The 55,596-nt window shown below is 57.5% G+C and carries 57 protein-coding genes and 1 tRNA gene (2 of these 58 only partly in view); 32 read left to right on the forward strand and 26 right to left on the reverse strand.

All coding sequences use genetic code 11. The annotated features are described in order from the left end of the window. Positions 1 to 68, forward strand: partial view of a 50S ribosomal protein L33 gene (rpmG, locus tag CSK29544_RS05075; protein WP_003024094.1) — the 3' portion only. Its footprint begins 100 nt before the window's first position; 68 of the gene's 168 nt are visible here — the last part of the coding sequence; its start codon lies off the left edge, out of view; it ends in the stop codon at positions 66 to 68. 113 nt (positions 69 to 181) lie between these two features. Continuing rightward, positions 182 to 991, forward strand: a complete 810-nt coding sequence (mutM, locus tag CSK29544_RS05080) for a bifunctional DNA-formamidopyrimidine glycosylase/DNA-(apurinic or apyrimidinic site) lyase (protein WP_004388472.1) — start codon at positions 182 to 184, stop codon at positions 989 to 991. Here mutM and coaD read toward each other — a convergent pair whose 3' ends face one another. The 7 genes from coaD to CSK29544_RS05115 all read right to left on the reverse strand — a co-directional run bounded on the left by coaD (position 992) and on the right by CSK29544_RS05115 (position 8,764). Beyond that, a complete protein-coding gene (coaD, locus tag CSK29544_RS05085; RefSeq protein WP_007894823.1) occupies positions 992 to 1,471 on the reverse strand; it encodes a pantetheine-phosphate adenylyltransferase in 480 nt (159 codons plus the stop codon). Positions 1,472 to 1,475: 4 nt separating this feature from the next. Then, positions 1,476 to 2,243, reverse strand: a complete 768-nt coding sequence (locus CSK29544_RS05090; RefSeq protein WP_007894821.1) for a glycosyltransferase family 2 protein — start codon at positions 2,241 to 2,243, stop codon at positions 1,476 to 1,478. Beyond that, positions 2,243 to 3,517: a lipid IV(A) 3-deoxy-D-manno-octulosonic acid transferase gene (waaA, locus tag CSK29544_RS05095; protein WP_007894819.1), complete on the reverse strand. Its 1,275-nt coding sequence runs from the start codon at positions 3,515 to 3,517 to the stop codon at positions 2,243 to 2,245. Before waaA ends, CSK29544_RS05090 begins: the two co-directional genes overlap by 1 nt. A gap of 177 nt (positions 3,518 to 3,694) precedes the next feature. After that, positions 3,695 to 5,329: a sulfatase-like hydrolase/transferase gene (locus CSK29544_RS05100; RefSeq protein ID WP_007894817.1), complete on the reverse strand. Its 1,635-nt coding sequence runs from the start codon at positions 5,327 to 5,329 to the stop codon at positions 3,695 to 3,697. Between the two features lie 22 nt (positions 5,330 to 5,351). Next, a complete protein-coding gene (locus tag CSK29544_RS05105; RefSeq protein ID WP_004388477.1) occupies positions 5,352 to 6,323 on the reverse strand; it encodes a glycosyltransferase in 972 nt (323 codons plus the stop codon). Continuing rightward, entirely contained in the window at positions 6,323 to 7,315 is a 993-nt protein-coding gene (locus tag CSK29544_RS05110) for a glycosyltransferase (protein ID WP_007894811.1), read from the reverse strand. The genes CSK29544_RS05105 and CSK29544_RS05110 overlap by 1 nt, the downstream gene beginning before the upstream one ends. A 159-nt stretch (positions 7,316 to 7,474) precedes the next feature. Continuing rightward, complete coding sequence (locus CSK29544_RS05115; protein ID WP_007894810.1) at positions 7,475 to 8,764, reverse strand: O-antigen ligase family protein; 1,290 nt, start codon at positions 8,762 to 8,764, stop codon at positions 7,475 to 7,477. 289 nt (positions 8,765 to 9,053) lie between these two features. Here CSK29544_RS05115 and CSK29544_RS05120 point away from each other — a divergent pair, with 289 nt between their 5' ends. Next, the gene (locus CSK29544_RS05120; RefSeq protein WP_029039182.1) at positions 9,054 to 10,160 is read left to right on the forward strand and encodes a glycosyltransferase family 4 protein; all 1,107 of its coding nucleotides are present in this window, start codon (positions 9,054 to 9,056) and stop codon (positions 10,158 to 10,160) included. Here CSK29544_RS05120 and CSK29544_RS05125 read toward each other — a convergent pair. The 5 genes from CSK29544_RS05125 to rfaD are packed head-to-tail and all read right to left on the reverse strand — an operon-like array spanning position 10,139 to position 15,337. Continuing rightward, positions 10,139 to 11,248, reverse strand: a complete 1,110-nt coding sequence (locus CSK29544_RS05125; RefSeq protein ID WP_007894808.1) for a glycosyltransferase family 4 protein — start codon at positions 11,246 to 11,248, stop codon at positions 10,139 to 10,141. The two genes, CSK29544_RS05120 and CSK29544_RS05125, sit on opposite strands and share 22 nt — an antisense overlap. Continuing rightward, positions 11,245 to 12,348: a putative lipopolysaccharide heptosyltransferase III gene (rfaQ, locus tag CSK29544_RS05130; protein ID WP_004388481.1), complete on the reverse strand. Its 1,104-nt coding sequence runs from the start codon at positions 12,346 to 12,348 to the stop codon at positions 11,245 to 11,247. The genes CSK29544_RS05125 and rfaQ overlap by 4 nt, the downstream gene beginning before the upstream one ends. Beyond that, positions 12,341 to 13,342, reverse strand: a complete 1,002-nt coding sequence (rfaC, locus tag CSK29544_RS05135; protein ID WP_007895436.1) for a lipopolysaccharide heptosyltransferase RfaC — start codon at positions 13,340 to 13,342, stop codon at positions 12,341 to 12,343. The genes rfaQ and rfaC overlap by 8 nt, the downstream gene beginning before the upstream one ends. Positions 13,343 to 13,345: 3 nt before the next feature. Further along, complete coding sequence (rfaF, locus tag CSK29544_RS05140) at positions 13,346 to 14,392, reverse strand: ADP-heptose--LPS heptosyltransferase RfaF (protein ID WP_007895439.1); 1,047 nt, start codon at positions 14,390 to 14,392, stop codon at positions 13,346 to 13,348. 12 nt (positions 14,393 to 14,404) lie between these two features. Then, complete coding sequence (rfaD, locus tag CSK29544_RS05145; protein ID WP_004388484.1) at positions 14,405 to 15,337, reverse strand: ADP-glyceromanno-heptose 6-epimerase; 933 nt, start codon at positions 15,335 to 15,337, stop codon at positions 14,405 to 14,407. 228 nt (positions 15,338 to 15,565) lie between these two features. Here rfaD and kbl point away from each other — a divergent pair, with 228 nt between their 5' ends. From kbl to CSK29544_RS05160, 3 genes are all read left to right on the forward strand, one after another. Continuing rightward, positions 15,566 to 16,762 (forward strand): glycine C-acetyltransferase, encoded by a 1,197-nt coding sequence (gene kbl / locus CSK29544_RS05150; protein WP_007895441.1) that lies wholly within the window; start codon positions 15,566 to 15,568, stop codon positions 16,760 to 16,762. A 9-nt stretch (positions 16,763 to 16,771) separates the two neighbouring features. After that, entirely contained in the window at positions 16,772 to 17,797 is a 1,026-nt protein-coding gene (gene tdh / locus CSK29544_RS05155) for an L-threonine 3-dehydrogenase (protein WP_007895443.1), read from the forward strand. Between the two features lie 514 nt (positions 17,798 to 18,311). After that, complete coding sequence (locus CSK29544_RS05160; RefSeq protein WP_029039183.1) at positions 18,312 to 19,079, forward strand: glycosyltransferase family 2 protein; 768 nt, start codon at positions 18,312 to 18,314, stop codon at positions 19,077 to 19,079. 63 nt (positions 19,080 to 19,142) lie between these two features. Here the strand turns inward: CSK29544_RS05160 and CSK29544_RS05165 are convergent, their stop codons facing one another. The 3 genes from CSK29544_RS05165 to gpmM are packed head-to-tail and all read right to left on the reverse strand — an operon-like array spanning position 19,143 to position 22,928. Beyond that, complete coding sequence (locus CSK29544_RS05165; protein WP_007895447.1) at positions 19,143 to 20,084, reverse strand: divergent polysaccharide deacetylase family protein; 942 nt, start codon at positions 20,082 to 20,084, stop codon at positions 19,143 to 19,145. Positions 20,085 to 20,087: 3 nt separating this feature from the next. Beyond that, positions 20,088 to 21,347 (reverse strand): murein hydrolase activator EnvC, encoded by a 1,260-nt coding sequence (envC, locus tag CSK29544_RS05170; protein ID WP_007895448.1) that lies wholly within the window; start codon positions 21,345 to 21,347, stop codon positions 20,088 to 20,090. 33 nt (positions 21,348 to 21,380) lie between these two features. Then, complete coding sequence (gpmM, locus tag CSK29544_RS05175; protein WP_007895449.1) at positions 21,381 to 22,928, reverse strand: 2,3-bisphosphoglycerate-independent phosphoglycerate mutase; 1,548 nt, start codon at positions 22,926 to 22,928, stop codon at positions 21,381 to 21,383. Between the two features lie 243 nt (positions 22,929 to 23,171). Here gpmM and CSK29544_RS05180 point away from each other — a divergent pair, with 243 nt between their 5' ends. The 5 genes from CSK29544_RS05180 to cysE all read left to right on the forward strand — a co-directional run bounded on the left by CSK29544_RS05180 (position 23,172) and on the right by cysE (position 26,316). Beyond that, on the forward strand, positions 23,172 to 23,603 hold the full coding sequence (locus tag CSK29544_RS05180; RefSeq protein WP_004388491.1) for a rhodanese-like domain-containing protein: 432 nt from the start codon (positions 23,172 to 23,174) through the stop codon (positions 23,601 to 23,603). 20 nt (positions 23,604 to 23,623) lie between these two features. Beyond that, positions 23,624 to 23,875: a glutaredoxin 3 gene (grxC, locus tag CSK29544_RS05185; RefSeq protein ID WP_004388492.1), complete on the forward strand. Its 252-nt coding sequence runs from the start codon at positions 23,624 to 23,626 to the stop codon at positions 23,873 to 23,875. A gap of 56 nt (positions 23,876 to 23,931) precedes the next feature. Next, positions 23,932 to 24,399, forward strand: a complete 468-nt coding sequence (secB, locus tag CSK29544_RS05190) for a protein-export chaperone SecB (RefSeq protein WP_007895450.1) — start codon at positions 23,932 to 23,934, stop codon at positions 24,397 to 24,399. Beyond that, on the forward strand, positions 24,399 to 25,418 hold the full coding sequence (gene gpsA, locus CSK29544_RS05195; RefSeq protein WP_004388494.1) for an NAD(P)H-dependent glycerol-3-phosphate dehydrogenase: 1,020 nt from the start codon (positions 24,399 to 24,401) through the stop codon (positions 25,416 to 25,418). Before secB ends, gpsA begins: the two co-directional genes overlap by 1 nt. 76 nt (positions 25,419 to 25,494) lie before the next feature. Beyond that, entirely contained in the window at positions 25,495 to 26,316 is an 822-nt protein-coding gene (gene cysE / locus CSK29544_RS05200; protein WP_004388495.1) for a serine O-acetyltransferase, read from the forward strand. A 64-nt stretch (positions 26,317 to 26,380) separates the two neighbouring features. On the opposite strand, the gene trmL is transcribed toward cysE, so the two are convergent. The 3 genes from trmL to cpxR form a co-directional block, all read right to left on the reverse strand. Then, entirely contained in the window at positions 26,381 to 26,854 is a 474-nt protein-coding gene (gene trmL / locus CSK29544_RS05205) for a tRNA (uridine(34)/cytosine(34)/5-carboxymethylaminomethyluridine(34)-2'-O)-methyltransferase TrmL (RefSeq protein ID WP_007895451.1), read from the reverse strand. Positions 26,855 to 26,956: 102 nt separating this feature from the next. After that, positions 26,957 to 28,330 (reverse strand): envelope stress sensor histidine kinase CpxA, encoded by a 1,374-nt coding sequence (gene cpxA, locus CSK29544_RS05210; protein ID WP_007779448.1) that lies wholly within the window; start codon positions 28,328 to 28,330, stop codon positions 26,957 to 26,959. Beyond that, a complete protein-coding gene (gene cpxR / locus CSK29544_RS05215) occupies positions 28,327 to 29,025 on the reverse strand; it encodes an envelope stress response regulator transcription factor CpxR (RefSeq protein ID WP_007895453.1) in 699 nt (232 codons plus the stop codon). Before cpxR ends, cpxA begins: the two co-directional genes overlap by 4 nt. Positions 29,026 to 29,173: 148 nt before the next feature. Between cpxR and cpxP the strand changes: the two genes are divergently transcribed. From cpxP to CSK29544_RS05250, 7 genes are all read left to right on the forward strand, one after another. Then, positions 29,174 to 29,683 carry a cell-envelope stress modulator CpxP gene (gene cpxP / locus CSK29544_RS05220; protein ID WP_007895473.1) on the forward strand — a complete coding sequence of 170 codons (510 nt, stop codon included), beginning with the start codon at positions 29,174 to 29,176 and terminating at the stop codon, positions 29,681 to 29,683. A 177-nt stretch (positions 29,684 to 29,860) separates the two neighbouring features. After that, positions 29,861 to 30,763, forward strand: a complete 903-nt coding sequence (gene fieF, locus CSK29544_RS05225) for a CDF family cation-efflux transporter FieF (RefSeq protein ID WP_007867076.1) — start codon at positions 29,861 to 29,863, stop codon at positions 30,761 to 30,763. 189 nt (positions 30,764 to 30,952) lie between these two features. Beyond that, complete coding sequence (gene pfkA / locus CSK29544_RS05230; protein WP_004388500.1) at positions 30,953 to 31,915, forward strand: 6-phosphofructokinase; 963 nt, start codon at positions 30,953 to 30,955, stop codon at positions 31,913 to 31,915. 165 nt (positions 31,916 to 32,080) lie between these two features. Continuing rightward, positions 32,081 to 33,070 (forward strand): sulfate ABC transporter substrate-binding protein, encoded by a 990-nt coding sequence (locus CSK29544_RS05235; RefSeq protein WP_012126261.1) that lies wholly within the window; start codon positions 32,081 to 32,083, stop codon positions 33,068 to 33,070. 104 nt (positions 33,071 to 33,174) lie between these two features. Then, complete coding sequence (locus tag CSK29544_RS05240; RefSeq protein WP_007895482.1) at positions 33,175 to 33,942, forward strand: CDP-diacylglycerol diphosphatase; 768 nt, start codon at positions 33,175 to 33,177, stop codon at positions 33,940 to 33,942. 58 nt (positions 33,943 to 34,000) lie between these two features. Further along, complete coding sequence (locus CSK29544_RS05245) at positions 34,001 to 35,305, forward strand: SLC13 family permease (RefSeq protein WP_007895485.1); 1,305 nt, start codon at positions 34,001 to 34,003, stop codon at positions 35,303 to 35,305. A 23-nt stretch (positions 35,306 to 35,328) separates the two neighbouring features. Beyond that, entirely contained in the window at positions 35,329 to 35,721 is a 393-nt protein-coding gene (locus CSK29544_RS05250; protein ID WP_007895488.1) for a hypothetical protein, read from the forward strand. Here CSK29544_RS05250 and uraH read toward each other — a convergent pair. Further along, positions 35,706 to 36,113, reverse strand: coding sequence for a hydroxyisourate hydrolase (gene uraH, locus CSK29544_RS05255; protein WP_007895493.1), 408 nt, complete (start codon positions 36,111 to 36,113; stop codon positions 35,706 to 35,708). The genes CSK29544_RS05250 and uraH overlap by 16 nt on opposite strands. Positions 36,114 to 36,248: 135 nt before the next feature. Here uraH and hprR point away from each other — a divergent pair, with 135 nt between their 5' ends. Together hprR and CSK29544_RS05265 are read left to right on the forward strand one after the other, a co-directional pair. Continuing rightward, entirely contained in the window at positions 36,249 to 36,929 is a 681-nt protein-coding gene (gene hprR, locus CSK29544_RS05260; protein ID WP_029039184.1) for a response regulator transcription factor HprR, read from the forward strand. Continuing rightward, the gene (locus tag CSK29544_RS05265; RefSeq protein ID WP_029039185.1) at positions 36,922 to 38,283 is read left to right on the forward strand and encodes a heavy metal sensor histidine kinase; all 1,362 of its coding nucleotides are present in this window, start codon (positions 36,922 to 36,924) and stop codon (positions 38,281 to 38,283) included. The genes hprR and CSK29544_RS05265 overlap by 8 nt, the downstream gene beginning before the upstream one ends. On the opposite strand, the gene CSK29544_RS05270 is transcribed toward CSK29544_RS05265, so the two are convergent. From CSK29544_RS05270 to CSK29544_RS05285, 4 genes are all read right to left on the reverse strand, one after another. After that, entirely contained in the window at positions 38,284 to 38,934 is a 651-nt protein-coding gene (locus CSK29544_RS05270; RefSeq protein WP_007895505.1) for a CPBP family intramembrane glutamic endopeptidase, read from the reverse strand. It abuts the gene before it with no gap. 127 nt (positions 38,935 to 39,061) lie between these two features. Next, on the reverse strand, positions 39,062 to 39,466 hold the full coding sequence (locus CSK29544_RS05275) for a (R)-mandelonitrile lyase (protein ID WP_007895508.1): 405 nt from the start codon (positions 39,464 to 39,466) through the stop codon (positions 39,062 to 39,064). A gap of 34 nt (positions 39,467 to 39,500) precedes the next feature. Further along, on the reverse strand, positions 39,501 to 40,547 hold the full coding sequence (locus CSK29544_RS05280; protein WP_007895510.1) for an NAD(P)-dependent alcohol dehydrogenase: 1,047 nt from the start codon (positions 40,545 to 40,547) through the stop codon (positions 39,501 to 39,503). A 34-nt stretch (positions 40,548 to 40,581) separates the two neighbouring features. Further along, a complete protein-coding gene (locus CSK29544_RS05285) occupies positions 40,582 to 41,850 on the reverse strand; it encodes an MFS transporter (protein WP_007895512.1) in 1,269 nt (422 codons plus the stop codon). A gap of 218 nt (positions 41,851 to 42,068) precedes the next feature. Between CSK29544_RS05285 and CSK29544_RS05290 the strand changes: the two genes are divergently transcribed. Then, positions 42,069 to 42,971 (forward strand): LysR family transcriptional regulator, encoded by a 903-nt coding sequence (locus CSK29544_RS05290; RefSeq protein WP_007895514.1) that lies wholly within the window; start codon positions 42,069 to 42,071, stop codon positions 42,969 to 42,971. A gap of 9 nt (positions 42,972 to 42,980) precedes the next feature. On the opposite strand, the gene CSK29544_RS05295 is transcribed toward CSK29544_RS05290, so the two are convergent. Then, entirely contained in the window at positions 42,981 to 44,030 is a 1,050-nt protein-coding gene (locus CSK29544_RS05295; protein WP_007895517.1) for a glycosyltransferase family 2 protein, read from the reverse strand. A gap of 194 nt (positions 44,031 to 44,224) precedes the next feature. Here CSK29544_RS05295 and paoA point away from each other — a divergent pair, with 194 nt between their 5' ends. The 5 genes from paoA to CSK29544_RS05320 all read left to right on the forward strand — a co-directional run bounded on the left by paoA (position 44,225) and on the right by CSK29544_RS05320 (position 49,535). Further along, on the forward strand, positions 44,225 to 44,803 hold the full coding sequence (gene paoA, locus CSK29544_RS05300; RefSeq protein ID WP_007895521.1) for an aldehyde dehydrogenase iron-sulfur subunit PaoA: 579 nt from the start codon (positions 44,225 to 44,227) through the stop codon (positions 44,801 to 44,803). Next, a complete protein-coding gene (locus CSK29544_RS05305; RefSeq protein WP_007895524.1) occupies positions 44,800 to 45,753 on the forward strand; it encodes an FAD binding domain-containing protein in 954 nt (317 codons plus the stop codon). The genes paoA and CSK29544_RS05305 overlap by 4 nt, the downstream gene beginning before the upstream one ends. Continuing rightward, positions 45,753 to 47,951: an aldehyde oxidoreductase molybdenum-binding subunit PaoC gene (paoC, locus tag CSK29544_RS05310; RefSeq protein WP_007895528.1), complete on the forward strand. Its 2,199-nt coding sequence runs from the start codon at positions 45,753 to 45,755 to the stop codon at positions 47,949 to 47,951. The genes CSK29544_RS05305 and paoC overlap by 1 nt, the downstream gene beginning before the upstream one ends. Positions 47,952 to 48,021: 70 nt before the next feature. After that, a complete protein-coding gene (locus CSK29544_RS05315) occupies positions 48,022 to 48,957 on the forward strand; it encodes an XdhC family protein (protein WP_007895531.1) in 936 nt (311 codons plus the stop codon). After that, a complete protein-coding gene (locus CSK29544_RS05320; protein ID WP_007895533.1) occupies positions 48,957 to 49,535 on the forward strand; it encodes a nucleotidyltransferase family protein in 579 nt (192 codons plus the stop codon). The genes CSK29544_RS05315 and CSK29544_RS05320 overlap by 1 nt, the downstream gene beginning before the upstream one ends. A 29-nt stretch (positions 49,536 to 49,564) precedes the next feature. On the opposite strand, the gene CSK29544_RS05325 is transcribed toward CSK29544_RS05320, so the two are convergent. Continuing rightward, the gene (locus CSK29544_RS05325) at positions 49,565 to 50,431 is read right to left on the reverse strand and encodes an aldo/keto reductase family oxidoreductase (RefSeq protein ID WP_029039186.1); all 867 of its coding nucleotides are present in this window, start codon (positions 50,429 to 50,431) and stop codon (positions 49,565 to 49,567) included. 76 nt (positions 50,432 to 50,507) lie between these two features. Here CSK29544_RS05325 and CSK29544_RS05330 point away from each other — a divergent pair, with 76 nt between their 5' ends. The 4 genes from CSK29544_RS05330 to CSK29544_RS05340 all read left to right on the forward strand — a co-directional run bounded on the left by CSK29544_RS05330 (position 50,508) and on the right by CSK29544_RS05340 (position 52,835). Further along, positions 50,508 to 51,125 (forward strand): TetR/AcrR family transcriptional regulator, encoded by a 618-nt coding sequence (locus CSK29544_RS05330; RefSeq protein ID WP_007895539.1) that lies wholly within the window; start codon positions 50,508 to 50,510, stop codon positions 51,123 to 51,125. 224 nt (positions 51,126 to 51,349) lie between these two features. Continuing rightward, positions 51,350 to 51,841: an Hcp family type VI secretion system effector gene (locus CSK29544_RS05335; RefSeq protein ID WP_029039187.1), complete on the forward strand. Its 492-nt coding sequence runs from the start codon at positions 51,350 to 51,352 to the stop codon at positions 51,839 to 51,841. A 9-nt stretch (positions 51,842 to 51,850) separates the two neighbouring features. After that, complete coding sequence (locus CSK29544_RS22470) at positions 51,851 to 52,366, forward strand: DUF2778 domain-containing protein (protein ID WP_071601432.1); 516 nt, start codon at positions 51,851 to 51,853, stop codon at positions 52,364 to 52,366. After that, the gene (locus CSK29544_RS05340) at positions 52,350 to 52,835 is read left to right on the forward strand and encodes a hypothetical protein (protein WP_029039188.1); all 486 of its coding nucleotides are present in this window, start codon (positions 52,350 to 52,352) and stop codon (positions 52,833 to 52,835) included. The genes CSK29544_RS22470 and CSK29544_RS05340 overlap by 17 nt, the downstream gene beginning before the upstream one ends. Positions 52,836 to 52,856: 21 nt before the next feature. Here CSK29544_RS05340 and CSK29544_RS05345 read toward each other — a convergent pair. Then, positions 52,857 to 52,951 (reverse strand) — tRNA-Sec (locus CSK29544_RS05345). Positions 52,952 to 53,240: 289 nt separating this feature from the next. Here CSK29544_RS05345 and CSK29544_RS05350 point away from each other — a divergent pair. Together CSK29544_RS05350 and yicI are read left to right on the forward strand one after the other, a co-directional pair. Beyond that, on the forward strand, positions 53,241 to 54,644 hold the full coding sequence (locus CSK29544_RS05350) for a glycoside-pentoside-hexuronide family transporter (RefSeq protein ID WP_007895543.1): 1,404 nt from the start codon (positions 53,241 to 53,243) through the stop codon (positions 54,642 to 54,644). A 3-nt stretch (positions 54,645 to 54,647) separates the two neighbouring features. Beyond that, a protein-coding gene (yicI, locus tag CSK29544_RS05355) for an alpha-xylosidase (RefSeq protein WP_007895547.1) crosses the window boundary here: on the forward strand, positions 54,648 to 55,596 show its beginning. The gene runs 1,376 nt beyond the window's last position; 949 of the gene's 2,325 nt are visible here — the first part of the coding sequence; its start codon is at positions 54,648 to 54,650; its stop codon lies off the right edge, out of view.

Below are 55,596 nucleotides of genomic sequence, written 5' to 3' on the forward strand. Positions count from 1 at the left end.
TGGAACTGAAGAAATTCGATCCGGTTGTCCGTCAGCACGTTCTCTACAAAGAAGCTAAAATCAAATAAGATTTTTGTCTGATTTGTACAAAAACCCCGCTCCGGCGGGGTTTTTTGTTTTCCGAACCGCCCTCATATCTTCTGTTACCGCTCCCTGTTAATGAACTCACGCGAGAGACGCTATGCCTGAATTACCTGAGGTGGAAACCAGCCGTCGCGGGATTGAACCGCATCTGGTTGGCGAAACAATATTGCACGCTGTTGTGCGTAATGGCCGCCTGCGCTGGCCGGTGTCCGACGAAATCCACGCGCTAAGCGATAAACCCATTCTCAGCGTGCAGCGTCGCGCCAAATATCTGCTGCTCGAACTGCCGGATGGCTGGATAATCATTCACCTTGGCATGTCGGGCAGCCTGCGCATTCTGCCGGAGGAGCGCCCGGCCGAGAAGCACGACCATGTTGACCTCGTGATGAGCAACGGCAAAGTGCTGCGCTACACCGATCCGCGCCGTTTCGGCGCCTGGCTGTGGACGCGTGAACTCGAAGGCCATAATGTGCTGGCGCATCTGGGGCCGGAGCCGCTAAGCGATGCCTTTAACGGCGCGTACCTGCGTGAAAAATGTGCGAAAAAGAAAGTCGCGATTAAGCCCTGGCTGATGGATAACAAGCTGGTGGTGGGTGTCGGCAACATCTACGCCAGCGAGTCGCTGTTTGCGGCCGGGATCCACCCCGATCGGCTGGCTTCGTCGCTGTCAGAAAAAGAGTGCGAACTGCTGGCGCAGGCGATCAAAGCGGTACTGTTACGATCGATTGAGCAGGGCGGCACCACGCTTCGCGATTTTCTGCAAAGCGACGGTAAACCGGGCTATTTCGCGCAGGAGTTGCAGGTCTACGGGCGCGAAGGCGAACCGTGCCGGGTGTGCGGCACGCCGATTCTGGCGGGGAAACATGCCCAGCGCCGCACCTACTGGTGTCGACGCTGTCAGAAGTGATTAACACAGCTTTTCGAGCAGCGCCTGATGAACATGCGCAGGCAGGAAGTGGGAGACGTCGCCCTGGTGACGCGCCACTTCCTTCACCAGACTTGAGGAGATAAACGACCACTCCTTCGACGGCATCAGAAAAACGCTTTCAAGCGTTGGCATCAGATGACGATTCATATGCGCCAGCTGCATCTCATATTCGAAATCGCCCGCGGTACGTAAACCGCGCACCAGAACATTGGCCTGCTGTGTCTGCGCAAAGTTCGCCATCAGATCGCTAAAGCCGGTCACGCTGACATTTTGCAGATGCGCCGCGGCTTGCTGCGCCAGCGCTACGCGTTCATCCAGCGAAAACATCGTCTTTTTATGCGGGCTGGCCGCGACCGCCAGGATCAGCTCATCAAACATGCTGGCCGCACGGGTGATGATATCGAGATGACCGTTGGTTATCGGGTCGAAAGTACCGGGGTAAATCGCGCGAGTGGTCATAGCGTTACCTTTCCGTAAAGCCGCGGTTCAGCGCCCACAGCTCGGTATATTTGTTGAAGGTGTACTGGGCGTTAACAACCGCCAGCAGCCAGCCCTGGCGGCCATCCAGCACGCCAGCGCGCAGGATAAGCGTTTTGCAGAATGCCGCCAGCGTGCGCCCGAAAATGCCAGGCACCGAAACTTTTTTACCTTGCTGATGGCGCTCCTGCGCCCAGGCGGTGGCGTAATTGAGCTGTTTGCGCTGGAAGCTCGCGAAATCGCGGCAGGTCAGGTGCAGCAGATCGCCGGAAAGTGTCACCACGCGCGCACCTGGCGCATCGAGCGATTCATGCACCTGATTGTCATTATAGCGATAGCGCTCGCGCGCATAGAGGCGGGTGACGCGATCGGGATACCAGCCGCTGTGGCGCATAAAGCGGCCCAGAAACAGATTGCGGCGGGCGATGCTGTACACCGCCTGCGGGTCGGGCTGCTCCAGCACCTGACGAATCGCCTGCGCCAGCTCAGGCGTTACGCGCTCGTCAGTATCGATCATCAAAATGTAGTCGCCGCTGGCGTATTGCTGGGCACGCTGACGCTGAATGCCGTAGCCCTGCCAGTCGCTTTCGGTAAAGACTTTTGCACCGGCGGCGGTAGCGACGGCGACCGTGTCATCACTGCTGCCGGAATCCAGCACCACAATTTCATCGGCCCAGGACACGGAAGCGAGACAATCCGGCAGCAGCGACGCCGCGTTTTTGGCGATCATCACCACCGAGAGGCGTGCGCGCATCAGTGGCTCCGCTGCGGAAGGTAAGGCTGCAGTAACTGCAACAGTCGCTGTAGCGCGCCCTGATTCTGGTGCAGCACTTCCACCGCGTGACGGCCATACCAGAGGCGATAATCTTCGTCAGTCAGTAGTGTGGCGATCTCTTTTACCAGCGAATCGGCGTCGGTCACGGTGATAAGCCCGTCGGCTTCCTGCAATTTGGCGCAGATATCTTTGAAGTTAAAGGTATGCGGACCCATCAGCACCGGAATGGCGTGCGCGGCAGGCTCCAGCGGGTTGTGGCCGCCGCGTTCGACAAGGCTGCCGCCGACAAACGCCAGATCGGCAATGCCGTACAGGAGCATCAGTTCGCCCATCGTATCGCCAATCACCACCTGCGTGCTGCCGGAGGGAATTTCGCCGGTACTGCGCATCGTAAAGCTAAAGCCTGCTTTCTGTACCATATCGCGCGCGTCTTTGAAGCGCTCCGGATGGCGCGGCACCAGAATCAACAGGAGATCGGGAAACGTTTCCAGCAGCTGGCGATGCGCCTGCAGAATAATCGCCTCTTCACCGTCGTGAGTGCTGGTCGCGATCCAGACCTGGCGGCGCGGTGCCCACTGGCGACGCAGCGTAATCGCGCGTGCGGCAAGCTCAGGCGTTACGGAGATATCGAATTTCAGGCTGCCGGTGACCGCCAGCTGGTTGCGTTTCAGACCCAGCGCGGTAAAGCGGCTGGCGTCTTCATCGTTTTGCGCGGCGATGAGCGTAATTTTCGCAAGCAGGCGGCGCATAAACCCGCCAAGCTTTTGATAGCCTTTAGCGGAGCGTTCGGAAAGGCGGGCGTTGGCGATAACCAGCGGAATTTTGCGCTGATGCAGCGCGGAAATCATATTCGGCCACAGCTCGGTTTCCATGACGATCACCAGTTTCGGACGCACGGTTTCCAGAAAACGGTTCATGGCGCAGGGCAAATCGTAAGGCAGATAAACGTGATGCACGTCTTTGCCGAACGCCGACTGTACGCGCTCAGAGCCTGTTGGCGTCATCGTGGTAACGGTAATCGGCAGTGACGGATAGCGGTGACGCAGCGCGCGCACCAGCGGAATGGCCGCAAGGGTTTCGCCCACCGACACCGAGTGCAGCAGGATACCGTCCGGCAACACTTTTCCCTGACAAAAGCCATAGCGCTCCCCCCATCGTTTGCGATAGGCAGGGGCTTTACGGCTGCGGAGTAAAAGCCGCACCCAGACAAAAGGCTGTATCAGGTAGAGCAGAGCGGTATACAACGATTCCAAGCTAATATCCGTTATTTTCTTTATCGGCGGGCAAATTCTAAGCATTTCACCGGGGTAAAGCTATTGTTTTGGCACCAACAGGAGAGTTTTGCCTGCGTGAAGTATACAGATAAGCCTGGAGAGGAAGAAGCGGGCGGCGGCCACCGCCCGCAGTGTCAGGATCTGACAGGAAAAAGATCAGTGCGCAGGCGGTGCTACTGCATCCAGATGGTAGGTAATACGTTCCGAAAGACCACGAATATCGCCGCCCGTAATGAAAAAGCTGTCATCGGTTTGATTCGGGTTCGTTACAGTAAATCCGAGCGCTTTGTTAATCAGTGTCGCCAGTTGGTAATGGTTACGCGGGGGTTGCGTGGTGAGCGCATTCAACCGGTAAGCCGGATCGTTGCTGAAATAGATAAAAGGCACCTGCGCAATAGGCATCTCTACCACTGAATGACCAAACAGGCCGCCATCGCCCACACGCTCACCGTGATCCGAAGTAATGAAGACCAGAACGGGTAGCTTCGATTTTGCCATCACGGTGCGGATAGCTGATGCCAGTTCTTTATCGTAATAGCGTACCGCGTCGTCGTACTCGTTTTTCTTTTGCGCGACATCATCGCTAAGCTTCGGTGTGGAGAATTTCGCAAAACCCTGCGGAATGTTTCTTTCATAGGGGATATGCGGCGCGCGACTGTTAAGCACCATCAAAAATGGCTTCGTGTAATCCACAGGTGAGGCTTCTACAGAAGGCGTCAGTACGCGATCGGCACCGACATCCGGCGCCGGGCGGATCTGCGTATCTTCCCAGTGATCAATATTATGAATACCGATCCAGTTGCTCAGGCCTTCCAGCCCTTGCGCGGAAATAAATGCCGTCTGATAGCCTTGCTTTTTCGCATTGGCGAACAGATTTGCTGCTTTTGATTTGTAAGCAAAATAGTTATCCGGCTCGCGCAGGTTATTCACCAGCATGGGAATAGCAACACGTGTCGACACCGCATTGGAAATCAGAATGCTTGAGGAGCCCTGATACTGTTTCATCAGTGCGGAAAGCTCTGGTGTGGTATCACGTTCGTAACCCAGGGCGCTGACATGATGAGGGTTCAGACTTTCGCCAATCGCCAGAATGACGGAATATTTACCTTGCTGATAACCCGGTACCGGCGTCACCTGATACGGCTCGTAATGCGCTATTTGCTGATTTTCGCCGGAAATCGCCTCCGGAATGAGACGAATCGAGCTAAAGCTCATCGCAGAGAGGCCGTTACGTAGCAAAGAGTGGCGCAGATCCGGGTTAAATTTATACATCTGCCCGTTAATCGCTTTGTAAAACTGCCCGCCAAACATCACCACAATAATCAGCAGGCAAGGCAAGGCTTGCCACTTTTTCCATTCCGGTGCCAGGCGGCGCGCTGCAAAGAGCGAGAACAGCACGGCTACCAGCATAATAAGAAAATAAATCCCTAACGAACTGAGGCTGTCGCTAATGCCGCTGGCGATATCTTTGGTTTCGACGAAAGCGAGCCAGACTTCGCTTGGGCCATAAAACTGCCCGTAGAAGGTGTAATAAATCGCCTCGCTGATTTGCACGATAAAGGTTACTGCGAGCAGCAACCGCGTAACGAAAAAGCGGGCGCTGGCAGCCGCCAGTAAAGCAATAATGAGGTATAACGCCATATCATCCGCTTTAGGGCGATAGACATTATCTTTCATCAGGATGGCGATTTCTGATAGTGAAAACAGAACAAGGATTATCGCTGCCAGTACCAGCGTGCGCACGATATTACGCGGCGACACCGGACGAGCTCCAGAAAGAATAGAGAGCATGAAAAAGAACCTTAGGCCGTCATTACATCTTTTTGGTTAAAGGGCGAATGGCTTTACCGAACGCAAAGCGCAGCGCACGTAAGGCCGTGGGGCGCTGGTGAACGCCTTTCTGCCAGATCTCCTCAAACAGGCTGTACCAACGGGCCGCAACAGCCTGACGAGAATAAACCTCAAGGCGTTTCTCACCCTGCTCCAGCATACGCCGGAAGAGCTCAGGATCATTTTTCAGACGCATAATGGCGTTGAAAGCCTCGTCCGGCGTTTTGGCAATCAGGTAGTCCAGCTCGCTTTCGCGAATAGCGTTGAAGGAGGGTTCGTCATCGCAAATCATGACGGTTTTTCCGAGCCAGCCGTTAATCAGTTTACTGGCAGGCTTACGTGCCAGTTTATGGTCGTGTGATTTCCTGAAGCTAAGGCACACGTCCACATCGCGATAATCGGTCCAGTTATTGAACGAGATACGCAGCGTAATGCCCTGTTCCGCAAGACGCTGTTTGAAGGCATCGCTGCCAAATTCCGCCGGGAAGCTATCGACACGGCCAAAATAAGCGACCGTGCGGACGTCATTATCGGTGCGTTCGCGTGGTTGTACGCCAGGCTGTGGCCAGTACGGCACAAAAACTCTGTTTCCGCGATTTTTGAATTGCGGATTTTGCTCTACAACATAGTCTGAGCCGATAACCGGCGGGCGGTCAGCACGTGCAACAACGGTGAGCCCTTTCCAGGGTTTTACGCGCGAGCCGAAATCGTCGTTATGCATTAAATTGATGGCATCGGGGCGGCACTCAGAGCCAAACGACACCTCTACCCGCTCGGGATAGTAATAATTCAGCGTCAGGGCCGTCTGGAAAGTCCAGCCGCCGCGCCCACCGCAGTAAAAGCGCTCGGGAATGGTGTCCGGGTTGACGCGGGCATCGACAAGCGACTGAAAATCGGGGTAGTTTTTAGCGATAAAATCGCTACGTGAAACGGCATGTAGTTTAATTTTATTCATCAGGAAATTGTCGTAACTAATTTTTTAAGACGGAAGTAGCGACGACCCAGACGCCAGCGCTGTTTAAAGCCGCGCGCGTTCTTCCAGATCATCTCCCAGATGCCCCGATCGAAAAGCTCGCGCGTGATTTCGCGTTTCTTCGCAGGATCTTCAATATTATTAATGCTATGTAAGATCCCAAGCCCTTCTTTGGCTATCTGCCAGTGACACGCCGGAACACGTTTCACCTGTTCGGGATAACGTTCATTAATGGCGTTCAGCATCTCAAGGATTTTCATGTAGTGACGAGCTGAACGCATGCGCGTGTCATCGGTGCCCGGCGTATGGGAAACCGAGGCGGCGTGGATCAGGTAGTCATACAGCGTTTCGTCGATATATTGCACCCGCTGCGCCGTCAGCAACACTTCGGTGGTCCACGGAATATCCTGATGACGCAGGCCATGTTCGAAGCGGAAACCATGACGTTTGATGAAGTCGTGGCGATAAATATTCAGCCAGGTGACATGCAGGAATTTGCGTGAGTTCAACGCCATTTGCAGCCAGGCAGGGCCATCCAGGACGCCGGTAGACGTCAGTCGATCCGAGGGGAAAATCTTCTTCGCCGGACGACCGTCATCATAAATGTATGTACCGTTACAGGTCGCGACATCCAGATTATTTTGCGTGGCGATATCGAGCAGGCGCGGATAAAGCGTCGGGTAGATAACGTCGTCGATATCCGGAAACGCCAGGTATTGGCCTTGCGCCAGTGCCAGTCCGGTATTACGCGCGGCGGATACGCCCTGATTTTCCTGTTTTACATGCTGAAAACGCGGAAATTGCGCGCGGTAGCTTTCGGTGATTTCAGCGGAGCGGTCGGTCGACCCGTCGTCCACGACGATGAGCTCAACGCTCTCCAGTTGCTGGCTTTTAATGCTGTCAAAAAAGGCGCTCAGGAACTTCTCGCCGTTATAAACCGCGACAATGATACTCAGAAGGGGGGTATCAGACATGCTTTCTCCGTGGGATACCGGGTCTTACAGATAAACACTTTTCACCTGGCGTAACGGCATTTCGACAGCATGTGATGTCAGAAGTTCGCCAGGCCATTGCGCCGGTGGCTGCCTATTATCTATGAAGCGATAAAGAAAGCTACCGGCGCGAGCCTGCGTTTAAGAAGGGTTAGTTGACGCTTCTGGCGGCGTGCGCAGGGCACAAATCCCAATTAATAGCCCTGTCAGCATCATATACTGCTCCAGATAATGGTCTTTAAGGTTATGGTCAACCAGGGTACGGGAGAAGAAACCAATCGTAAACAAGAGCAAGAAAAGCCCTGGCATCGTATTACCGTGGCGGTATTCACGCCAGCCGATATACCAGCACATGACCAGCAATATCAGCCAGCCTGCGATGCCCGCGATACCATTCTGTAACCCGAATTCAATAAGCCCATAATGACTGTGCGGGATATCAATACGCTGATTATTAGTATCGTGACGTAAAAGGTAATTAAACGCCTCTTTACGCGGCCCCATGCCGAACGGATGTTCTGCGACCAATTTCCAGCCCTGATGGAAAAAGCTGGCGCGACAGCCATTGGAATGATTGATCGGCTTGCCTAAGTCATTAACGGGATGTTTTCCGGTGGCTCTGTTGTAACAGAAGCTGTTGAAGGAGGCATTCCAGCCCGTCTCGGCGTCATCTTCCAGACTGCCCCAGCGCGGGTCGGTTTTCCATGAAGTCACCACCAGCGCGCCTGCCACCACGACGATAGCCAGGAAAATGCTACCCACTCTAATCACATTGCTACGCCGCATCTTATGCAGGCTTAGCAGGAGAAAAGTCGAAAAGAGGCTGCCCACAAGGCCGATCGTGCCCCAGCGGGTGTCGACCAGTGCGGTGCATAGCAAATTGGCGAGCAACATCAAAACCAGAACCGGCGATTTTAGCGTCATAAAGCGCTGATGCAGCAGACTGCGCGTCAGTAACTCCGCCAGCAAGAAGCCGGTTATCATATTGACCTGGAAGCTCATGCGGGTGCGGTTAAACACAATTCGCGTCTCGCCCCAGTGAATGACTCCGTCACGCCAGTACAGATAAAGCGAGTCCAGTAAATGGATCAGGATAACGCCCCAGAAACACAGGATCACCGCCGTGAACAGCCTGGCGGCAGTAAGTGAAGGGAATCTGTCCTGTAAAACCGGCATCAGCAGGATGCCCGAGGTAAAAAGTAAAACGGGCCTGACCCATTGCCCGTCCCAGGTTCCGATCATTTCTTTAATATCAGGCGCAACAATAAAACCGTTGATTAAAATAAAGAACGTCAGTAACCAGATGAACAGCATCACCGGTTTGATTTTAGGTATGTTTAAATGCTGACGGGCTGAAGACGACGTAAAAAACAGGCCAACAGTGAGCGCAATAGAAAGATAGATAAAGACGTTGCGATGGAAAGGTAACATTCCATTCGGAATAGGCCATACAAAGCAAAGCGCCAGTACGGATACGAACAAAAGCCCGGACAAAGCATTACGTTTAGTGTTCATAAAAATTAACAACTTGTAAGGACAGTTTGCTTAACATGTGGTCTTAAAAATTCAGAAATATCTCGTAAGACTCTGCGAAAAAACAATAAATTGCACGGCAAAGTAGCACAGATAATATCTATAAAGAAGGATAATGTTTGTAAGTATTCATAAAGCCAAAGGTATAATTGTGCTGCCGGACACGCTGGCTAATAACAGGAAGATTATGCATATCGTTCATACCGAAGCAGACGGCGGAAAGGGTGGTCAGCCGCTGCGCATTATTAACGAATCTCTCGGCATGCAGGCGCGCGGCCATCAGGTCACTATTGTCTGTCCTGAAGAGGTACCGCTGAACTCGCTGGCGCGGGACGCTGGCCTGACGGTCGTCAATCTGCCTGTCGGTCGTAAAAAAATTCCTAATCTGCTGCGCCTGCGAGCGTGGCTGAAACATGAGGCGGGGCATATTGACGTTATCAATAGCCACAACTCCGTTGACACCTGGCTTGTCGCGCTGGCCAGCGCGACGCTGCGTAACCCGCCGCCGCTGGTGCGTACCCGTCACGCTTCCGGCAAGCCGCGAAATAACCGTGGGACGCGATGGTTGTTTGGCACCGCCTGCGCGCATGTGGTGACGACCGGTGAAGCGTTGCGTCATCAGCTTGAAGAGATCGGCGTGCCGCTTTCTCACAGCACTTCTGTGCCAAGCGGCGTCGATACCGCGCGGTTTAAGCCAGGCGATAAACACGCGGCGCGCCAGGATTGCGGACTGAGTGAAGACGATTTCTGGCTTGGCGTGGTCTCGCATTTGCGTCCAAACAAAGGCCATAGCGTGTTGTTACAGGCGCTGGCGCAAATCGATAATCCGCATATCCGGCTGGCGATTGTTGGCGAAGGGCCGCACCGCGCCGCGCTGGAGCAGGAAATTGCCGCGCTGGGGTTGCAAACACGTGTGGTAATGGCCGGGCATCAGCGCGAGCCGCAGAAGTGGTTTCCGGCGTTTGATATCGCACTGAGCCCGTCGCACGACATGGAAGGCGTGCCGCAGGGCGTTTTGCAGTCGCTGGCGTCGCGCGTTGCGACCATCGCCACGGACGCGGGCGGCACGGCGGATGCCGTCATTGATAATCAAACCGGATTATTAGTCGGCCAGCGGGACGCGCAGGCGTTAAAAGCCGCTATCATGCGGCTCTATGACGACGCGGCGCTGCGCGAGCGGCTGGCGCAGCAGGGTTATGAGTACCTGTGCAGCCATTTCACGCGTGACTGTATGCTGGATGCGATGGAGCAGGTGTTCCGAAACGCCAGCCGTCAGGCCAGCAGTTCACGATAAAGCGCATTGAGTTCCTGGGCCATTCTTTCCAGCGTCCAGGGCTCTGCGGTGCGTCGCGCGGCGCTGATATAATCTTTCCCGGCGGCGCGCCCTGTCAGCCACTGACCAATCGCCTCGCTATAGCCGGGCGCATCAAGCGCATCACGCACCCAGCCATTCTCGCCCTCCTGCACCCATTCCGCTGCGCCGCAGCCGTGGCTCGTTAACAGCGGCAGGCCGCAGGCGAGCGCTTCCACGCAGACATTAGGGAACGGATCGTAGAGCGTCGGCAAAATCAGGGCATCAGCGCTGCCATACACCGTTTTGATATCCGCGATCGGGCCGAGAAATTTGACGCGCGCCGCGACGCCAAGCTTGTGCGCCAGCGCTTCGAAACGGCGCGCGTGTTTATCGCGTCCGGCCACCAGCAGCCAGACGGTGGGGTGGTCAACTATCGCTTTCAGCGCTACCGCAACGCCTTTACGGGCAAATCCGGAACCGACGTAAGCGAGTACCGGCGCATCAGCCGGAACACCCAGCTCGCTTCGAAGTGAGTGCTCACGTACTGAGGGGTGAAACATTGACGTATCAACACCGTTATAAATCACCGTCAGTTGATTATCCGCCAGTCCGAAACGGCGGGCGATATCGTCGCGCACCATTCGGGAGTTACAAATCACTTTGCGAAGTTTCGGATGCATAAACATCTCGCGCTCCGCTTTGAGAATGTAACGATGATACGCGCTAAAGGACTGCGCCCAGCGTGCCAGCGGCGACTGAATACGATGGTATTGTTCAAGCCAGGCAGCGTGCACACCATCGCCGGCGCGAAAAATCGTGGCACCCGGGATACGCTCGTGACTTTGCACGATATCAAATGCTGCAAACTGCGCGGCGGCGGCGGCGGCAAAACCGGCCTCACGCGCTTTACGATTGCGAAACGGCGGATCGACCGTCAGCGTTTGCCAGCCCGCGCCGCTTTCCCACTGGCGGGCAATCAGCGTGACATCCAGCTCGCCGCTTTGCGACAGCACATTCAGCGCGCGCGAAACAAAGCGCTCCGCGCCGCCGTTAGGGTTCCAGGTCTGTCTGACGATGGCCAGTTTCATGCAGGCGTTTCCAGCAGCAGAGTATCGATAGCGCTCAGCACCTGTTGAGGCGTAATGGCGGTGATGCAGTCAGAGACGCCGCTGTCGCCGCAGCCTGCTTTACCGCAGGGCTGACAGGTAAAGCCTGCAGTGATAACGCGATGCGATACGCCCCAGGGCGACCATTTAATGGCACCGGTCGGCCCGAAAATCGCGACGGTGGGCGTGCCGACGGCGCTTGCCAGATGCATCGGCATCGAATCGACGCCGAAGTAAATCCGGGCGTGTTTCATCAGCGCGCCAAGCTGTTTCAGGTTCAGTTGGCCGCTCAGATCAAATACTGGCTGTGTCAGCGCAGCGCGAAGTTTATCCATATACTCTGTTTCTTCGCGGGACGGCGCGGCGGAGAGGATAACCGGCAGCCCACGGCTTGCCAGTGCATCGACGGTAGCGGCCAGCGCGCGGGTATCCCAGGATTTAAACATCCAGCGCGAGGTGGGATGCACCAGAATGTAGTCGCCGCTTTTCAGGCCAAACGCGGCCAGTTTATCCTGGATAAACGCTTCTGCTTCGTCGCCGGGCACAAACAACGTGCGTTTGTCGTCGCTGGTGGCCGGATGAATACCGATACGACGCAGCGCGTCGAGGTTCACTTCCACCATATGACGTGTGTTGTCCTGAATCGCCGGATAGAGCGTGGTGAACGATTTTACCCAGCGGCGGCGCGCAAAGCCGCTGCGTTTGTCCGGGCGAAAGCCCACAGAGACGCGTGGTTTCAGCAGGCGCGCCAGACGAGCGCCGTGCCAGTGTTCGGTCAGGTTAATCAGCACGTCATACTGGCGGGCTTTGAGGGTTTTCACCAGTCCCCGGTAAAGCTGAAACTGCTTAAGAAGCCCCTGTTTGCGCCAGTTGCGGCCAATGGTGTGCACCTGGTCGATATGCGGATGGCTGGTCAGCATCGCCTGGGTGTCGTCATATACCAGCGCATCCACTTCTGCCTGCGGGTACGCTTTTTTCAGCACCGTAAAGCAGGGAGAGGTCAACAATACGTCGCCGTGGTGGCGCAGCTTAATGATCAGAACGCGCTTTGGCGGGCGTTCAGGCGTGAATAAGTCAGGCATGGGCACTCTCTGAAACGGATGTTTCCCCGCAAAGCCAGGGACGCAGTTGTTCAAAAACGGTAGCGGCGGGCAGATCGGCAAGCTTCAGCGAATCCACCGGACGACAGACAAACTGGTTTTTCCCGTAGCCCCCAATCAGACCCGGATCGGTCGGCCCGTAGAGCGTGACGTTCGGGCGATCGAGCGCGGCGGTGAGATGGCTCAGGCCGGTATCTACCGACACCACAAACCGCGCGCCCGCCAGCTGGTGGGCCACCTGTTCAAGCGTCAGGCGTGGGAGCACCTGCACATAATTAAAACCTTCAGCAAGCCGTTTGGCCCGCGCTTCTTCGTGCGGCGCGCCCCACGGCAGACGAATCTGCAGACCCGTCGGGCCCAGCAGCGCGATAAGCTCGCGCCAGTGCGCTTCCGGCCAGTGTTTTTCATCGCGCGTGGTGGCGTGCAGGAACACGACATAACGCCCGGCGTCGTCCGCAGCCTGGCGCAAAAAGTGCTGCGCGATGGCGTAATCGCCCTGGGCTGCGGGTTTTGCATAGCCGAGGCTTTTCGCAAAGAGTTCGCGGGTGCGCTCCACGGCGTGCTGCGCTTTCGCAATATGGTGACGGCGGTGATAGAAAAGACTGGCAAGCGGCTCGCGCGCCGTCTGCCAGTCCATGCCATGCTTAACGCCGCGTGCCAGGCGCGTCACCAGGGCTGCGCTTTTGACCAGCCCCTGCGCGTCGATCACCGCATCGTAATTTACCGCCCGCAGCGCGTCGCGAAAGGCCCGGCGCTCGGCTTTGACCGGCGCGGAAAACCACGCCTTGCGCCAGCGGCGGATCGCCACCGGCAGCACGCGTTCAACCGCCGGATGCCATGAAGGGATCTGCGCGAAGCCTTCTTCCACGACCCAGTCAAATCGGATATCCGGCATCGCCTGCATGGCGTCGGTTAACGCGGGCAGCGTATGAAGCACATCGCCCATTGAGGAGGTTTTCACAACAAGCACCCGCATCCGTCAGGCTTCCTCGTTCAGCAGCAGTTCGTTGAGCGTCTCCAGAACGCGGGCAGGCGTAATGTCGATAAGACTCTGGTGGTAGCCCTCAGCGGCGTCGCCTTTACGCACTTTATGGTAGCCGGTGATGAGACGAATCACTTTGGCCTTATGCGACAGCGGCGGCGTGAAATCCGGGCTGCTCGGGCCGTAGAGCGCCACCAGCGGGCGATCGAGCGCGGCAGCCACATGCATCAGGCCGGAATCATTGGTCACCACGGCCTTACAGGCGGCAATCAGCACCACGGCCTGCTCAAGCTGGGTCTCACCCGCCAGATTGCGGCACCACGCCTGCTGTTCAACACTGAGCGCCGCGAGGATTTCATTGCCCGCTTCGTGATCTTTCGCCGAGCCAAACAGCGCCACCTGATAACCTTCGTCAATCAGCTGTTTTGCCAGCTCTGCGTAGTGATAATGCGGCCAGCGTTTCGCCGGGCCAAACTCCGCGCCGGGGCAGAAGCCGATTATCGGGCGCTCGGCGGAAAGCGCGAACTGCGCGCAGGTCTGGCTTTTTTCCGCGTCCGTGACCAGCAGTTGCGGCCAGAGTAAGGGCTGCGGCAAATCTTTTGCCGACTGCATCACGCCCTTATCGTAGGCCAGCGCGACATAACGCTCGACCATCAGCGGCCATGCCTGTTTATCCAGCACGCGAACATCGTTCAGCAGGCCGTAGCGCATCTCGCCGCGCCAGCCGGTGCGGTGCGGGATACCTGCGAAAAAAGGCACCAGCGCCGATTTGAATGAGTTTGGCAGCACGTACGCGCGATCGTAGCGGCGTTCACGCAGGCTATGGCCCAGACGACGGCGCTCGCCAAGCCCCAGCGCGCCGTGGCCGAGCGGCATGGGGATCGCCTCATTCACCTCCGGCATACGCGACAGCAGTGGACGGCACCACGCGGGTGCCATCACATCAATCACCGCCTGCGGATAACGGGCCCGGAGCGTGCGATAGAGACTTTGCGACATCATCATGTCGCCCACCCATGACGGGCCGATCACCAGTATTTTCATGCATCAGCCTGCTTATGCGTCGCGATTCAGCCAGGCCATATATTCCGCGACCCCTTCGGCAACGGTTTTAAACGGCTTGTCGTAGCCCGCGGCGCGCAGGTTAGTGAGATCGGCCTGAGTAAACGCCTGATAGCGGCCTTTGAGTTTTTCCGGGAACGGGATGTATTCGATGCTGCCTTTCTTATGGAAGGCCAGCGCGGCATCCGCCACGGCCTGGAACGACTCCGCACGGCCGGTGCCGCAGTTGAAAATGCCGGATACGCCGTTCTGCCAGAACCACAGGTTTACTGCGGCCACGTCGCCCACGTAGATGAAGTCGCGCTTAAAGTTTTCGCTGCCTTCAAACAGTTTCGGGCTTTCGCCGTTGTTCAGTTGCGTATTGAGGTGGAACGCCACGCTCGCCATGCTGCCTTTGTGGCCTTCGCGCGGTCCGTAGACGTTAAAGTAACGGAAGCCGGTGATCTGCGAGTTCGCTTCCGGCAGGATCTGACGAACGTATTCATCGAACAGGAATTTCGAGTAGCCGTATACATTCAGCGGCTTCTCATATTCGCGTGATTCGATAAAGTCAGAGGTGCGCCCGCCGTAGGTGGCGGCAGAAGAGGCATACAGGAACGGGATTTCGCGCTCCAGGCAGTAGTGCAGCAGCTCTTTGGAGTACTGATAGTTGTTGTCCATCATGTACTTGCCGTCCCACTCGGTAGTGGATGAGCAGGCGCCTTCGTGGAACACGGCTTCAACCTCGCCGAACTCCTCGCCAGACATGATCTGCACCTGGAAATCTTCTTTATCCATGTAATCGGCGATATTCAGATCCACCAGGTTGACGAACTTGGTGCCGTCTTTCAGGTTGTCCACCACCAGAATGTCGGTATAGCCGATGTCGTTCAGAGCCTTAACAATGTTGCTGCCGATAAAACCCGCGCCGCCGGTAACGATAATCATAAGCCTGTCCTTCAGAATGTGAGCCGGGAAAAATCTCCGGCGTGAATAGTATCAATCATACCATCACATTGGTTGCCCTACAGCCATTGGCCGTTTCAGCCGTAGCAAGTTTGCCCGTCTCGCGTGATTTATGCTGCAAAACAAAGAATCGGTGCTTCGTCATCTCGTCTCTGCCCATAGCTTTGGGTAATAATATGTGCCGAACTGGCTCATGTCTGGAGAATTGCAATGCGAGGGGATTTTTACCAACAGCTTTCCGCCGATTTAGAAACGGCGCGCGCCGAAGGCTTGTTTAAGGAAGAACGAATCATCACCTCCGCCCAGCAAGCGGATATCCAGGTGGCAGACGGCAGCCACGTCATCAACTTTTGCGCCAACAACTATCTTGGTCTGGCGAATCACCCTGAGCTTATCGCCGCGGCGAAGCAGGGCATGGACACTCACGGCTTCGGCATGGCCTCGGTGCGCTTTATCTGCGGCACCCAGGACAGCCACAAGCTGCTCGAAAATAAGCTGGCCGCGTTTCTCGGCATGGAAGACGCCATTCTTTACTCTTCCTGCTTTGACGCCAACGGCGGGCTGTTTGAAACGCTGCTCGGCCCGGAAGACGCGATTATCTCCGATGCGCTGAACCACGCCTCCATCATCGACGGCGTGCGCCTGTGTAAAGCAAAGCGTTTCCGTTACGCCAATAACGATATGCAGGAGCTGGAAGCGCGCCTGAAAGAAGCCCGTGAAGCGGGCGCGCGCCATATTCTTATCGCGACAGACGGCGTGTTCTCGATGGACGGCGTGATCGCCAACCTGAAAGGCGTGTGCGATCTGGCGGATAAATATGACGCGCTGGTCATGGTGGATGATTCTCACGCGGTCGGTTTTGTCGGCGAAAACGGGCGCGGTTCACATGAATATTGTGACGTGATGGGCCGTGTGGACATTATCACCGGCACGCTGGGCAAAGCGCTTGGCGGCGCGTCCGGCGGCTATACCGCGGCGCGCAAAGAGGTCGTCGAATGGCTGCGTCAGCGTTCACGCCCGTATCTCTTCTCAAACTCACTGGCACCGGCGATTGTCGCGGCATCCATCAAGGTGCTGGAGATGGTGGAATCCGGCGCTGATCTGCGTGCGCGTCTGTGGTCCAACGCGCGTCTGTTCCGCGAGAAGATGACGGCGGCGGGCTTTACGCTGGCGGGCGCCGATCACGCCATTATCCCGGTAATGCTGGGCGATGCCGTTATCGCGCAGGAATTCGCCCGCGAGCTGCAAAAAGAGGGCATTTACGTGACCGGCTTCTTCTATCCGGTGGTGCCGAAAGGCCAGGCGCGTATTCGCACCCAGATGTCGGCGGCGCATACTCCTGAACAAATTGAACGTGCGGTCGATGCGTTTACCCGCATCGGTAAACAGTTAGGCGTGATTGCCTGAGGGCGTGAAATGAAAGCATTATCAAAACTGAAACCGGCAGAAGGCATCTGGATGACCGATGTGCCGGAGCCGGAAGTGGGTCATAACGATCTGCTGATCAAAATTCGCAAAACCGCGATTTGCGGCACCGATGTGCACATTTACAACTGGGATGAATGGTCGCAGAAGACCATTCCGGTGCCGATGGTTGTCGGCCATGAATATGTTGGCGAAGTGGTCGGCATTGGCCAGGAAGTGAAAGGCTTTAAAATCGGCGATCGCGTCAGCGGCGAAGGCCACATTACCTGCGGTCACTGCCGTAACTGCCGCGGCGGGCGCACGCATCTGTGCCGCAACACCGTTGGCGTGGGCGTCAACCGTCCGGGCTGTTTCGCGGAATATCTGGTGATCCCGGCGTTCAACGCGTTCAAAATCCCGGACAATATCTCTGACGATCTGGCTTCCATCTTTGACCCGTTCGGCAACGCCGTACATACGGCGCTCTCGTTTGATCTGGTCGGTGAAGATGTGCTGGTGTCAGGCGCGGGCCCTATCGGCATCATGGCGGCAGCGGTGGCGAAACACGTCGGCGCGCGTAACGTCGTGATTACCGATGTGAATGAGTATCGCTTGTCGCTGGCCCGCAAAATGGGCGTGACCCGCGCGGTGAACGTCGCGAACGAAAGCCTGCAGGACGTGATGAACGAACTGGGCATGACCGAAGGCTTCGATGTGGGTCTTGAGATGTCCGGCGCGCCGCCGGCGTTCCGCACCATGCTGGATACCATGAACCACGGCGGGCGTATCGCCATGCTGGGTATTCCGCCCTCTGATATGTCGATCGACTGGAACAAAGTCATTTTCAAAGGGCTCTTCATCAAAGGCATTTATGGCCGCGAGATGTTTGAAACCTGGTACAAAATGGCGGCGCTGATTCAGTCTGGCCTCGATCTGTCGCCAATTATCACCCATCGCTTCACCATCGATGACTTCCAGAAAGGCTTCGACGCCATGCGTTCCGGCCAGTCCGGGAAGGTGATCCTGAGCTGGGATTAACCCTTAATTACGGCGCCTGATTATTCGGGCGCCGCTACTATTTTCAGCGATTTGACCTTATAAAAGCGAATCGCTACCGTCTGCCTCGATTTTTATAACTCCCTTTTTTACACGCAATATCACGTCAATACCTGGCTCTCTTTCTTAAAAAGAGGGTATGTATTTAAAAGTGTCGTCAGAAAAAATAAAATACAATCCGCGTCTTCATGTCTATTCTGTTAGAACAAAAGTCCACGAAATAGGGCCTGCGTATTTCGAGCGTTTTGTTGTTGGTAATTCCTCTGCTAGTCGTTATCTACGTTACGCAAGCTCGCTATTGTTGAGCCAATCTCTTATCGCTGCAGGCCCGTGTACGCGCCCTTTATCGCCATGACAGGCAGTTCGTCTGCGTAGACAGAAAAAAATATCGTGGCTGATTCTGGACTTACGCCACATTTGCGCACTTTTTCTTTATCGTTTTTGCCTGCCGTGCCTATATTGTTTGTTCAGGCCTGGTTAAATGTTGTGAATCACTATGCTTAAACTCTCCGTTTGCGTTCTGACCTGCAACTCTGCGCGCTTGCTGCGTGAAGTGTTACCACCATTGTTGATTATCGCTGATGAAATGGTGGTGCTGGATTCCGGCAGCCATGACGACACCGTGGCGATTTGTCATGAATATGGCATTACGCCGCATTTTCACCCTTATGCTATGCACGGCCAGCAGATGAATCATGCGATTAGCCTTGCCTCGCATGACTGGGTGCTCTGTATGGACAGCGATGAAATCCTCGATGAGGAAACCGTCGATTTTATTCTGGCGCTGAAAGCAGGTGACGAACCGCGCCCTGATCAGGCCTGGCGAATTTCCCGCTACTGGCATGTACTTGGCGAGCCTGTACGCACCATTTATCCCATCTCATCGCCTGATTTCCCGGTTCGGCTTTTTAACCGTCGTTCGGCGCGATTTAACGATCGCCCTGTGGATGACAAAGTGGAAGGACAGTTACAGACGGTAAAAATTCCCGGCTATGTTCGTCACGATACGTTTTACTCATTGCATGAAGTTTTTAATAAATTAAACAGTTATACGACGCGGCTGGTGAAATATAAAAAAGTGCGTCCGTCGCTGCTTCGCGGTGTGATAAGCGCGATCGGCGCGTTTTTTAAATGGTATCTGTTTAGCGGTGCCTGGCGACAGGGTCGGGTGGGGCTGGTAACGGGCTTATATGCCACGTTTTACAGCTTCCTCAAATACTTCAAAGCCTGGTATGCGCACGGCGATAAAAAAAGGTGCCGGTAAAAAAACATTCTGACTCACCGCTCCCTCGATAATAAAAAACCCGCCTTCCGGCGGGTTTTTTATTCAGGACTGTTTGCCCCATCCTTGCCATTGATGGCGCAAATAACTCACCAGCGGGCTCTGGCTGACGCTTTCGCCGATCACCGTAAAGAAACGCGTGGCATAGACCGGCTCAGGCTGGCGTTTCGGCTTGCAAAGCTTCACACCACGGAACGGGTTACGCGGCGCGGTCGGCACGGTCTGTGAAGGCGGCGCGACGTTTGGTCTTGATGTATCCACCTGCGGCTCATTCAGCAGGCTGCTCGCGCGCACCAGCGTAATGTCGGGCGGCAGACTGTAGAGCATTTGCTGGAGCACGCGTACCGTTGACGGGTGAGGGTGCCCTATAGCAATCGCCGAGCCGTTACGGCGCGCCAGCGCGACCGCGCGGTTAAACTGATAACGAATATCCGCGTCGTTCTGGGTGTCGTCCAGAAAGACTTTACGCTTGATGACTTTCACGCCGGTACCTGCGGCGGCGCGCATGGCCTGGCTGTTACCGATGGTCATGCTATCGAGGAAAAAGAGATTGTAGTGCGCGAGCGACGCCATCACTTTCTGCATACCTGGAAGACTTGATGTCATCGCGCTGCCCATATGGTTATTCATGCCGATGGCGTAAGGCACGCTGTTTACCGCTTCGCGAATAATACGCGCGATTTCATCAGCGCTCATGTCCGGGCGCAGCGTGTCTTTTTCCAGCGGCTGTTTGCTAAGCGGCGCCATCGGCAGGTGGATGAGCACGTCATGCCCCTGATTATGGGCTTTGGTCGCCATTTCGCGAGCGTGCGGCGCGTTAGGCAGTACGGCGACAGAGACTTCAGCGGGCATCGCCAGCACCTGGTTTTCGGTGCCCGGGCGATAGCCGAAATCATCAATCACGATAGCGAGTTTGCCGGCAAGGGCGGGAGCGGCGAGTGCCAGCGAACCGGCGAGAACAAAAACAAGACGACGCAAATGAAGCAAAACTTATCTTCCCAACCACGGTTGTGGATTGACCGCCTGACCCTGACGGCGAATTTCAAAATAGAGTGAAGGACGACCCTGACCGCCGCTGTTACCCACCAGCGCGATGGGCTGACCGGCGCGGACCTGCGCGCCCACGTTCACCAGCGCGCTCTGGTTGTAACCGTAAAGGCTCATGTCGCCTTTGCCGTGCTCAACCACCACGACCAGACCATAACCCTGCAGCCAGTCGGCAAGGATAACGCGCCCGTCGGCGATGGCTTTCACCTCGGTGCCTTCGCTGGCACCGATAACGATGCCCTTCCAACGTAGTTCACCTTGCAGCTGTTCGCCATAACGGTGCAGCAACGGGCCGCGTACCGGCCAGAATGCCTGACCGTTCGGCGAGCCGAGCCCGCCGGTGCGCGCCATCAGCGAACGTTCGCTGTCGGAAGGTTTATAGGTGGTGCCTTTGCGCGAGGCCTCTTTCTGACGGGAACGAACCTGTTCGGCTTCACGCGCCTCGCGTTCGGCGCGCGCTTTGGCCGCCGCTTCCGCACGGGCGATGCGATCGCGCAGGCGCGATTCGTTGGCGCGCAGCTCGCTTAGCTGCTGCTGCCCTTCCTGAATGGAAGAGTCCAGCGCGCCAAGGGTTTTCTTACGTTCGTTGCGGGCCTGCTCCAGCTTTGCCTGCTGTGCCTGCTGCTCGTAAAGCAGCGTCTGCTGCTGCGTCTGCTTCTCTTCGAGCTCCGCTTTTTGCGTGGCGACTTCTTCGCGGGTTTGCTTGAGCTGGGCGATGGTTTCCTGTCGCGCTTCGTTGAGATAGCCGAAATAGGCCTGTAAACGCTGGCCGCGCTGGCTCTCTTCGCCGCTCAGGATCAACTGAAGGCCGCTGTGTTGCCCCTGACGGAACGCCGCATCAAGCTGGGCCGCAAGGTTGCGTTCCTGTGCCGCTTTCTGCTTCTCCAGCTTTGCGATGGAGTCATTCATCTGGGCTATCTGACGGTTGAGTTCCGCCAGCGTATTCTGGGTTTCGCGCAGTTTGCGGCTGGCGGCGGCGATCGCCTGTTCCTGGCTTTTCAGCTGGGCGAGCAGTTTCGCGCGCTGCTGCTGTTGCTGGCGCACGGTGCGCTCTTTGGCGGCGATATCATCCTGGATGGATTTAAGCTGATCGCGGTCATCCGCGTGGGCGGAAAGCGGGCATAACAATACGCCAGCGCTGAGCGCGCTGGCGTAAAGCAGGGGCTTAAGTGAGAACCGAAACGGCCTGTTGCCCCATGTCATTGAAAAAATCGCCTTTCCCCTCATGGGGAGGGATTATTCCACGATGAACAGCGGCTTGCCAGTCATCTCTTGCGGGATTTCCATCCCCATTAGCGTCAGCAGGGTCGGCGCGATATCAGAGAGCTTGCCGCCGTCCACGGCTTTCACGGCTTTATTGCCCACGTAAATCAGCGGCACCGGCAGGTTAGTGTGCGCGGTGTGCGCCTGGCCTGTTGCCGGGTCGCGCATCTGCTCGGCGTTGCCGTGGTCAGCGGTGATAAGCATCTGACCGCCTGCGGCCTCAACGGCGCGGGTCACCTGCGCGATGCAGTTATCCAGCGCTTCCACCGCCGCAACAGCCGCGTCAAAGACGCCGGTATGCCCGACCATATCGCCGTTCGGGTAGTTGCAGATAATCGCGTCATATTTGCCGCTGTTAATCGCGCCGACCAGTTTTTCGGTAAGCTCTGCAGAGCTCATTTCCGGCTGCAGATCGTAGGTCGCGACTTTCGGCGAATTAATCAGAATGCGATCTTCGCCCGCGAACGGCTCTTCCACGCCGCCGTTAAAGAAGAAGGTCACATGCGCGTACTTCTCGGTTTCAGAGATGCGCAGCTGGGTTTTGTTATGTTTCGCCATCCACTCGCCAAAGGTGTTCAGCAGCGAGGCTGGCGGATAAGCGCAGGCGGTGCGGATATCTGCCGCATACTCTGTGAGCATGACAAAATCCGCGAACTTCACGACTTTTTTACGGTTAAAGCCATCGAAATCGCGGTTTACAAACGCGCGGGTGATCTGACGAGCACGGTCGGCGCGGAAGTTCATGAAAATCAGCGCGTCACCATCTTCCATTGCGGCAGAGGCTTCGCCTTCGCCACGAATCACGGTCGCTTTAACGAATTCATCGTTTTCATCACGCGCGTAGGCGGCTTCAAGGCCGGCCACGGCGTTTGGCGCTTCATACTTGCCTTTCGCCAGCGTCAGCAAGTCGTACGCCTGCTCCACGCGGTCCCAGCGGTTGTCGCGATCCATCGCAAAATAACGGCCAATAATAGAGGCGATGCGGCCTTTGCCGACTTCGGCGAATTTCGCCGCGAATTTCTCAAGCGATGCTTTCGCGCTGCGCGGCGGCGTATCACGGCCGTCCAGGAATGCGTGCAGGTAGATTTTCTCTGCGCCGCGAGCGGCGGCCAGCTCAATCATCGCCAGGATATGATCTTCATGGCTGTGTACGCCGCCAGGCGACGCCAGACCCATAATATGTACGGCTTTGCCTGCGGCGACGGCTTTATCGACGGCGGCAGTCAGCACCGGGTTTTCAAAGAACGTGCGCTCTTTGATTTCTACATCGAGACGCGTGAGATCCTGGTAGACGATGCGCCCGGCGCCCAGGTTAACGTGACCGACTTCAGAGTTGCCCATCTGACGGTCCGGCAGGCCCACTTCAAGGCCAGAAGCATCGATTAACGTGTGCGGACGGTTGGCCCACAGGCTGTCCATCACAGGCGTTTTGGCGGCGGAAATAGCGTTATCCTGGCTATCTTCACGGTAGCCATAGCCATCCAGAATCACTAATACGACAGGTTTTTTAGTAAGCGACATTGCAGAACCTCATGCGTCAAAGACGAAAAAATTGGCGTAATTTTACTACACCGCCTGAGGGCAAATAGCCGCAGAAGATCAAAGAACAGGCCGGGGCGTGCAAGCGTGACGGCGCATTTCATTCTTTTTTTCGTAACGCGCCGCAGAAAACACACAACCTGCCTTGTACTGGCTGTAATTGACACAGCGCGCAGGTATACTCCACACCTGGTTTTTTTACTGAGTCGGGAGTTTGACCCCCCCATGCAAGAAATTATGCAATTCGTTGGCCGCCACCCCATACTTAGTATCGCGTGGATTGCGTTACTCGCGGCGGTGATTTACACCACTTTCAAAAGCCTGACCTCTAAAGTGAAGGTGATTACGCGTGGTGAAGCGACGCGTCTTATCAACAAAGAAGATGCCGTGGTAGTGGATATCCGTCAGCGCGACGACTTCCGCAAAGGCCATATCGCCAGCGCCATGAACGTGCTGCCTGCCGATATCAAAGCCAACAACGTGGGCGAACTGGACAAGCATAAAGCGAAGCCGGTTATCGTGGTTGACGGCAACGGCCTGACGGCACAGGAATCAGCGACGGCGCTGACGAACGCCGGGTTTGAACAGGTGTATGTGCTGAAAGAAGGCGTCGCCGGCTGGAGTGGTGAAAACCTGCCGCTGGTGCGTGGTAAATAATTTTCATAAGAGGTAACGACATGGCTAATATCGAAATGTATACCAAAGCAACCTGCCCGTATTGCCATCGTGCGAAGGCCCTGCTGAACAGCAAAGGCGCCGCTTTCCTCGAGCTGCCCATTGACGGCGACACCGCCAAACGGGAAGAAATGATTCAGCGTAGTGGCCGCACCACTGTACCGCAGATCTTTATCGACGGTCAGCACATTGGCGGCTGCGACGACCTGCATGCACTGGATGCGCGCGGCGGACTCGATCCTCTGCTGCGCTAGTGCGCTTAAGCCGTGACGGCACATTTAAGGACATTACATACAAAGGGTTTTCGCTCATGTCAGAACAAAACAACACTGAAATGAATTTTCAGCTTCTGCGCATCTACACCAAAGACATCTCTTTTGAAGCACCGAATGCGCCGCACGTGTTTCAGAAAGACTGGCAGCCGGAAGTGAAACTGGATCTGGATACTGCCTCCAGCCAGCTCGCTGACGATGTCTACGAAGTGGTATTGCGCGTGACGGTCACCGCGTCGCTGGACGAAGAGACCGCTTTCCTTTGCGAAGTGCAGCAGGCAGGTATTTTCAATATTTCCGGCATCGAAGGCACCCAGATGGCGCACTGCCTCGGCGCTTACTGCCCGAACAGCCTGTTCCCGTACGCTCGCGAATGCATCACCAACCTGGTTTCCCGCGGCACTTTCCCGCAGCTCAACCTTGCGCCGGTTAACTTCGACGCGCTGTTCATGAACTATCTGCAGCAGCAGGCTGCTGAAGGTGCGCCAAACCATCAGGATGCCTGATGAACACCATTAATGCGTCAATGACAGTCATCGGTGCCGGCTCCTACGGCACCGCTCTTGCCATCACACTGGCAAGAAACGGCCATCACGTCGTGCTGTGGGGTCATGACCCTGCGCATATCGCGACGCTACAGGCTGACCGCTGCAATGCGGCTTTCCTTCCCGATGTGCCTTTCCCGGATACGCTTCATCTTGAGAGCGATTTAGCCACAGCGCTTGCCGCCAGCCGCAATATTCTGGTGGTGGTGCCAAGCCATGTGTTTGGTCAGGTGCTGCGCCAGATTAAACCGCTGATGCGCCCCGATGCCCGCGTGGTCTGGGCGACCAAAGGCCTTGAAGCGGAGACGGGCAGGCTGTTGCAGGATGTGGCGCGTGAGGCGCTGGGCGATGAGATTCCGCTTGCGGTTATCTCCGGGCCGACGTTCGCCAAAGAGCTGGCGGCGGGGCTGCCAACGGCGATTTCGCTGGCGGCGACGGACGAGACATTCGCAGACGATCTCCAGCAGCTTCTGCACTGCGGCAAAAGTTTTCGCGTTTACAGCAACCCGGATTTCATCGGCGTGCAGCTTGGCGGCGCGGTGAAAAACGTTATCGCTATCGGTGCCGGGATGTCTGACGGTATCGGCTTCGGCGCGAACGCACGTACCGCACTGATTACGCGCGGGCTTGCGGAGATGTCTCGCCTGGGTGCGGCGCTCGGCGCGGACCCGACCACCTTCATGGGCATGGCGGGCCTTGGCGATCTGGTGCTGACCTGTACTGACAACCAGTCGCGCAACCGCCGTTTCGGCATGATGCTCGGCCAGGGAGCCGATGTGCAGAGCGCGCAGGAGAAGATCGGTCAGGTGGTGGAAGGCTATCGCAACACCAAAGAGGTGCGCGAGCTGGCGGCGCGTGTTGGCGTTGAAATGCCAATAACCGAGGAAATTTATCAGGTACTCTATTGCGGAAAAAATGCGCGCGAGGCAGCATTAACGCTGCTGGGCCGTACCCGCAAGGATGAGCGAAGCAGCCAGTAAGGACGAGCGCCCGTAATGATTGATGCGTGCCGACAAACTATTTTGTCGGCCGCTGTTTGTTTGTCTGGAGAAAGCAATGCCGTGTGAAGAACTGGATCTGGTGTGGAAGAATATTAAAGCCGAAGCCCGTCAGCTGGCCGATTGTGAGCCGATGCTGGCCAGTTTTTACCATGCGACATTGCTTAAGCACGAAAATCTGGGCAGCGCGTTAAGTTACATGCTGGCGAACAAGCTGGCGTCGCCGATTATGCCTGCCATCGCCATTCGTGAAGTGGTGGAAGAGGCGTACCGGGCAGACCCGGAAATGATCGCCTCCGCCGCGTGCGATATCCAGGCCGTCCGTACCCGCGATCCGGCGGTGGATAAATACTCCACGCCGCTGCTCTATCTCAAAGGTTTTCATGCCCTGCAGGCCTACCGCATCGGCCACTGGCTCTGGAAGCAGGGGCGTCAGGCGCTGGCGATTTTCCTGCAAAATCAGGTGTCGGTCTCTTTTCAGGTTGATATTCATCCGGCGGCGACCATTGGCCGCGGGATCATGCTCGATCATGCGACCGGCATTGTGATCGGCGAAACCGCCGTGGTGGAAGATGACGTTTCTATTCTGCAGTCGGTTACGCTGGGCGGTACCGGTAAAACCAGCGGCGATCGCCACCCGAAAATCCGCGAAGGCGTGATGATTGGCGCGGGCGCGAAAATCCTTGGCAATATCGAAGTCGGGCGCGGCGCGAAAATCGGCGCGGGCTCGGTGGTGCTTCAGCCGGTGCCGCCGCACACCACGGCGGCGGGCGTCCCGGCGCGTATTGTCGGTAAGCCTGAGAGCGATAAACCGTCGATGGATATGGATCAGCATTTCAACGGCATCAATCACGGGTTTGAGTACGGCGATGGCATCTGAGCCTGCAAGGCTTCGCATTAAAAAGCCGCGCACTGCGCGGCTTTGTTGTTTCTGACGGTGGCGTTTAGCTGCGCAACACCGCGCCTGGATAACCAAGCTGCCGCCAGGCCTCGTACACCACGACGGAAACCGCGTTGGAGAGGTTCATGCTGCGGCTGTCTGGCATCATCGGGATGCGGATCTTCTGCTCTTGTGGCAGTACGTCCAGAATTGAGGCGGGCAGACCGCGGGTTTCCGGGCCAAACATCAGATAGTCGCCGTCCTGATAGCTGACCGCGCTGTGCGCGGGCGTGCCTTTGGTGGTGAGCGCAAACAGGCGCTGCGGCTTTTCCGCTTCCAGAAACGCGGCATAGTCGGCATGGCGCATCACGGCGGTAAATTCGTGGTAATCCAGCCCGGCGCGGCGCAGGCGCTTATCATCCCAGGTAAAACCCATCGGCTCAATAATATGCAGGCGAAAGCCTGTATTAGCGCAAAGACGGATGATATTACCGGTGTTGGGCGGAATTTCAGGTTCAAACAGGACGATATTCAGCATACGGCTCCCCTTGTGCAGAGGCGCGCAGAATAACAGAATTGCCGGTGGGTAAACACTGCGGACGCAGGATAAACCACGCCCTCCCGCAGGGGGAGGGCGACCTCAGGATCGGTGATAAAGCGGCAACCAGAGCGTCAGGCGCAAGCCGCCCAGCGGACTGTCGTCTGCCTTCACCCAGCCGCGATGCTGCTGAACGGCGGTTTCTACGATAGCGAGGCCGAGACCCGTACCACCGGATTCGCGGTCGCGCGCCTCGTCAGTGCGATAGAACGGCCGGAAAATCTGTTCCCGATCGGCCTGGCTGACGCCCGGACCGTCATCATCGACATTAATCGTAATCCCTTCTTTATCCACGGCAAAACTCACGGAAATCTTGCTGTGCGAGTAGCGCAGCGCGTTGCGCACGATATTCTCCAGCGCGCTTTCCAGCGCGTTCGGGTTGCCATAAAGCAGCCACGGGCCAGGCGGATACGTCACTTCAAATGATTTACCCATCTGCTCGGCTTCAAACGCGGCGTTATCAAGGACTTCGCCCCAGATCTGGTTCGCTTTCATGGTCTCGCTCACCAGCGCGTTTTTCTGCTGGTTACGCGACATCACCAGCAGATCGTTAATCATGCTGTCGAGCCGGTGCGCCTCGGTTTCGATGCGCTCAAGCTCTTTGCTCTCTCCGCTGCGGCGGCGCAGCAGCGCGGTGCCCAGTTGCAGACGCGTAAGCGGCGTGCGCAGTTCGTGGGAGATATCAGAGAGCAGTCGTTGCTGGGTCGTCATCATGCGCTCCAGCGCCGTCACCATCTGGTTAAAACTCGCGCCTGCGGCGATAAACTCCTGCGGCCCGGCTTCCAGTTCCGGGTGCTGGCGCAGGTTGCCCTGAGCCACTTCATCGGCGGCGTTTTTAAGCTTACGTGCCGGGCGCGCCAGGCTCCACGCCAGCCACAGCAGCAGCGGCGAGCTGACCAGCATTGTGACGATCAGCAGTAGCAGCGGGCGGTCGAACAGCAGGTTGATAAAATCGGACTGCGAATTGCTCGCCGGGCGGATCAGGTACAACTGGTAATTATCTTCGCCGTCGCGCACGGAAAACGGCCCGACCAGCTCCACGCGGCCATATTTTTTCTTCTGCGGATGATCGGAGTTATCAGACTGACCGATAAAGTTGCGAATGATCTGCATTTCATTGCGCTCAGCGCCGATCACGCGCCCTTCGCTGGTAACCAGCAGCAGCCGCTGCCCCGGCGGCGCCCACTTGTCGATAGCGCGGAACAGCCGCCGCCACCACATCAGATCGTTGGGCGGGTCGCCCGCCAGCTCAGCCTCGACGTGCTGCTCAATCATCGTGCCCTGACGCTGCTCGCTCTCCAGCAGTTCCGTCATCTGACGACTGTCGAGCTTAGGCAGCATCAGCACCAGCATTAATACCAGCGCCAGCGTCAGCCAGAAAATGGCGAAGATGCGGGCGGTAAGGCTGCCTATCATGAAGCGGAAACCATCAGATAGCCGCGTCCGCGCAGGGTTTTAAACCACGGGTGGCCGTCTTTGCGCTCCGGCAATTTACGACGCAGGTTAGAAATGTGCATGTCGATCGCGCGATCGAACGGCGTAAGGCGTTTGCCGAGCACTTCCTGGCTTAAATGTTCGCGCGATACCACCTGGCCCAGATGCTGCGCGAGCAAATAGAGCAGGGTGAATTCGGTACCGGTGAGTTCCAGCGTTTGGCCATCGAAGCTCGCTTCCTGGCGGCCCGGGTTTAAGCAGAGCGCGTCCACTTCCAGCGTTGGCGAGCCGTTATCGCTGTTCTGCTGCTGTTCGCTCCAGTGCGAGCGGCGCAAAATGGCGCGAATACGGGCCACGAGTTCGCGGTCGTTAAACGGTTTTGGCAGGTAATCATCCGCGCCCAGCTCAAGGCCGAGTACGCGATCCAGCTCGCTGCCGCGCGCGGTCAACATAATGACGGGTGTCTGGTGTGTCTGGCGAAGCTCTTTCAAAGTATCAATGCCGTTTTTCTTCGGCATCATCACGTCGAGCAAAAGCAGGTCGATGCTGTCATCCAGGAGGTCAAGCGCCTGTTCGCCATCATGGGCTACGAGGACGTTAAACCCTTCCATGTCGAGCAATTCCTTTAACAGGGACGTCAGCTCGCGGTCATCATCAACTAACAGGATTTTATTCATTTTCAGTACCTCCGAGGCAGAAATTACGTCATCAAGGCGCGCTAATCCATGACTTTACGTTGTTTTACACCCCCTGACGCATGTTTGCAGCCCGAATCGTAGACTGGATTTCGTTGAACCGCAGCACATAAGTTTCCAGGAGTCAGTGATGCGCAAAGTTACCGCCGCCGTCATGGCCTCAACGCTGGCTGTCGGTGCGTTAACCAGCCAGGCAGCATCGCTCCCGACGGACGAAAGCTGGCATCCGGCGGACATGCTGACGCAGCGCAACAGTGTGCAGAGCCATATGTTTGATGGTATTAACTTAACAGAGCATCAGCGCCAGCAAATGCGCGATTTGATGCAGCGAGCGCGGCATGAGCAGCCCCCTGTTAATGTTAGCGAAATGGAGGCCATGCACAGGCTGGTCACCGCAGAAAATTTTGATGAAAACGCTGTGCGCGCTCAGGCGGAAAAAATGGCCCAGGAGCAAGTGGCTCGTCAGGTCGAAATGGCGAAGGTAAGAAACCAGATGTATCGCCTCTTAACGCCCGAGCAGCAAGCGGTTTTGAACAAGAAACATCAGCAACGCATGGAACAGTTCCGTGAGGTTGCGCAGATGCAGCGCCAGTCCGCGCTGCCGCTTTTAAGTAGCAGTACCCGTAGTAGTAACCAGTAACAACCCTGTTTTCCTTGCCATAGACACCATCCCTGTCTTCCCCCACATGATGTGGGGGTTTTTTTTGCCCTTTTTTCACGGTGCTGTAACGTTCACTGCCTTCATGCGTCAGACGAATTTCATCAAACTCCAGCGAACGGTTAGTTATACTGGCAACATGCCTTCGCAGGAGTCATTATGAATCATGATTATGGCCGTCTGGTGAGCCGGGCGGCGCTGGCCGCAACGCTTGTGGCAACATTACTGCTTATCATTAAAATTTTCGCCTGGTGGTATACCGGCTCTGTCAGCATTCTTGCCGCTCTGGTGGATTCGCTGGTGGATATCGCCGCGTCGCTGACCAATCTTTTAGTGGTGCGCTATTCGCTTCAGCCTGCCGATGAAGAACACACGTTTGGTCACGGAAAAGCGGAATCGCTGGCGGCGCTCGCGCAAAGCATGTTTATTTCCGGCTCGGCGCTGTTTCTTTTCCTGACCGGCATTCAGCATCTGATTACGCCGGAGCCGATGCGTGCGCCGCTGGTCGGCATTGTCGTGACGGTGGCCGCGCTTATTACCACGCTGATGTTAGTCACATTTCAGCGCTGGGTGGTGCGTAAAACCCGCAGCCAGGCGGTGCGGGCGGATATGCTTCATTATCAGTCTGATGTTATGATGAACGGCGCTATTCTGGTGGCGCTGGCCCTCTCCTGGTATGGCCTGCACCGCGCCGACGCGCTGTTCGCGCTCGGGATTGGCGTCTGGATTTTATATAGTGCGTTACGGATGGGCTATGAAGCGATACAGTCGCTGCTCGACCGGGCTCTCCCCGATGACGAGCGACAGGCCATAGTCGACATTGTCGCCGCCTGGCCCGGCGTTCGTGGCGCACACGATCTGCGCACGCGGCAGTCAGGGCCGACCCGCTTTATCCAGCTTCATCTTGAAATGGAAGACAACCTGCCGCTGGTTCAGGCGCATCTTATCGCCGAACAGGTGGAGCAGGCGATCCTGTCCCGGTTTCCGGGGTCGGACGTCATTATTCATCAGGACCCATGCTCAGTCGTTCCGCGTTTCCAGCAAGGGCAATTTGAGCACTAAGCATTCGTTGTAAAGGCGTGGTTCGGTCAGGCATTTTTTGTATATATCACCCCCACGCGGGCTGACCTGAATCAATTCAGCAGGAAGCTGTTGATATACTATTTGCAGCAATAGTCGATCACCTGTCGCGCTTGCGCAGGCGGTTTCCGGCGAAAGTATTCCTTTTGCATTCTACGTTCAGAGGTAGTCATGATTAAGAAAATCGGTGTGTTGACGAGTGGCGGTGATGCGCCAGGCATGAACGCCGCCATCCGCGGTGTTGTCCGCGCGGCGCTGACGGAAGGTCTGGAAGTGTTCGGCGTTTACGACGGCTATCTTGGCCTGTATGAAGACCGCATGATCCAGCTCGACCGCTACAGCGTTTCCGACATGATCAACCGCGGCGGCACCTTCCTCGGTTCCGCGCGCTTCCCGGAATTCCGCGAAGAACATATCCGTGCCGTGGCTATCGAGAACATGAAGAAACGCGGTATCGACGCGCTGGTGGTCATCGGCGGCGACGGCTCCTACATGGGTGCTAAACGCCTGACCGAAATGGGCTTCCCGTGCATCGGCCTGCCGGGCACCATCGATAACGACGTCGCAGGCACCGATTACACCATCGGTTACTTCACCGCGCTGCACACCGTGGTTGAGGCGATTGACCGTCTGCGCGACACCTCTTCTTCCCACCAGCGTATTTCCATTGTGGAAGTGATGGGTCGTTACTGCGGCGACCTGACCCTGGCGGCGGCCATCGCAGGCGGTTGCGAATTTATCGTTCTGCCGGAAGTGGAGTTCAACCGCGAAGATCTGGTGGCAGAAATCAAAGCCGGCATCGCGAAAGGTAAAAAACACGCTATTGTTGCGATCACCGAGCACATCTGCGACATCGACGAGCTGGCGAAATACATCGAAACCGAAACCAAACGCGAAACCCGCGCGACGGTGCTCGGCCATATCCAGCGCGGCGGCTCGCCGGTGCCTTATGACCGTATCCTGGCATCCCGTATGGGCGCTTATGCCATCGAACTGCTGCTGCAGGGCCACGGCGGCCGTTGCGTCGGCATCCAGAACGAAAAAATGGTGCATCACGACATCATCGACGCTATCGAAAACATGAAGCGTCCGTTCAAAGGCGACTGGCTGGAGTGCGCGAAAAAGCTCTACTAAGCCTCTCGGTAAACGCCCGGTATGCTAATGCGCCCGGGCGTTGTTTTACTCTGCGTTATTCCCCAAAGTTATAGCCAATTTTTTTTTATTCTTTAGTCCGCGCCGCGCTTTCTGGCACGCTGCTTTTATCGAAATTCACATCTGAAAATTTAAAGAGAGCGTGCGATGAACAAGTGGGGCGTGGGCATTACTTTACTGTTGGCTTCGGCAAGCGTACTGGCGAAAGACGTGCAGTTGTTAAACGTCTCTTACGATCCGACGCGCGAATTCTATGAGCAGTACAACAAAGCGTTCAGCGCGCACTGGAAAAAAGAGACCGGCGATAATGTCGTGGTCCGCCAGTCGCATGGCGGCTCCGGCAAGCAGGCGACTTCGGTCATTAACGGTATCAAGGCGGATGTCGTGACGCTGGCGCTGGCCTATGACGTGGACGCGATCGCCGAGCGCGGTCGCATTGATAAAAACTGGATCAAACGCCTGCCGGATAACTCCGCGCCGTACACCTCCACCATCGTGTTCCTCGTTCGCAAAGGCAATCCGAAGCAAATCAAAGACTGGAACGATCTGGTGAAGCCGGGCGTGTCGGTCATCACGCCGAACCCGAAAAGCTCCGGCGGCGCGCGCTGGAACTATCTGGCGGCCTGGGGTTACGCGCTGCATCACAACAACGGCGATCAGGCCAAAGCTCAGGAATTCGTCAAGGCGCTGTATAAAAACGTCGAAGTGCTCGATTCCGGCGCACGCGGCGCGACTAACACCTTTGTTGAGCGCGGCATCGGCGATGTGCTGATCGCCTGGGAAAATGAGGCGCTGCTGGCCGCCAATGAGCTTGGCAAAGACAAATTTGAAATCGTGACGCCGAGTGAATCTATCCTCGCCGAGCCGACTGTTTCGGTCGTCGATAAAGTGGCGCAGGAGAAGGGCACCCAGGCGGTGGCGGAAGCCTACCTGAAATACCTCTACTCGCCGGAAGGCCAGGAGATCGCCGCGAAAAACTTCTATCGCCCGCGCGATGCGCAAGTCGCCGCGAAATATGAAAGCACCTTCCCGAAACTGAAACTGTTCACCATTGATGACGTATTCGGCGGCTGGACCAAAGCGCAGCAAACGCACTTTGCGAACGGCGGCACGTTCGATCAGATAAGCCAGCGTTAAATACCCCGGCCACACGGATGTGGCCAGCTTTCCTCCGTAATAAACCCCCGCTTCGTCCCGTTTTACGCTACCCTTTGCGTTTTCAGCGTTAACAGGGGAGACGCATGAAACGAGCGCTATTGATCACCGTCGCGCTTATCGCAGTACTGGCATTAACCACGCTGGTGGCGTGGCGATATCTCTTTCCACACGATCCGGACGCGTTAAGACACATCGTTATGCAGCAGTGTCTGCCCGGCGAGCGCGAGCGCCAGGATCCGGCCCCTTGCGCCCAGGTCAATCTCCCGGCGGTTTATGTCGTCCTGAAAGATATCAACGGCCCGCTGCAATATCTGCTGATGCCGACGTGGAAAATCAACGGCATCGAAAGCCCGCTCCTGCTTTCCGATAACACGCCCAACTTTTTCTGGCAGGCATGGCAGGCGCGTCGCTGGATGAGCGAAAAACGCGGTAGCCCGGTGCCCGACAGCGCGGTTTCACTGACCATCAACTCCAGGATGGGCCGCTCCCAGAATCATTTTCACATCCATATTTCCTGCCTGCGCCCGGATGTACGCGCGCAGCTTGATGCCGCGATGAACGCCATCGGCAGCCGCTGGCAGCCGTTTCCGGGCAGTCTGCGCGGTCACGACTATTTAGCGCGCCGTGTTTCCGGCGAAGAGCTGTCACGCCGCTCGCCATTCATGATGCTGGCGGAAGAGGTGCCGCAAGCGCGTGAGCACATGGGGCGCTATTCGCTGGCGCTGGCACCGCTCAAGGATGGCTCGTTTGTCCTGCTCGCCACGCAGCGTCAGTTATTGCAATTCAATCTGGCGCACAGCGAAGAGCTTCAGGATCACGACTGCGCGCTGCTTCACGAAGGCACGTCATAACATTTACTTAACGGCAGGTGCGCCGTAGACTTGCTGAAAATTTCATCAGGAGACAGGTATGTCCGTCTGGCTTGCGCACCCGCTGCTCTTACCTTCACTCATTATTCTGCTGACCATCGTTCTCTGGGCGACGTCCCTGCTGCCGGAATTCATCACGGCGCTGCTCTTTTTCGCGGTGGCGATGATAGCCAAAATCGCGCCGCCGGAAGTTCTGTTCGGCGGTTTTGCGTCGTCGGCGTTCTGGCTGGTGTTCAGCGGTTTCGTGCTGGGCGTGGCTATCCGTAAAACGGGGCTTGCGGACCGGGCAGCGCGGGCGCTGTCGGCGCGGCTGACCGATTCCTGGTGGCAAATGGTAGCGAGCGTGGTGCTGCTCAGCTATGCGCTGGCGTTCGTCATGCCGTCGAACATGGGGCGCATCGCGCTGCTGATGCCCGTCGTGGCGGCGATGGCGAAACGCGCCGGTATCGAAGAAAACACCCGCGGCTGGTACGGCCTGGCGCTGGCGGTGGGCTTTGGCACGTTCCAGCTCTCTGCCACCATTTTGCCCGCCAACGTGCCGAACCTGGTGATGAGCGGCGCGGCGGAAGGCTCCTTCGGCATCCATCTCAACTATCTGCCGTATCTGCTGCTGCACACGCCGGTGCTGGGGCTGCTCAAGGGCGCGGTGCTGATTGCCCTTATTTGCTGGTTCTTCCCCGGCAAGCCGCAGCCGCCGCGCGAGCTGCCCGCCGCGACGCCGATGAGCCGCGCGGAAAAGCGCCTCGGCTGGCTGCTGCTGGTGGTGCTGGCGCTGTGGGTTACAGAAAGCTGGCACGGCATCGGCCCGGCGTGGACGGGGCTTGCGGCGGCGGTTATCACGCTTTTGCCGCGCGTCGGGTTTATCACTGGCGATGAGTTCGCAAGCGGCGTCAACATGCGCACCTGCATCTACGTGGCGGGCATTCTGGGGCTGGCGACCACCGTGACCCACACGGGCATAGGTAACGCGGTCGGCGCGGCGCTGATGCAGGTCATGCCGCTCGATCCGGCGCGTCCCTTTACCAGTTTCGCCGCGCTCACCGGCATCACGACGGCGCTTAACTTCATCATGACGGCCAACGGCGTTCCGGCGCTCTATACCACGCTTGCGGAGAGCTTTTCGCGCAGCACTGGTTTCCCGCTACTCTCGACCATCATGATTCAGGTACTGGGATATTCCACGCCGCTGTTGCCGTATCAGGCGTCGCCCATCGTGGTGGCGATGGCGCTCGGCAATGTTCCGGCGCGCGCGGGCATGAAGCTCTGCCTGGCGCTGGCGATAGTCACCTTTCTTTTCCTGTTGCCGCTCGATTACGGCTGGTTCCGGCTGTTGGGTAAACTCTGAAGCAACACGACGCGGAGGCCATTATGGCGACGATGCATTTTGCGGTCTGGTATTCCACGACGGACGACGTACAGGCGCTGCGGGAGGCGCTGCCCGCGCCCGGCTGCGAGCGCCATTTTTTGCAGGATTTCGGCTTCGCGCAGGGGTACGCCGACGACGCGATCGCGCTCTGGTACGGCGCGACGCCTGGCGAAAAAGGGTCGATACACCCGCATAACCCGGCGCTCGACCCGCACTTCGCGTTTTTAACCCGCGCGGCGGGGGAGCAGCTGTGCGAGCGCAGCGTCAGCGAGATCCGCTTCCTGTACGCGCTGCCCGATGTGGACTACTACGGCGAGACCGAATCCTCGCCGCTGCTCGTCTTTCTCGGCAATATTCTCTGCTGCCCGCCGCCCGGTTTTCAGCTGCCGCGATAGGTGGAGTAGCCGTACTGGCTCAGCAGCAGCGGCACATGGTAGTGCTCGTCGGTGTTATCGATATGGAACACCACCGGCACTTCCGGGAAGAAGCTGGACTGCTTGTGCGAGGCAAAGTAATCGCCGGTTTCAAAAATTACGCGGTAGTCGCCTGCGGCAGCGGGCGCGTCCGGCCAGAGCGCCTTAATGCGGCCATCTTTATCGGTCGTCGCCTGGTTCAGCGGCTCCCACGCATTCCCCTGTTTTTTCTCCAGTTTTACCACCACGCCCGGCGCGGGTTTGCCGGTCTGTTCATTCAGTACATGCACGCTCAGTAAATTCGCCGGCGCGGCAAGCGCGAGGCCCGGCAGGGCGAAAAGGGCAGCGGCGGCAAGCGTTTGAAAACGGTTCATTATCATTCCTCCTTAAGTGGTTGTGCACTCATTCTGCCACCCGCGCGGGCGAAAACGCCTGACACGAAGATGACAGTTTTGTCATCCTGCGCATCGCTGCTGGGCAGCGCCCGCGTTCTTTGCGAGACTGTCGCCATGAAACTGCTGCTGATTGAAGACAACGACAAAACCCGCGCGTGGCTCGAAAAAGGGCTGCGGGAGGCGGGGCTGGTGGTGGACGCTGTCGCCGACGGGCGCGATGGCCTGCACCTGGCTCTGGAGCAAGACTACGCGCTGATTATCCTCGATATCATGCTGCCAGGGCTCGACGGCTGGCAGGTGTTGCGCGCGCTGCGCACCGCCAAAGCCACGCCGGTGCTCTGCCTGACGGCCAGAGATGCGGTAAGCGATCGCGTGAAAGGGCTGGAGCTGGGGGCCGATGATTATCTGGTGAAGCCCTTTTCCTTCGCCGAGCTGCTGGCGCGCGTGCGGGCGCAATTGCGCCGCCATGCGCCTGCCGCCGCGACGCTACAGGTGGCGGATCTGACGCTTGATACCGCGCGTCACGCCGCCAGCCGCGGCGGCGAGCGGATCGCGCTGACCCGCCAGGAATTTACGCTGCTGTGGCTGCTGGCAAGCCGCGTCGGGGAAATTTTGCCGCGCACGCTGATTGCCAGCGAAGTCTGGGGGATTAACTTTGACAGCGAAACCAACGTGGTGGATGTCGCCATCCGTCGCCTGCGCAAAAAAATCGACGATTCGTTCCCGCTCAAGCTGATAGAAACCGTGCGCGGCATGGGTTATCGCCTTAACGCGCCGGAGCAGAGCGATGCGTAGCCCATCGTTAACGCTGCGCCTGACGCTCATCTTCACGTTGCTGGTGGCGTTCGCCTGCGGCGTCACTGGCGTGTCGCTCTACCGCTCGTTAAGCGCCGAGCTTCTCTGGCGCGATGACCAGACGCTGCTGAACCGCGCCTCACAGCTGCGCCAACTGCTGACGGACGGCGCCGAGCCGCGCCAGCTGCCGCTCTATTTCAACAGGATGCTGGATACCCGCCAGGATCTGCTAATGATAAAACGCGCGGAGGGCGAGACGCTGGTGAACATCAACCAGGCGGGCGTCGCGCTGCCGACGCTTGCGCCCGTGCCGCCGGGGCACGGCGTTAATGAGCAGGCGCTGCACCGCTGGCAGCGGCCCGATGGCGTCTATGTCAGCGCGCTGGCGCTGACGGCGAGCGATGCGCGCGGCCCGCTCATCATCACCGTGGCGCGCGTGGCGCAGGAGCGCGCGCAGATGCTGGCCCAGTATCGCCGGGAGAGCCTGATGGTGTGCCTGCTGGCGACGCTCGCCGCCGCGCTGCTCAGCCCGTGGCTTATCCGCCGTGGCCTGCGCGCCATCGCCCGTCTCAGCGAGGCCACTGCCCGCACTGGCAGCGAAACGCTGCAACAGCCGCTCAACCTGGAAACCCTGCCGCGCGAGCTGCTGCCGCTCGGCGAGGCGCTCAATACCATGCGTCACCGTCTGGCGGAGGATTTTGCGCGGCTGACGCGTTTTGCTGACGATCTCGCCCACGAACTGCGCACGCCGGTTAACATTTTGCTGGGGCAAAATCAGGTCGCGCTGCAACGCCCGCGCAGCGTGCAGGAGTATCAGAGCCTGCTGGCCGGGAATATCGAAGAGCTGGAGCAAATGACCCGGCTGATTGAAAACATTCTGTTTCTCGCCCGCGCCGATCATCAAAACATCGCGCTGAAGCGCGAAAGGCTGGCACTTGAGCCGTTTATCCATCAGCTGACCGATTTTCTGGAGCCGCTGGCGGAAGAACAGGAGATAACGTTTAACGTGCAGGCTCAGGGTGATATTTTCGCCGATCGTCTGCTCCTCCAGCGAGCACTCACTAACCTTTTGACCAACGCACTGCGCCACGCGCCCGTTGGCAGCGAGGTGCGGATTACCGCCGTTCAGGAAGCCGGAGAAACCGTGCTCAGCGTCGCCAACCAGGGCGCGCCGATTGCGGAGGCGGAAAAGCTATTTATGCGTTTCTGGCGCGGGGATAACGCACGCCACACGCCCGGCACCGGGCTTGGGCTGGCGCTTACAGAGGCCATTGCACGCCTGCACGGCGGCGAAACGGCGGTAGACCATGAGGCGGGCTGGAACCGCTTTCGTCTGCGGTTCCCGGCGGACTGATCAGGCGAGCTTCAGCGCCGCCATCATGCCGATAATATTGGTCGCCGAATGCAGGACGATGGGTGCCAGCAGGCTGCCGGTGTGAATACGCACCTGGCAGAGAATTATCGAGAAAACAAACAGCCAGACGAAGGTGGTGGGCATCTGGTACTGCGCGTGGCCGATGGCGAAAAACAGCGACGTGCCGACCATCGCGACCGTCTGGCCGGTTTTCCCCCAGCCGATGCCCGCATTCAGCAAAAAGCCGCGGCAGATAACTTCTTCCACGACAGGTGCCAGCAGGCAGATGCAGATAGCCGTCAGCGCAAGATTAAAGGATGACATCTGTGAAAGCGTCGCGCTCCACGGCTCTTGTCTGCCGAACAGCCCGTGAATAAAAGAGAGCGCCAGCAGCGCCAGCCCCGGCCATACCAGCGACTGCACGCTCAGCCCGCCCGCAGGCAGCAGGCCGAAGCGCCTCTGGTAACGCTGCCAGCAAAACAGCGCGAACGGCAGCCAGAACACGAAATAGAGCAGCGGCGTGGCGAGCCCGGCGCGGTAAATGCTCATATAGCCCGGCAGCATCGACACCACCAGCGGCAGCATAAACCAGGCCAGCCCGACGGCAATACAGAGCAGAGTATGTTGGAATCGGTCGGCGGGCGCGTTCATCGGGACGTCCTTGTGGCTAAGGAAAGGGGGCGGGCCATTCCCGCTGCCGCGGATTATACCTGGCCTTTCCCCGCCGATAAGCTTTTTTGTGGTGGCCTGCGTTTTTGGCACAGGCCTGTACGATGGCTTACCCGCGCTCCCCGTACTGCTCGTCGGACACATGTTCAAGCCACTCCACCACGCTGCCGTCCTGCGCTTCCTGGATAGCGATATGCGTCAGCGGCGTAGTCGGGCTGGCACCATGCCAGTGTTTTTCATACGGCGGGATCCAGACCACATCGCCGGGGCGAATTTCACGAGCAGGCTCGCCCCAGGTCTGCACATAGCCGAAACCTGCGGTCACGATCAGCGTCTGGCCCAGTGGATGCGTATGCCAGGCGGTTCGCGCACCCGGTTCAAATGTGACGCTATTACCGCCAGCGCGCGCCGGGGCATTCGCCGGGAAAAGCGGATCGACACGCACCGTACCGGTAAACCAGTCTTCCGGGCCAGCGTAAGAGGCCTGGGAACCACAATAATAAATATCCGTCATAATTTAACTCCTCAGTCATGAGAACAGGCGTCTTTCACGCCAGCGTCGCGGTGTCGATGACAAAGCGATATTTCACATCGCCTTTGATCATGCGCTCCCACGCCTCGTTAATTTCATCGGCGCGGATAAGCTCAATGTCGGCGACGATACGGTGCTCGGCGCAAAAATCGAGCATTTCCTGCGTTTCCGGGATGCCGCCAATCATCGATCCCGCGATAGCGCGGCGTTTGAAAATCAGGTTAAAGACTTCCGGCGACGGATGCGGCGACGCGGGCGCGCCCACCAGCGTCATTGTGCCGTCGCGTTTTAAAAGCGCAGTGAAGGCATCCAGGTTATGCGGCGCGGCCACGGTGTTCAGGATGAAATCGAAGCTTTTGGCGTGCGCCTGCATTTCACTGGCGTTACGCGATACCACCACTTCATCGGCGCCCAGCGCTTTCGCCGCGTCGCGTTTGGATTCTGATGTGGTAAACGCCACGACCTGCGCGCCCATCACGTGCGCCAGTTTGATACCCATATGCCCAAGCCCGCCGATGCCGACGATGCCCACTTTTTTCCCTGGCCCAACTTGCCAGTGACGCAGCGGCGAATAGGTCGTAATGCCTGCACACAGTAACGGTGCGACAGCGGCGAGCTGGGATTCCGGATGACGGATGCGCAGCACATAGCGCTCATGCACGACAATTTGCTGTGAATAACCGCCAAGCGTATGGCCCGGCGCGTCCGGCGTCGGGAAGTTATAGGTGCCGATCATGTGATCGCAGTAATTCTCAAGCCCGTCATCGCACTCTTCGCAATATTTACAGCTGTCGACGATGCAGCCGACGCCCACCAGATCGCCGGGCGTAAAGCCGGTCACTTTCGTGCCGATTGCAGTGACGCGACCGACGATTTCATGGCCCGGCACGCAGGGAAATAACGTGCCCGCCCATTCGGCACGCGCCTGATGAATATCCGAGTGGCAAACGCCGCAATACGCGATGGCGATTTGCACATCGTGCTCGCCGGGTTCGCGGCGGGTAATCGTCATCGGCTCAAGCGGTTGAGTGGCGGAAAGCGCGCCAATAGCCTTAATGTGCATAACGAAACTCCTCAATGTTCAGCCTGATTACGGCTCAGATGTCAGGATGTAAATCCTGCTTTGACGTGATGGTTGTCAGTAGCGCCGCCAGCAGCAACAGCCCGGCGCTCAGAAAGAACGTGCTGCGCCAGCCGCTGTGGTCAAAAGCGAACCCGCCGAGCGTGGAGCCGAGCGCGATGGAAAGCTGAACGACTGCCACCATCAGGCCGCCTCCCGCCTCGGCGTTATCGGGCAGCGTCCGGGCGACCCATGTCCACCAGCCCACGGGCGCTGCGGTGGCGATAAGCCCCCAGCCGCACAGCAGTGCCGCAACCAGCGATACGCTGTGGCCCACGACAGTCAGCGCGACGGCAATTGCCGCCATTAAAAAAGGGATAGCAATAAGCGTCCGGTAGAAGCCTGAGCGCAGCGCACCACTAATCAGCAGCGTGCCGGTAAACCCGGCGGTGCCAATGCCAAGCAGAATGAGCGACAGTGTCGGGACACTGACGCGCGTGACGGTTTCCAGAAACGGACGCACATAGGTAAAGAGCGCGAACTGGCCCATGAAGAAAATCCCGCAGGCCGCCATGCCCACGATCACCAGCGGCTGGCGCAGCGCGCCGCCAGCACGCGCGTTGTGCCCCTGCGCAGGCATCGCAGGCAGGCTTCGCCATTGCCAGATAAAGGCGAACAGCGCGATCGGTGCGAGGCAGAAGAACGCGCCGCGCCAGCCGATCACCACGCCGAGCCAGCTGCCGAGCGGGGCGGCGATAACCGTGGCCAGCGCATTGCCGCCGTTGAAAATCGCCAGCGCGCGTGGCACCTGATGACGCGGCACCAGCCGAATCGCCGTTGCGGTGCTGAGCGACCAGAACCCGCCGATCGCTACGCCAATCAGCGCGCGGCCCGCCATATAGGTGAGGTAATCGGGCGCGAGCGCGATGACGCCGCCGGACAGCGCCATCAGCAGCGTCAGCCCCAGCAGCAAGGTCTTGCGGTTGAGATTGCCAGCGAGCCGTGACAGAAACAGGCTGGTCAGTACCGCCAGCGCGCCGGAAATCGCGATGCCCTGGCCCGCCAGTCCTTCGCTGACGCCTAAATCCTGTGATACCGGCGTCAGCAGGCTCACCGGCATAAATTCCGAGGCTACCAGCGCAAAGGCGCAGAGCGTCATTGCCAGCACGCCGCTCCAGTACGCGCGCGGGTGGGTGTCATCATGTGTTGTCGTTGTCATCTTCAACAGGCCCTGTAGCGTGATAGAGGGTGGTCCGACGCGCTGCATAGCGCGCACGCCAGCGCAGGCGCCGTAAAAATGCGGCACATGGCTGAAAACCCTGGTGTTATCGGGTGCCGGGAAACGAGCCAGAACGGGCGTTCGGCGTTTCTGGCTCCGTAAAAAGAGGCGGTGCGTAAACCTGCGCCGCGAGAGCAGAACGGATTGTTGATGAAAATTTTACACGGGTGTGTCAGGCTGACTAGCTAATGAATGCTGAACACCGTTATTAGAATTACTAATAAATCAAGGCGAGAAGCCGGGCGATGAAACGTAACCTGAACGATCTGTTTTCTTTTGTGACCGTTGCGCGCGAGGGCAGTTTTACCCGCGCTGCGGCGCAGCTAGGCGTGACGCAGTCGGCGTTAAGCCAGGCGATTGCCGGGCTGGAAAACCGGCTAAAGCTGCGTCAGCTGACGCGCACGACGCGCAGCATTTCGCTCACGACCGCAGGCGAGCGCCTGCTGGAGGCGATCGGCAACCGTTTTGATGAAATCGAAGCAGAACTCGACATGCTGAGCGCGCTGCGTGATAAGCCTGCGGGTAAGGTGCGTATTACCTGCGATCCACACGTTCTACATGCGCTCTTATTACCAAAACTTACGCCGATCTTACGCGATTACCCGGATATCGAGATGGAATTTGATGCCAACCATGGGTTTCGCAATATCGTCGCGGATCGCTTTGATGCAGGCGTGCGGCTTGGCGGTACGATCGATAAAGACATGATTGCCGTGCCGATCAGCCCGCCCATGCGGATGGCTGCCGCCGCCTCGCCGGATTACTTCGCGGCGCATCCGGTGCCGGAAACGCCGCACGATTTGGTGGCTCACAACTGCATTAACTTGCGTATGACCAGCGGAGGCGGGCTGTATGTCTGGGAATTTGATGGGCAGGACGGGCCGGTGAATGTGCGCGTTGAGGGCAAGCTTATTTTCAATACGGCTGCGCATATCGTTCATGCCGCGCTGGACGGACTCGGCATCGCCTTTCTGCCAGAAGGTGAGTTTGACGACCATTTTAAAGACGGAAAACTGGTGCGCGTGCTTGAAGCGTGGTGCGCACCGTTTCCCGGTTATTACCTTTATTATCCCAGCAGAAAGCAGCCATCTCCTGCCTTTTCGCTGGTGGTCGAAGCCCTAAAAATGACCGGCAATCGGAAAAGGTAAAGACGTGCGTCAGGCGTTCAGCCGCGCCAGCCCTGCCTGCGCGGGTGGGTAATCGCCGCACTGCGTATAACAGGCCTGCGCCTCTGTCGTCATGCCGGAGATTTCCAGGATCACCCCGATGTTGTACCAAGCCTTAAAACTGGTCACGCCCGCTTTGCTGCTCTCCGGCATGCGGGTGCAGTGTAAGAAGGTGTCTACCGCCGCCTGTAGCTGGCCGTTATTCATCAGAATCAGCGCCTTAAGAAACATAAAATCGGCGGAGGTATACCAGCGCTCGTAATCAAGAATGCTCATGGCCGCCGCGTAGTCGCCCTGATTAATCAGCGCATAGCCCAGCGTTTCGACCATCTCTTCGACATACTCCAGCGCCACGTTCGGTTCATAGCTCAGCGCCTTGCGAAACGACTCTGCCGCCGGGGCATAGTCGCGTTTGAGAAAATGGCTTTTGCCTAGCTGAAACCAGAGATACGGATCGTCCGGCTGCGTCTGCAATGCCCGCTCCAGCAGGCGAATGTTGCGGGTAATTTTATCCGTCTCCTGCAACACCGCTTTTTTGTAGCCGACATGATCGAGCGTCACGGGCACCGGGAACATGTCGCCCGGCGCGTGGCTCTCGCGCGGCGTCACCTGCTCGTGGATCACGCCCTGATAGTGATAACGCGCCTTCGGGAACAGGCGCGACACGCGCTCACGCAGGGTGGTGACGCCCTCGGCTTCGTCAATATAGTTAATTCGCTCCACGCGCCCCACGCCCTCCGGGTGCGCATGGATAAGCGCCTGTAGCGCCGGGATATCCACCGCTGTTATAGATTCATCGGCATCAATCACCAGCACCCAGTCATAACGGGCGTACGCCAGCGAGGCGTTGCGCGCCGCCGCGAAATCATCCACCCACGCGAAGTCATACACTTTGTCGGTAAAGCGTTGTGCAACGGCTTTGGTGTCGTCCTGCGATCCGGTATCGACAATCACGATATCGTCGAAATGCGCGGCGACGGAGGCGAGGGTATCGGCAAGATGCTTTGCCTCGTTTTTCACAATCATACAGATGGAAATCATAGCGTCAGGCTCAGGCGGTTCAGGCGGCTTCGGGGGAATTCACGATACCAGAGGTATCGGCGGCGGGCGGCAATTTTTTAGCGGCGCCTGCCAGCGCGTCAGCGCCGTCTATTATTAACTCTCCGTTATAAAAAAAGCCGCGCGGCATCGTAGCGGCAACACTCTTTTCACGTTGACAATACTGGAGGCCTGGCATGAGCAACCACGGCGATGAAACACACCACGGGCATCTGCGCGATGCAGGCGGCCCGCCGCCGCAATATGTCCCGCTGAGGCTGACGGTGAATGGCGAAACCCGGCAGTTGGAGGTCGACACCCGCACCACGCTGCTGGACGCGCTGCGTGAGCATCTGGCGCTGACGGGCACCAAGAAAGGCTGCGATCACGGCCAGTGCGGCGCGTGTACGGTCATCATTGACGGACGGCGCGTGAATTCGTGCCTGACGCTGGCGGTAATGCACCAGGACGCCGACGTCACGACCATTGAGGGCCTGGGAACGCCGGATAACCTGCATCCGATGCAGGCGGCGTTTGTGGAGCATGACGGTTTTCAGTGCGGCTACTGCACGCCGGGGCAGATCTGCTCCTCGGTCGCGATGCTCAAGGAAATCGAAGCGGGCATTCCAAGCCATGTGACGCACGATTTAGTCTCGCCCCCCGAAATGACCGCCGATGAAATTCGCGAGCGCATGAGCGGCAATATCTGCCGCTGCGGCGCGTATGCCAACATTCTTGCTGCGATCGAAGATGTCGCCGGGAGTGAATCCTCATGAAAGCTTTTACTTACGAGCGCGCCGCGACGCCCGCAGAGGCGGCGGCCAGCGCGCAGCGCACGCCGGGCGCAAAATTCATCGCGGGCGGCACGAATTTGCTCGATCTGATGAAACTGGAGATAGAAACGCCGGTACATCTGATAGACGTTAACGGTCTCGCGCTGGATACAATTGAGCCGACAGAAAACGGCGGTTTGCGGATTGGCGCGCTGGTGCGCAACACCGATCTGGCGGCAGATGACCGCGTGCGCCGCGACTACGCCGTGCTCTCACGCGCGCTGCTGGCCGGCGCGTCCGGGCAGTTACGCAACCGGGCGACGACCGCCGGGAATCTCTTGCAGCGCACCCGTTGTCCCTATTTCTACGATACCAACCAGGCGTGCAATAAGCGTCAGCCTGGTAGCGGCTGCGCTGCCATGCAGGGTTACAGCCGCCAGTTAGCCGTGGTAGGCGCGAGCGACGCCTGTATCGCCACGCACCCGAGCGATATGGCGGTCGCCATGCGCCTGCTGGACGCGGTGGTGGAAACCATCAACCCGAACGGCCAGGCGCGCCGTATTCCGGTCGCGGAGTTTTACCGCGCGCCTGGCGATACGCCGCATCTGGAAACGGCGCTTGAGCCCGGCGAATTCATTACGGCTGTCACCCTGCCGCCGCCGGTGGGTGGAGCGCATATCTACCGCAAAGTGCGCGACCGCGCCTCTTACGCGTTTGCACTGGTGTCGGTGGCGGCGATTGTGCAGCCGGACGGCACCGGGCGCGTGGCGGTGGGCGGCGTGGCGCATAAACCCTGGCGGCTCGATGCCGCGGATGCCCAGGTTCCGCACGGCGCGCAGGCGGTGTATGACGCGCTATTCGCCGATGCGCAGCCGACCGCGGAAAACGCATTCAAGCTGGTGCTGGCGAAACGCACCATCGCCTCGGTACTGACACAAGCGAGGGCAGGCTGATGAAATTTGAAAAACCGGCAACAGAAAACCCGATCGACCAGCAGAAAGTGGTCGGACGGCCGCGCGATCGTATCGACGGCCCGCTGAAAACCTCAGGCCAGGCCACTTACGCCTATGAGTGGCACGATGAAGCGCCGAACGCCGCTTATGGTCACGTGGTAGGCTCCGCCATCGCCAAAGGGCGCATCGTCGCGATGAATATCCAGGCGGCGCAACAGGCGCCCGGCGTGCTGGCCGTGGTGACGGCGGAAAACGCCGCCCTGCCCGGTAAGGGCGACATGAACGCGGCAACACTGCTGGGTGGCCCGGACATCGAGCACTATCACCAGGCCATCGCGCTGGTGGTGGCGGAAACGTTCGAACAAGCGCGCGCGGCGGCCGGACTGATTACCGTGGAGTATGAAGAAGCGCCGGGGCATTACGATCTGGCGGAGGAAAAGCCGTCGGTGACCACGCCGCCGGAGGATACGCCCGATAAAATCGTTGGCGATTTTAACAGCGCTTTTGAAAGCGCCGCCGTGCAGCTCGATGCCACGTACACCACGCCGGATCAAAGCCATATGGCGATGGAGCCGCACGCGTCCATGGCGACGTGGGAAGGCGATAAACTCACGCTCTGGACGTCCAGCCAGATGATTAACTGGTGGCGCGGCGATCTCGCCAAAACGCTCGGTATTCCTGTTGAAAATATCCGCGTGCGTTCGCCGTTTATCGGCGGCGGCTTTGGCAGCAAACTCTTTTTGCGCAGCGACGCGGTGCTGGCGACGCTCGGCGCCCGCGCAACGCAACGCCCTGTGAAAGTGATGCTGCCGCGCCCCTTTATTCCCAATAACACCACCCACCGCCCGGCCACGATCCAGCGGGTGCGCATCGGCGCGCACAACGACGGGCGCATCACGGCCATCGCCCATGAAAGCTGGTCCGGCAACCTGCCGGGCGGCCCGACGGAGACGGCGACCAACCAGACGGAGCTGCTCTACGCAGGCGCGAACCGCCACACCGGGCTGCGGCTGGCGGAGCTGGATCTGCCCGAGGGCAACTCCATGCGCGCGCCTGGCGAAGCGCCAGGCATGATGGTGCTGGAGATCGCGATGGATGAGATGGCCGAAAAACTTGGCATCGATCCGGTGGAGTTTCGCATTATCAACGACACGCAAGTCGACCCGGCGCACCCGGAGCGCTTTTTCTCGCGCCGCCAGCTGGTGGAGTGTCTGCGAACCGGGGCGGCGCATTTCGGCTGGCATCAGCGCAACCCACAACCGGCGCAGGTGCGCGAAGGCGACTGGCTGATTGGGCTCGGTATGGCAGCGGGGTTTCGTAATAACCTGGTGACCAAATCGGGCGCGCGCGTGCATCTGGACGCGCAGGGCCACGTCACCGTGGAAACGGACATGACGGATATCGGCACCGGCAGCTATACCATCATCGCGCAAACCGCCGCTGAAATGATGGGCGTGCCGCTGGAGCGAGTGACGGTGCGCCTGGGCGATTCCGATTACCCCATCTCTTCCGGCTCGGGCGGGCAGTGGGGCGCGAACAGCTCCACGGCGGGCGTGTACGCGGCGTGCGTCAAACTGCGCGAAGCGGTCGCCAATAAGCTTGGTTTTGACCCGAACCGCGCTGAATTCTTCGATGGCAATATTCAGGGCGATGGGCGCATCGCGGCGCTCGCCGATGCCGCCGCTGACGGCACGCTGACGGTTGAAGACACCATGGAATATGGCGATCTCGATAAACAGTTCCAGCAGTCGACCTTCGCCGGACATTTTGTGGAAGTGGCCGTCGAGGCGAACACCGGCGAAGTGCGCGTGCGCCGGATGCTGGCGGTCTGCGCCGCCGGGCGCATTCTCAACCCGAAAACCGCGCGCAGCCAGGTCATTGGCGCGATGACGATGGGGCTTGGCGGGGCGCTGATGGAAGAGCTGTTCGTCGATACGCGGCGCGGCTTTTTCGTTAATCACGACATGGCGCTCTATGAAGTGCCGGTTCACGCCGATATCCCGACGCAGGAGGTGATTTTCCTGGAAGACACAGACCCGGTGTCGTCACCGATGAAAGCTAAAGGCGTGGGCGAGCTGGGCCTGTGCGGCGTCAGCGCCGCCATTGCGAACGCGATTTACAACGCCACCGGCGTGCGCGTGCGCGATTACCCCATCACGCTGGATAAGCTGCTTGAAGGGCTGCCAGAGATGGCATAAGGACGTGACGGCTGGCGGCCACGCGTCGCCAGCCGCACCCGATCGCCGTTTAACAGAAGGATGAAAAAAGGTGCTGCAACAACCCCTGCTGACAGAACAGGCGCGTCCTGAGGCGGCGTTTCTGACTGATGACAGCACCGCGATTTTGCGCTTTGCGGCGCAGGCGCTGCGCGCCGGTATGGCCGCCGCGCTGGTCACGCTGGTGGAGATCCGCGGCGCCTCGTCACGGGCGCTCGGTGCGCAGATGGCCGTGCGCGACGATGGCGCATATTGCGGATTTGTCTCCGGCGGCTGCGTGGAGGCGGCCGCCGCTTTCGAGGCGCTGGAGGCGATCGCCTGCTGCGAAGACCGCCTGGTGAAATATGGCGACGGCTCGCCCTATTTCGATATTGTGCTGCCGTGTGGCGGCGGCATTACGCTCGCGATCCACCCGTTACGTGAGGCGACGCCGCTGCTGGCGGTGCTGAACGCCCTTTCGCAGCGCAAAGCGGCCGGGCTGCGTTATCACCCTTCCTCCCAGACGTTGCAAAGCGTGCTGCCGGTACAAAAGACCGGCTGGCGCGACGACGCCTTTGACGTGCGCTACACGCCCTGCACGCAGGTCATTATTTTTGGCCGCTCCGTGGAGGCCGAGACCACCGCCACAATCGCACGGGCGGCAGGTTACGACGTGCTGATGAATGACGGCGTCAATCCGCAGACTGCTTGTGCGCAGATGGACGCCGATACCGCCGTGATCGTGCTTTTTCACGATCTTGATCGCGAGTTACCGGTAATTGAGGCGGCGCTTTCTGACGCGCCGTTTTACATCGGCGCGCTCGGCAGCCAGCGCACCCATGCCGCACGCACCGTGGCGCTGCGCGAGCGGGGCTTTAGCGAGCAGGATATCGCCCGCATTAAAGCGCCGATCGGGATCTTCCCGAAAGCCCGCGACGCGCAGTCGCTGGCGCTGTCGATTCTTGCTGATATTGCGGCGGCGCGACTCAACCGTAAGGCCGCAGGCTGATGCCCGAAGCACAGCCGGTCATCATTATTCTCGCCGCCGGAAAGGGTGAACGCTTTCGCGCGGGCGGCGGAACCACGCACAAGCTGGAGGCGTTGCTGGCGGGCAAACCGGTGCTGCAACACGTACTGGCGGCGGCGCAAGCTTCTGGCCTGCCGTGGCATCTGGTCAGGCCGCAAGGCGGCACCCGTGGCATGGGCGAGTCCATCGCGCTCGGCTTGAAGGCGACGCCAGACGCCGCTGGCTGGCTCATTCTGCCGGGCGATCTGCCGCTCATAACGGCCGCGTCGTTGAAACACGTAGCCCAGGCGCTGAATGAAAAGCCCGTCGTGGTGCCGCACTTCCAGCAGCGGCACGGCCACCCGGTCGGCTTCCGGCGTGAGTATTTTGATTCTCTTGCCCGGCTTACTGGCGATGAGGGCGCCAAAGCGGTTGTGCAGGCGGCAAGAGCGCGCGCAGATGTGTTGACGCTTACGTTAAACGACCCGGGCATCGTGCAGGATATCGATGTGCCTGAGGATTTAGCAGCGGCGGAACACGATAAAAATAACGCCGTACAGATTTTACGAACACGCTGGTGAAATGCGTAAAATCTGACGGCGTTTCGCGCTTACGCGGCCAGCTTATTTAACGCGTCGAGGGTTTCCTGAGAGAGCGTTAATTCCGTGGCCTTACTGTTTTCATGGAAATGCACGGCTGACGACGTACCCGGAATTAATAAAATATTCTCCGCGCGGTTTAACAGCCAGGCGAGCGCCACCTGCATCGGCGTCGCCGATAATTGCGTTGCGATAGTCTCAAGCGTTGAGGACTGCAACGGTGAGAATCCGCCTAACGGGAAAAACGGCACATAGGCAATCCCGGCGGCGGCCAGTTCATCAATTAACGCCTCATCGCGACGGTGAACGATGTTATACATATTCTGCACGCAGCTTATCGGCGTTATCTGCCGCGCCTGCGCAACCTGTTTCTGCGTGACGTTACTTAAGCCGATATGTTTAATCAGCCCCTGCTCTTTTAATTTCACCAGGGCCGTGAGCGGCGCTTCGATAGATCCTTCCGCCGGGCCGTGGACATCAAACATCACGCGAAAATTGACGACATCCAGCGCGTCGAGCTTCAGGTTGCGCAAATTATCGTGAACGGCTTGCGTTAATTCTTCAGCCGAAAATGCCGGGTTCCACGAGGCATCATTTCCGCGTGTCGCACCGACTTTAGTTACAATCGTCAGGTCGTCGCGGTAAGGGTATAACGCTTCGCAAATCAGTTGATTCGTAATGTGCGGCCCGTAAAAATCGCTGGTATCAATATGATTAACGCCCGCCTCAACGGCCGCGCGTAATACGCTGAGGGCCGCGTTTTTATCTTTCGGCGGGCCAAATACGCCTGAGCCTGCGAGCTGCATCGCGCCATATCCAAACCGTCTGACTTCTCGGCTGCCGAGTTTATACGTACCGCTTTTTTCAATAGTGTTCATGACGACCTGCTTGCTGTATCGGTGTGAAGGAAGTATTAGTATATGAAGCATCCTTCAGTTTAAGAATTCGCATTCCATGAAGACCACCGCAGCACCGCTCAGCCCGCGTAAAACCCCGATCCAGCGCCGTTCCGTGGCGACGGTGGAGGCGCTTCATACGGCAACTATTCAGGTTTTAGTGACCGAAGGACTCAGCCGTTGCACCACCACGCGCGTCGCCAGCCGCGCCGGAATGTCGGTCGGGAGTCTTTATCAGTATTACCCTAACCGCGACGCGCTGCTTTCCGGCGTGCTGGAATTACACTTAACCAAAATCGCCGACGCGCTCGAAGCCGCGTGTATTTCCGTGCGCGGCAAACCCGTCGGGGAAATGGCCTGTGCGATGGTGCAGGCTTTTCTGAGCCTGAAATTAGCCAATCCTGATGAATCAAAAGCGCTGTATGGCGTGGCGGCAGAGCGCGACGGCGCGCGTCTGATGGGCGTGATGTACCAGCGAATGGTGAATGATATTGCGCAAACGCTTGTTACCGCGCCGGATAATACTTTCCCCGACCCGGTATTCACCGCCCATCTGGCGCTGGGTGTAATTAGCGGGCCGACTAAGGCGTTTCTCGAAGGGTTTATTCCACACGACTATACCGGGCAATTCCAGATGCATTTGTCGCGGTTGTTAGGGGGTTATTTGAAGGGATGACATGAATCATTAATTATGAAAGTGTATTAATTTATGCTTGATATCAAAACTATGAATACCTATTGCATTTTTTAATCTTCATCAAAGATAACTTAATTAAATAACAACTCCTTTTTACTTCTTGTGTCGTATAGCGGTAAATAACCGTTATTGATGTCGTGTTCTATTCAATGACGCAATGAAAAGCTTTATGTCATCGATATGATTTAATAAAGGAGTTCATTATGGCTGTCCCGGCACATTTATGGCTTTATGACGCCTCAGGCGCATTAATTTGCGGTGGCTCAGAGGTGATGGGCCGCGAGGGGAGTATAGAGGTTCAGAGCTTTGGTCATGGTTTGTCTGTACCTTACGATGGGAATACCGGCAAACTAACAGCAACACGCGTTCATAATCTGATGAACATAGAAAAGGAATTTGATAAATCCTCTCCTTATCTTTATCGTGCAGTCGCTACCAGTGAAAAACTACAGCGAGCTATCATTCGCTGGTATCGAATTAACCACGCGGGTATGGAAGAAGAATTTTTCCAGATGATACTGGAAGATGTAAGAATTACTGGTATCCATCCCAATATGCAAAACTTTAAACACCCGGAAGGGTTGCTTTCCACTCCGGTGGAGTCCGTAGGGTTGATATACAGCAAAATAACCTGGAAATACCTGAACGGGAATATCCAATATACGGATGCCTGGAACAGCCAGATGTATGCTTAGGATAGCGCTATGATCAATTGTGAACTTAACTACAATGAGAAAACCGCAGACGGCAAACTCTTATTGCGTTGCGCTGGTGTCGGCGTTTTTCCTGTGTTTTCTGGGCTTGGCAGTTATAAAAATGTGCTTGAGTTTTCTGGAAGACGTAACGGGCCTATTCCATTGGGGAAATACTGGATAGTCGATCGTCCACGAGGTGGACCGTATTCGAGATTTCGGACATGGCAAAAAGAAAGATCCACAGGTAATGTCTACGATGAATGGTTCGCTTTGTTTAGGCAAGATGGGTTCCTTGACGACACAACTGTTGTCGGAGGGACATCCCGTAAAAGTTTTAGACTTCATCCCTTAAGAATGGATGGGACTGGCGTTTCGGATGGGTGTATAACCTTTTATAAAAGAACTGATTTTTATACTTTGAGAACAGCATTGTTAAATACAATGAAATATGTTGTTTACTGTAACGGACTTGAGGCCTATGGCGATATTAATGTTATAGGAATGCCTTATGCCAACACGTTTTAAATCTTTTATGAAAAAGTTATTGCAATTAATGATATTAATTGTTATCCCCCCGGTAAATATAATTTTTATGGGAACAGGAACCTATGGTGGTGGACTACCGCCGCTCTTTGTAATGGTTTCACTGCTTTTCTTTAATATTTTCTTGTGGGGTTTAATCATCAGACTAATGAACATCTGGTCATGGTATAAACTTATTAAAGGAAGCGTTTATTATTTTTGTTTTCTGGTTATCATTATTTTTTCTGATGTTGGATATTATTCTGGGTACCTGGCCTGGTATCTTGTAAGCCATTATTCGTCCGCGGAAAGGTTTACAGAAATTGAAAGTCAGATCGATTTTTTAGAGGGATTGTTTTTTGTCAGCTCCACAACGGTTATGGCGTTAATTATTTCAGCTGCGCTTATCGCTGTGGCGGATAAAATAATGAATAAAAGACAAGCCATCAAAATGAGGTTCAGAAGCGACTAATCACAAAGGGGGTAGGCATTTTGGCGGAAGATCACAGGAGTCGAACCTGCCCGGGACCGCTGGCGGCCCCAACTGGATTTGAAGTCCAGCCGCCTCACCGGAGACGACGATCTTCCGCGCCTGCATTGCTACATGGAGGCCGGCGCATTATAGGCGCGTTTCAGACGCTTACCAATACCCCCGTCACACTCTTTTTTCGCCCTTTCGATGCCCGTTATGCGGTTTTGCTTAAGTGTTTTTCCGTTGTTACGGGCTACAAGAATTATTCATTCGTTGCATCAGCAGGTTATCGCGATCACAGAAAGCAAGAATCATAAATAAATAACCAGAAAACAGAATTTCTGGCGGTTCCGAACGGCGCTAAAAACTTAAGTGAAATTTCGCGTATCGCCGGAGGACCACCGAATGAGTGAGCAAGCGCTTTCCGTGAAGGAGAAGATTGGCTACGGCATGGGAGATGCCGCAAGCCATATCGTTTTTGATAACGTCATGCTTTACATGATGTTTTTCTACACCGACATCTTCGGCATTCCCGCCGGGTTTGTCGGCACGATGTTTTTACTGGCCCGCGCGCTTGATGCCATCTCCGATCCGGCGATGGGACTTATCGCCGACCGCACCCGCAGCCGTTGGGGCAAATTCCGCCCGTGGGTGCTATTTGGCGCGCTGCCATTCGGCGTGGTGTGCGTGTTCGCCTACAGCACGCCGGAGCTCAGTCTTAGCGGCAAAATGATCTACGCCGCTGTCACTTATACGCTGCTCACGCTGATGTACACGGTCGTGAACATTCCTTACTGCGCGCTGGGTGGCGTGATTACCAGCGATCCGCAGCAGCGTATTTCGCTGCAATCCTGGCGCTTTGTGCTGGCGACGGCGGGCGGCATGCTCTCGACGGTACTGATGATGCCGCTGGTGAATTTTTTCGGCGGTGAAGATAAAGCGTTCGGCTTTCAGGCAGGGATTGCGGTGCTTGCCGCCGTGGCGTTTCTGATGCTCGCGTTTTGCTTCTTCACCACTAAAGAACGCGTCGAGGCGCCGCCGAATACTTCCACCATGCGTGAAGACCTGCGCGATATCCTGCAAAACGATCAGTGGCGCGTCGTGGGCGTGCTGACCATTCTCAATATCCTCGCCGTCTGCGTGCGTGGCGGGGCAATGATGTATTACGTCACCTGGATTATGGGCGATGCCGCGCTCTTCTCCTGGTTCCTCGGCCTTTACTGCGTCGGCAATCTTTTTGGCAGCGCGCTTGCCAAACCGCTGACGGACTGGAAGTGCAAGGTCAGTGTTTTCTGGTGGACCAACGCCGCGCTGGCCGTGCTGAGTGTCGCCATGTTCTTCGTGCCAATGAGCGCCACCGTCGTTATGTTCGTTTTTATCTCCGTTATTGGCGTCCTGCACCAGCTGGTGACACCCATTCAGTGGGTCATGATGTCCGATACGGTCGATTACGGCGAATGGCGCAACGGTAAGCGTCTCACCGGGATTAGCTTCGCAGGCACGCTGTTTGTGCTGAAGCTCGGCCTGGCGCTGGGCGGCGCGCTGATTGGCTGGATGCTGGCAGGTGGCGGGTATGACGCTGCTGCGAAAACCCAGAACAGCACCACGCTCACCATCATCGTTTCGCTCTTCACGCTCGCGCCGGGCATCTGCTACGTGCTGAGCGCCATCATCGCGAAGCGTTACTACACGCTGAAGACCCCGTTTTTGAAAAACATTCTTGCAGAGCTGGCGAAGAGCGCGCGCCATAACCAGCGGGAATTTGAAACATTGCCGGTCAGTAAGACATTCCAGAAATCGAAGGGGTAAGCCATGAAAATCAGTGACGGAAACTGGCTGATTCAGCCGGGTTTAAGCCTGCTGCATCCCGTTCAGGTATTCGATGTTGAGCAGCGCGACGGCGAAATGGTGGTTTATGCCGCGCCGCGCGACGTGCGCGAACGCGCCGGACAGCTCGATACGCCGCTTTTTACCCTGCGCTTTTTCTCGCCGCAGGAGGGAATCATCGGCGTGCGTATCGAACATTTTCAGGGCGTGCCAGACCACGGCCCGCATTATCCGCTCAATGCGCAAGCGCAGGTGCCGGTTGAGCTATGTGACACGGACCGCTACGCCGAGCTGCAAAGCGGCGCGCTCAGCGTGCGGGTGACCAAAGGCGAAAACTGGGCGCTTGATTTTCTGCGTGACGGCGAGCGTATTACCGGAAGCCAGGTAAAAAACAACGGCTATGTGCAGGATAGCAACACCGGCGGCAGCTACATGTTCGAGCGGCTGGATCTGGGCGTCGGCGAAACGGTCTACGGCCTCGGCGAACGGTTTACCGCACTGGTGAAAAACGGCCAGATGGTGGAAACCTGGAACCGCGACGGCGGCACCAGCACAGAGCAGGCCTATAAAAATATTCCCTTTTACCTGACCAACCGCGGTTATGGCGTGCTGGTGAACCACCCGGAGTGCGTCTCTTTTGAAGTCGCCTCGGAGAAAGTCTCGAAAGTGCAGTTCAGCGTGGCGGGTGAATATCTGGAATATTTCGTTATCGACGGCCCGACGCCAAAAGCGGTGCTGGACCGTTATACGCGCTTTACGGGGCGTCCGGCGCTGCCGCCCGCCTGGTCGTTCGGACTGTGGCTGACCACCTCGTTTACCACTAACTATGACGAAGAGACCGTGAACCGGTTTATCGACGGCATGGCGGAGCGCGAACTGCCGCTGCATGTCTTTCACTTCGACTGCTTCTGGATGAAAGCCTTCCAGTGGTGCG

It is taken from the genome of Cronobacter sakazakii, assembly GCF_000982825.1.
Taxonomy (GTDB): Bacteria; Pseudomonadota; Gammaproteobacteria; order Enterobacterales; family Enterobacteriaceae; genus Cronobacter; species Cronobacter sakazakii.

Bases quoted from the DNA above. Each gene is read 5' to 3' on its own strand.
- CSK29544_RS05350 (WP_007895543.1), top strand. From the start codon at position 53,241: ATGAGTGAGCAAGCGCTTTCCGTGAAGGAGAAGATTGGCTACGGCATG.
- CSK29544_RS05265 (WP_029039185.1), top strand. From the start codon at position 36,922: ATGCGTAGCCCATCGTTAACGCTGCGCCTGACGCTCATCTTCACGTTG.
- rfaC (WP_007895436.1), bottom strand. From the start codon at position 13,342: ATGCGGGTGCTTGTTGTGAAAACCTCCTCAATGGGCGATGTGCTTCAT.
- CSK29544_RS05100 (WP_007894817.1), bottom strand. From the start codon at position 5,329: ATGCTCTCTATTCTTTCTGGAGCTCGTCCGGTGTCGCCGCGTAATATC.
- coaD (WP_007894823.1), bottom strand. From the start codon at position 1,471: ATGACCACTCGCGCGATTTACCCCGGTACTTTCGACCCGATAACCAAC.
- CSK29544_RS05180 (WP_004388491.1), top strand. From the start codon at position 23,172: ATGCAAGAAATTATGCAATTCGTTGGCCGCCACCCCATACTTAGTATC.
- CSK29544_RS05325 (WP_029039186.1), bottom strand. From the start codon at position 50,431: ATGAACACTATTGAAAAAAGCGGTACGTATAAACTCGGCAGCCGAGAA.
- gpmM (WP_007895449.1), bottom strand. From the start codon at position 22,928: ATGTCGCTTACTAAAAAACCTGTCGTATTAGTGATTCTGGATGGCTAT.
- grxC (WP_004388492.1), top strand. From the start codon at position 23,624: ATGGCTAATATCGAAATGTATACCAAAGCAACCTGCCCGTATTGCCAT.
- kbl (WP_007895441.1), top strand. From the start codon at position 15,566: ATGCGAGGGGATTTTTACCAACAGCTTTCCGCCGATTTAGAAACGGCG.
- CSK29544_RS05160 (WP_029039183.1), top strand. From the start codon at position 18,312: ATGCTTAAACTCTCCGTTTGCGTTCTGACCTGCAACTCTGCGCGCTTG.
- pfkA (WP_004388500.1), top strand. From the start codon at position 30,953: ATGATTAAGAAAATCGGTGTGTTGACGAGTGGCGGTGATGCGCCAGGC.
- CSK29544_RS05105 (WP_004388477.1), bottom strand. From the start codon at position 6,323: ATGAATAAAATTAAACTACATGCCGTTTCACGTAGCGATTTTATCGCT.
- CSK29544_RS05125 (WP_007894808.1), bottom strand. From the start codon at position 11,248: ATGAAACTGGCCATCGTCAGACAGACCTGGAACCCTAACGGCGGCGCG.
- mutM (WP_004388472.1), top strand. From the start codon at position 182: ATGCCTGAATTACCTGAGGTGGAAACCAGCCGTCGCGGGATTGAACCG.
- CSK29544_RS05090 (WP_007894821.1), bottom strand. From the start codon at position 2,243: ATGCGCGCACGCCTCTCGGTGGTGATGATCGCCAAAAACGCGGCGTCG.
- envC (WP_007895448.1), bottom strand. From the start codon at position 21,347: ATGACATGGGGCAACAGGCCGTTTCGGTTCTCACTTAAGCCCCTGCTT.
- cpxA (WP_007779448.1), bottom strand. From the start codon at position 28,330: ATGATAGGCAGCCTTACCGCCCGCATCTTCGCCATTTTCTGGCTGACG.
- CSK29544_RS05275 (WP_007895508.1), bottom strand. From the start codon at position 39,466: ATGACGGATATTTATTATTGTGGTTCCCAGGCCTCTTACGCTGGCCCG.
- rfaF (WP_007895439.1), bottom strand. From the start codon at position 14,392: ATGAAAATACTGGTGATCGGCCCGTCATGGGTGGGCGACATGATGATG.
- gpsA (WP_004388494.1), top strand. From the start codon at position 24,399: ATGAACACCATTAATGCGTCAATGACAGTCATCGGTGCCGGCTCCTAC.
- cpxR (WP_007895453.1), bottom strand. From the start codon at position 29,025: ATGAATAAAATCCTGTTAGTTGATGATGACCGCGAGCTGACGTCCCTG.
- secB (WP_007895450.1), top strand. From the start codon at position 23,932: ATGTCAGAACAAAACAACACTGAAATGAATTTTCAGCTTCTGCGCATC.
- cysE (WP_004388495.1), top strand. From the start codon at position 25,495: ATGCCGTGTGAAGAACTGGATCTGGTGTGGAAGAATATTAAAGCCGAA.
- CSK29544_RS05270 (WP_007895505.1), bottom strand. From the start codon at position 38,934: ATGAACGCGCCCGCCGACCGATTCCAACATACTCTGCTCTGTATTGCC.
- CSK29544_RS05335 (WP_029039187.1), top strand. From the start codon at position 51,350: ATGGCTGTCCCGGCACATTTATGGCTTTATGACGCCTCAGGCGCATTA.
- CSK29544_RS05120 (WP_029039182.1), top strand. From the start codon at position 9,054: ATGCATATCGTTCATACCGAAGCAGACGGCGGAAAGGGTGGTCAGCCG.
- uraH (WP_007895493.1), bottom strand. From the start codon at position 36,113: ATGAACCGTTTTCAAACGCTTGCCGCCGCTGCCCTTTTCGCCCTGCCG.
- cpxP (WP_007895473.1), top strand. From the start codon at position 29,174: ATGCGCAAAGTTACCGCCGCCGTCATGGCCTCAACGCTGGCTGTCGGT.
- CSK29544_RS05250 (WP_007895488.1), top strand. From the start codon at position 35,329: ATGGCGACGATGCATTTTGCGGTCTGGTATTCCACGACGGACGACGTA.
- paoA (WP_007895521.1), top strand. From the start codon at position 44,225: ATGAGCAACCACGGCGATGAAACACACCACGGGCATCTGCGCGATGCA.
- paoC (WP_007895528.1), top strand. From the start codon at position 45,753: ATGAAATTTGAAAAACCGGCAACAGAAAACCCGATCGACCAGCAGAAA.
- CSK29544_RS22470 (WP_071601432.1), top strand. From the start codon at position 51,851: ATGATCAATTGTGAACTTAACTACAATGAGAAAACCGCAGACGGCAAA.
- CSK29544_RS05290 (WP_007895514.1), top strand. From the start codon at position 42,069: ATGAAACGTAACCTGAACGATCTGTTTTCTTTTGTGACCGTTGCGCGC.
- CSK29544_RS05280 (WP_007895510.1), bottom strand. From the start codon at position 40,547: ATGCACATTAAGGCTATTGGCGCGCTTTCCGCCACTCAACCGCTTGAG.
- CSK29544_RS05340 (WP_029039188.1), top strand. From the start codon at position 52,350: ATGCCAACACGTTTTAAATCTTTTATGAAAAAGTTATTGCAATTAATG.
- rfaQ (WP_004388481.1), bottom strand. From the start codon at position 12,348: ATGCCTGACTTATTCACGCCTGAACGCCCGCCAAAGCGCGTTCTGATC.
- tdh (WP_007895443.1), top strand. From the start codon at position 16,772: ATGAAAGCATTATCAAAACTGAAACCGGCAGAAGGCATCTGGATGACC.
- trmL (WP_007895451.1), bottom strand. From the start codon at position 26,854: ATGCTGAATATCGTCCTGTTTGAACCTGAAATTCCGCCCAACACCGGT.
- CSK29544_RS05295 (WP_007895517.1), bottom strand. From the start codon at position 44,030: ATGATTTCCATCTGTATGATTGTGAAAAACGAGGCAAAGCATCTTGCC.
- CSK29544_RS05330 (WP_007895539.1), top strand. From the start codon at position 50,508: ATGAAGACCACCGCAGCACCGCTCAGCCCGCGTAAAACCCCGATCCAG.
- CSK29544_RS05110 (WP_007894811.1), bottom strand. From the start codon at position 7,315: ATGTCTGATACCCCCCTTCTGAGTATCATTGTCGCGGTTTATAACGGC.
- hprR (WP_029039184.1), top strand. From the start codon at position 36,249: ATGAAACTGCTGCTGATTGAAGACAACGACAAAACCCGCGCGTGGCTC.
- CSK29544_RS05240 (WP_007895482.1), top strand. From the start codon at position 33,175: ATGAAACGAGCGCTATTGATCACCGTCGCGCTTATCGCAGTACTGGCA.
- fieF (WP_007867076.1), top strand. From the start codon at position 29,861: ATGAATCATGATTATGGCCGTCTGGTGAGCCGGGCGGCGCTGGCCGCA.
- CSK29544_RS05235 (WP_012126261.1), top strand. From the start codon at position 32,081: ATGAACAAGTGGGGCGTGGGCATTACTTTACTGTTGGCTTCGGCAAGC.
- CSK29544_RS05245 (WP_007895485.1), top strand. From the start codon at position 34,001: ATGTCCGTCTGGCTTGCGCACCCGCTGCTCTTACCTTCACTCATTATT.
- CSK29544_RS05320 (WP_007895533.1), top strand. From the start codon at position 48,957: ATGCCCGAAGCACAGCCGGTCATCATTATTCTCGCCGCCGGAAAGGGT.
- CSK29544_RS05305 (WP_007895524.1), top strand. From the start codon at position 44,800: ATGAAAGCTTTTACTTACGAGCGCGCCGCGACGCCCGCAGAGGCGGCG.
- CSK29544_RS05115 (WP_007894810.1), bottom strand. From the start codon at position 8,764: ATGTTACCTTTCCATCGCAACGTCTTTATCTATCTTTCTATTGCGCTC.
- rfaD (WP_004388484.1), bottom strand. From the start codon at position 15,337: ATGATTATCGTTACCGGCGGCGCGGGTTTTATCGGCAGCAACATTGTT.